This is a genomic window from Nodosilinea sp. P-1105 (genome assembly GCF_012911975.1).
In the GTDB taxonomy this organism is placed as follows: Bacteria; Cyanobacteriota; Cyanobacteriia; order Phormidesmidales; family Phormidesmidaceae; genus Nodosilinea.
Genome location: NZ_SMDQ01000051.1, coordinates 1 through 42,711 on the forward strand (window position 1 = coordinate 1; position 42,711 = coordinate 42,711).

The following is a 42,711-nucleotide window of genomic DNA, read 5'->3' on the forward strand; positions in this document are numbered from 1 at the left end:
CGATCGCGCTTTAGCCAGTCGTCAAGGACGTCGAACCATCCTCGCTGGGCTTGCGCGCGTCCCATTGCTATGGTCATGTCAAATCCTCTTTATATGACATCTAGTCCATATAAGGTCATGGCACTGTTGGATCCAGAACGAGTCTGGCAGAGCATTGCCTCAGAGCAGGGCTGTATTACTATTAAGTATTCCAGATATTCAGAGCCAGAACAAAAAAATCTTGCTCCAACGCCTGTGGCCTGTCTGAGGTAACCCGATTAACCTTTGCAGTGATAACTGCATCAGGACAGGTTTCTACTTATGATAAGGAGTGTTCCAAGTTTTTACAATCTGATACGTAGATTCTCATAAAGATATAGGTCTACATGCCGTATGGCCCGAGGGTGGTAATTGTACTGATGGCGAGTGCTTGCGCCCCTAGAGCCTTACTTCTCTCCCTTGTCCAGATTAAGCTTTGGCCTTCTAGCATGCTTAGGTGACCTGTGGGTCGAACGTCTGGTGTAGGCTGTTGCGGTTTAGACTAGGAGTTATAAACAATAGCTCTGTTGCTTCACAGCCTGTAAGGTTGCTCTAGGGGCATCAGAGACGACGTTTCAAACGTTTGTATTTCTTTACACAACTATGGCAGCCTCAACTCAATCCGCTGAATCCCAATCGCTACAGCGCGCCGTCCTTGGTGCCCGTCGCCTCAGTAATATGTTTTGGGCGGTGGTCTTGAGCTTAGGGGGGGCGGGCTTTTTCTTGGCGGGGCTATCGAGCTATCTAGGCCGAAATCTCTTGCCTTTTTCGGATCCCACTCAGTTGGTATTTATTCCCCAGGGGATTGCCATGGGGTTCTATGGAGTGGCTGCTCTGGGACTGGCTACGTATCTCTGGTTAGTGATTGCCCTGGATGTCGGGGGTGGTTACAACCAGTTTGACAAGGCGAATAATCAGGTACGCATTGTTCGCCATGGTTTCTTTGGCGATAATCGACACATTGAAATTGAGCATCCGCTGGATCAGATCACCGCGATTCGAGTCGCCATCAAGGAAGGGCTAAACCCTAAGCGAGCCTTATATTTGAAAATTAAGGGGCGTCCTGACATTCCCCTAACTCGGGTGGGGCAGCCTATTCCCCTGGCGGAGTTGGAAAATCAAGGGGCTGAACTCGCTCGGTTCTTGCAGGTACCCCTAGAGGGGTTGTGATGCTCAGGCGGACAAGGCTGTCCGGGTGGTGAGAATGACAGAGTAGGGCGACAGGTCCAGAGCCTGACAGGTTGATCGGACTGCCATAATTTCTGAACGACCGATTTCTGGACTACCATGAAGAGCTAACTTGAATTGATTCGGAGCAAAACAAGCAATGGGACTGCATAGTCGCACATTTTCGATTGCCCTGGCCGCTCTTTTAGTACTGTGGTTAGGGGCTTGTACCAACTCTGATCCCCTAGATTCTCCCTCTGCTGAAGCCCCACCCACTGACCCAGAGGCATCGGTCGAGTTGACGGAGGTGCCAGCGGCCCTCGGTGATCTGCCTACCCTGAATGGCATGGCCACGGTAGAAATGGTGGTTAACGGCTCCTCCATCTTGATCGAAGTCGATGGGGAGAATGCCCCGATTACGGCCGGTAATTTTGTGGACTTAGTTGATCGCGGGGTATACGACAACCTGGTGTTTCATCGAGTCGTTCGCGAACCAGAGCCATTTGTAGTGCAGGGAGGGGATCCACAGAGCAATGATCCCGATGTACCTGCCCAGCAGTGGGGTACGGGTGGGTTTATCGACCCTGACAGCGGTGCCCGCCGGTTTATTCCCTTAGAGATTACGCCCCAAGGGGCCGATGAACCGATCTACAGCCAGACCTTAGACGAAGCTCAAGTGGCGGCAGCACCGGAACTACCTCACAGCCGCGGGGCGGTGGCCATGGCGCGCTCTCAGGCGGTGGATTCAGCCTCATCGCAGTTTTATGTCACCCTGGCTGATTTGCCCTTTTTAGATGGCAGTTACGCCGTGTTCGGTTACGTTACGGAAGGCATGGATGTGGTGGACGCCATCCAGCAGGGGGACCGGATTGAGTCAGCTCGGGTGGTGGAGGGCTTAGACAATCTCCAAAGATAGTGCCATGCCCGCTGTTTTGGTGACCGGGCTGGGGATGGTGACCGCTTTAGGGCCAACGGCTGCCATCAACTGGTCTAGGCTAATCGCCCAGCAAACTGGAGTTTGCCTACGGCAGCCCTACGCCGCGTTCCCCCCCCTACCCCTGGGGATGGTGGGTAAGGCGCCAGCCCAGTTGGATGATTTGCTAGCCCAGGCACTGACTGAAGCCCTCGCCGATGCTGGATTGCCCCCGTCACTGCCGGATTGTGGTGTGGTGATTGGATCGAGTCGCAGTTACCAGGGCCGGTGGGAGCAAATGGCCATGTCCTGGCTAACTGATCAGCAATCTCCGAAACCAGAGCAGTGGTTAGGGGCTTTACCGTCCATGGGGGCGATCGCGGTGGCCCAGTCTATAGAAGCCACTGGTCCCGTTCTGGCCCCCATGGTGGCGTGCGCCACTGGCCTTACGGCGATCTTTCAAGGGGCAGAACTGATTCGTCAAGGCCAGTGCGATCGCGTTATCGCTGGGGCTGTAGAGGCTCCTGTTACCCCCTTGACCCTGGCTGGCTTTCAGCAAATGGGAGCCTTGGCCAACACGGGCTGCTACCCCTTTTCCCCTGAGCGGGAGGGGTTAGCGCTAGGGGAAGGGGTGGCCATTTTGGTCTTAGAGTCAGCAACGGCCCTGGCCCAGCGATCGGGCAAGCCCCCCTATGGTCAAATCTTAGGGGCTGGGTTCCGGGTTGATGCCCACCACCGCACTGCCCCTGACCCTAACCAAATTGGCAGCCGACTGGCCCTCAGCGCCTGCTTACATCACAGTGGCTTAAGGCCTGAAGCTGTGGACTATGTGCATACCCACGGAACCGGTACTGTCCTGAATGATGCCCATGAAGCTAGATTATTGTCAGAGGGGTTTGCCCGGCCTCCTGCTGCCAGTTCTACCAAAGGGGCCACAGGGCATACCCTTGGCGCTTCTGGGGCGATTGGGGCTGCCTTTAGTCTGATGGCCTTGCGCCATCAACAGTTGCCACCGAACGTTTGTGGCCAAAACGATTCTATTTACCCTGCCCTGGTAACCAGGCCGACCGCAGCCCCAATCAGCGTGGCCCTGTGCCTTAGCTTTGGCTTTGGCGGCCAGAATGCGGTGCTGGCCGTTGCCCGCCCCTAGAAATCCGGTACAGAAATCCGGTACAGAAATCCGGTTGCTTGGCCAGACAGCAGATTATTTCGTAGAGCCGTGACGAAGAAACCGGGTTCTTAACCCTACAGGGCGGGAGCCTCGCCTTAGCGCTATGCCCCTACAGCGATCAACACTCCCAGTACTTTAATTAGAGGCACGTCCCTTTAGGGACCTGGCTGACTCTTGCTCCCGTTATCCGCTATGACTCGTTTGACTAGAGACTAGTAGTCAGTCAAAAAAACATAACGAGAGATGTGACTTGGGGGGCACGGTGTACGGCTCGCCTTAAACGGCATACCGTACTCCGTGCACCGTATACCGTAGACCCTTCTGACCCGTCACCTCTGGCTTGACAGACCACTAGTAGGTAATGTCATCTTCTGTATATTCTCTGGGTTCAATGTGGATGGTAATGCGAGCTGGGCCGTAGAGGTCTTCCAGGTGATCTTCTACTGCTTCCGTAATTCTATGGGCCGCTTCTACGGTCGTGGGTTTAACCACTAGGTGCATGTCGATAAACACTTGTCGCCCGAGCAAGCCCCGGGAGGCAATACTGTGGCAATTGATTACCCCTGGAACCTGCATGACTTGCTGGTGGATGGCTTCAGGGGCGATCGCCATTTCATCCACCAGCCAGGGCAAGTTTTCCCGTAGTACCTCCCAACCACTCTTAAACACCAGTAACGCCACTGGAAAGGCGAGGACAATATCTAGCCATTGCAGCCCCTGCCAGATGCCAATTAACCCTCCCAGCACCACAATGGTGGTCCAAATATCGCTCATGGTGTGGCGGGCATCGGCCAGCAGAAATTTGTTGCCTAGGGCTAGGCCCATTCGCCGTTCGTAGAATGCGACAAAAACATTAATGCCCAGCACAATCAGCATGATCCACAGGGCTGTGGGACCAATCGTGACGTCGCTGGTACCCGTCAAAATGCGTTCTACGGCACTCTGTAGAATTTCAAAGCAGGCGATACCTAAGAAGGCCGCCACTCCCAGAGCGCCAATCGCTTCATATTTTTGGTGACCATAGGGATGATCCCGGTCGGGGTGAGGATTGGCCAGACGATTGGTGGCCAGCCCCAGGACATTATTCGCCCCATCGGTCACACTGTGGAGCGCATCGGCCATCAGACTCAGGGAACCGGTCAGCCAGCCCACGGTTACCTTCAGCCCCACAGTCACGATATTCAATCCTAAAGTAATGAGCAGCACCCGTTGCACAATGCCACGATGATCAGTAATTACCGGATGGGAATGGGTCATAGGGATAAGTGCAACTGCCTAAATACTATCAACTATCAAAGGCTTGTATTCGCAGCAGATGGTCTGGTTGGATAGTCGGGGTCGGTCCCTGGGACTGATTCAGCCTGTATCACCCGCAAAACCGCTGATTCTCCAGGAACATTTCTTTACTTTCACCGTCTAAGCACCTAGACACGAGTGCGTCATTGATCAAAGTGCGTTTAAGGATTATGTAAATCCCCGGATCTCCTCCCCCTCAATTACTTGCAGCTTCGTTACGGTATTAGGGGAGGATATCAGTGATCGCTACTCCTCCCATCGGTGAACAGTCCCCCTACCAAGACACACCATGCAGCGTTGCTTAAAAACAAGCATAACGGCCCTAGGGGCAGCAGTAGCCATGGGGGGTTTGCCGATCGCAGTTGCCGCTAGTCATCCCCCTGGGTCGGCGTCTTCTTTGCCAGACTTGATTGAACTGCAAAGCGGTAATTCCACCTACCGGGCCGATATCCTGCGATTTAGTGAACACCAGGGTTGGTGGGTAGACGAGGTTGACAACCTCTTTACCGATCTTTACTTTCTTAACTTTGGTAACGACTTAGCCCAGCGAGACCTACGACTGGAAGATTTTGAGTTCCTGTCCTTTAGCCAACCATCAGCCGATCGCTTTACCGCAGATTTCTTTGTGCTGGGGGCTAATCTTAATTTTTCATTGACCTCTTCGCTGCAGGGGTTTGAGTCGGGTAGTTTTAGGTCGGTACGCGAAGAAACGGTCACCTTGCTGAACAGCAGCCGTGACCCCATAGATATCAGCCTGTTTAAATACCTGGACCTAGACCTGGGGGGGGTATTTGACAATGACAGCGTTATCTTTGCCGACAATGTTTTGACTCAATTCGATCCGTCAGGGGCGATCGCGACGTTAAGCGTTGATCAAACCCCTGCAGCAGTAGCCATGGATGAGTATCCAATACTGCTGCAAAAGTTTTACAACCAGAACCGGACTAATTTGAGCCCCGGCAACGACAGTTTGAGTAACACTGACGTGGCTGCCGCACTACAGTTTGACCATCACCTGGCCCCAGGCGAGTCGATTAGTTTCAATTTCGTTAAACAAATTAGCCGCCGATCGGACTCAAAGGCAGTGCCAGAACCCACAGCGTTCTTAGCCTTTGGGGTCGTAGCCGCTGGACTGGTTTTGATGCGGCGTTCTTAGGGCCAGCCACTTAAGGGGGCACCTGCAATTAGGGATCGCTAAACCGAGAGGCTAGCACTGACACAAAGCAGCAGCGTCATCTTCAACTGACTATTCTCAATGGATCAGATAAAATATAGCGCTGCCACCTTGAGGTCAGGCTATGAGGGCTTAAAGCCTGGGACTTATTAGCACTTGTTGAGATTGATGCCAGCTTCCTTGGCCATGGCTTCAAGCCCCTTAGATTGAAGGGTTTTAAGAGCTTTGGTGGAAATGCGCAGCTTCACCCAGCGGTTGCCCTGGGGCCACCAAACCCGCTTATCCTGCAAATTGGCCTCTTGCAAACGCTTGGTGCGACGGTGAGAGTGGGAAATCGCAAAGGCATTGTTAGCCTTTTTTCCAGTCAGCTGACACTTACGACCCATGGGTATTCTCCGACAATAATCAAACGGCATAACGGCACAGTCTTAAACTATAGCAGATAAATAACCGGCCTGTAGCCCCTATCCTGGTGGTGGGTTAGGGTTTTGCGGGTGGGATGCTCGGTGCCGCCATCCCAGTCTCAGCCAACCCTCAGCCAACCCTTAGGCGTCAATCAGACAAGATCCCAGTAATCAGGGCATAACGATAAAGAGATACGTTCTAGTCGCGATCGCTCACCCTCCTACAGCCCAAAGGACTTTATCATGAAGCCACATTATCGCTATTTACCCCAACGGTTGAAACCCATGATCTGGTTGAGTTTAGGTAGTCTGTCTTGGGCGATCGCTGCCGCCCCGGCCCTGGCCCAAGGTGCCGACATGGCCACCGGTGGCTTTAATCCCCAAGCTTGGCTCCTCAGTGCCCTAGGGTGGATTGACGGCCTGGGCATCGTGGGTGGGCTGGCCTTTATGGCTGTCTATATCGTTGCCACTGTGGCGTTTTTGCCAGGGGCAATTTTGACCCTGGGGGCTGGGATCGTGTTTGGGGTAGCCTTGGGCTCGGTCTATGTCTTTGTGGGGGCTACTACGGGGGCGATCGCAGCGTTTTTAGTTGGGCGCTATTTGGCCCGGGGGTGGGTCAGCCAAAAAATTGAGGGGAACCCAAACTTTAGCGCCATCGACCATGCGGTGGCCCATGAAGGGTTCAAAATTGTACTGCTGACCCGGCTCTCCCCGGTATTTCCGTTTAATCTGCTGAACTACGCCTTTGGGATTACCGGCGTGTCCCTTAGGGATTATGCCCTGGGCTCTGTGGGCATGATTCCTGGCACGATCATGTATGTGTACATCGGTTCCTTAGCCGGAGATTTAGCCCGTCTTGGTGCCGCCGGACCGCAGACGGCTAACCCCCTGGTACAGTGGACGATTCGGATTGTCGGGTTGGTGGCCACGGTAGCGGTGACCGTATATGTGACCCGATTGGCTCGGCAGGCGTTGGCGAAGCAGGTGGGAGAAGGGGAGATGGGGGAGGTGAAGAGGTGAAGAGTGGGGGAGATGGGGAGAGTGGGGGAGATGGGGAGAGTGGGGGAGAAGGGGAGAGTGGGGGAGATGGGGAGAGTGGGGGAGATGGGGAAGGTGGGGGAGATGGGGAAGGTGGGGGAGATGGGGAAGGTGGGGAGAGTTTGCCTGAGGGGGATCAGGGTTGTGTGAAAGCACCGATAACACCCGCAAGCCGCAACCTGAAACCTGCAACCTGAAACCCGCACCTCCTACCCCTTAGCTTTAAATGGGTTTTTCCAATGGCGATACCAGCGGGCCAGACGTTGGGGAGATATGCCCACGTAGTAGCCGAGAATCATCAGCTGGTTCAGGAGGGTGGTATAGATGACGCCATGGGTTTGCCAGCGACGGTTAGAGGTGATGACATATCCAGGCGCGATCGCGATTCTGCCTTGCTGCCGGAGGCGTCGAATCAACACAAAGTCTTCCATGATCGGCAGGTCTGGGAATCCGCCTAACCCATGAAACCTGGCTGCCGTCAGAAAAATACCTTGATCCCCATAGGGCATCTGCAACCAGCGGCTTCTGAGTTTGACCCCCCATTCCACCCACCGCAACCCCCAGCCTGAACCGGCGATCGCCAAGTCAAAGGCACCAGCCACGACACCGGGCTGGGCCAAGGTTCGACGGACGAGTTGGTCAACCTGGGGGGGCAGTTGGGTATCCCCATGGAGAAACAGCAACATCTGGCCTGTGGCCACCTGGGCCCCGCTATTCATCTGCTGGGCTCGCCCTGGGGCGGTCGTGATCACCTGGGCCTGGTGCGATCGGGCGATAGCTACAGTACTATCTGTGCTGCCCCCATCGACCACAATCACCTCTAAAGGGTAAGAGGAACTGAGGGTATCTAGAGTCCGACCTAGGTGGCTAGCCTCGTTTAGGGTGGGAATGATCACAGACAGGGTAGCATTCTCTGCCATGGCAACGGCTAAACCAGAGCTTGGCGGTGGGATTGCCAAAATGCTAAGTCTTCTGGGGTGTCGATGTCCGTGAGAGTGGGCAGATAGGCCATGGTTAACCCCAGGGCTTGGGCGATGGCGACGGTGCGAGCCAGGACCTCAGCCGTACTCCAGGGAATGTTCTGAAAGAGTTGGGGATAGTACTGGCGCAGGCCAATCAGGTAGTAGCCGCCATCATTCGCTGGCCCCAGTACCAGGTCATGGCTGGCCAGGGCTTGAGCCGCCTGGGCCAGAATGGCCCGATCTAGCCAGGGGCAGTCAGTGCCGATCGCGATCGCCTGCTGATACCCCTGGTCAAACGCTGCTTGGAAGGCAGTTCCCATGCGATCGCCTAAATCGCCAGATGGTTGCTGGCGATAGGTCAAGTCATCCCCAAGCCAGCGCACCATCGGGGCAACCGCCTGACCGGCAAACCACACAGTGACGTCTACTGACTGGTCTTGGCCCCAAGCTTTGACTTGAGCCAGGGTCAACTCCGTTAGCTGTCGATACAGATCAATGGCCCCTTGGGGTCCCAGGGCTGGGATTAGGCGAGTCTTGGCCCGTCCTGGTTCTGGATAGCGGGCAAACACCAGGATGGCTGTGGTATCGGTGGAGGGGGCTGTCATCAGCTGCCGTTTATATCGACCAAACGTATCGACCAAACGTCAGGCATCTGCATCGTCCTCATCGGATTGATCTAGGTCAGGGGGGGCAGATTCCACCTCAGGCTCAGCTACGGCGGCTGGTTCGACCTTCACGGCAGCTGGGGCTGGCTCAGGGGGAGCGCTATCGACCGTAGGCTGACTCGGGGCCGCCGCTGTGGGGAGTGGCTCGGGGTCTTTTAGGCCCAACTGCTTGCGGGCCTGGCTCAACAGGTAGGTCGCTCCCGATTGGACGGTATCGAGCACCGCTTGGCCTGTGCTTGCCGCCGATTGGGCCTCCGACTTTTCTGCCTTTTCCCCCAGGCCGTTGTACCAGATGCGGGCATTACGCCCTAATCCCACAGAGGTACGATAAAACCATTCAGCACCCACAAAGGTCAGGCAAATGACCAACCACACCAGGATCCCAGTTTCCTTCAAAATTTCCCAGGTGCGGATGAACGTTTTTTTGTATAGCTCGCCAGTGTCAGACGCAAAAACGAGCTGGCCGACCTGATTTGCTTGTTCCTTAATCTTATCCATAGGTATTAACCCTCCAATGCCGAGATGGTCGTGGTCTATGGTAGCCCCTGATGACGGGGGGCGTAGTCTGCTCATGGTGGGAAACCTTAGGCAGCTTCGCTCCAAATGGTCTGTAGCACCGTTGTCGGGTCAAGATCGGCCAACTGCCCGGTTTTAGAGGCAATGGTGACCAGCCGCTGATCATCCCCATTACCGGTCACTAAGGCTGCATCAACCTCCTCAGCCCCCAGTAACCCTAGGGCATAGACATCCAAGGCTTTAGCCAGGTAGAGCGGGTAGCTGTCTACAGAGATCAGCAGATTGGCCCCAGCAATTAAAGCCGCCAATTGGCCACTGGTTTCCGGTTCCATGGTCTTGACGCTGGGCAATTGTGCTTGAATAGCGGCGACGGGGTCAGCGGTGGCGGAGGTTTGAATCAGAACCACCGGCAGGTCAGGCTGACGCTGCTGAAAATCCTTCAGGACCGACACCCATGCCTGAATTGGGTAGCTGTCTCCAGCATGGGTCGGGCCAGGGTAAGCCAACACATAGCCGCCTTCTAGATTGGCGGCCTTACCCATGGCTTCTACGGCGGCAATGTCCCCCTGGGGGACATTGATGGTCAAGGGAGGCGGCGGGCTGCCCACATTCAACTGGTGAAGTAATGTGCTGTACTGGGCACTTAAGGGCTGATCGGCTTTGAGGGGGACTGTCTTGGTGAGTAACCAATTGTTAGCTCCCCCGGCAAACCCCAGCCGAGTGGGAATACCGCTGAGCCATAGCAGTATCGCCACCGACCAAGACTGGGTCCCTGTCAGAACCACGTCAAAGTCGCGATCGCGCACAATACCCAGAAGGTTAGCCTTATCGGCTGGGCTATTGCTGACTCCAAAGGTGTAAGGAACCACCTCGGTAACGGCCTTCGACAGGCTATAGATATCCTTGGCCTCTGGGGACACCACTACTGTGATTTCAGAGGTCTTAAACTCACTGCTTAGCTGATTGACTATGGGAAAGAACCGCAGTTGGTCATCAATCCCCCCCGGAACCAGAGCCAGTACCCGCATATTTAAAGTCCATGCCTATTCGCAAGTTATTGTAGTGGAACCCGAGGAAGATTTAGGGGCTATCTGGCTAACAAAATCGAATATTTTCAATAAAGCGCTGGAAAAAACTGCCAAAGAAATTGCCAAAGTATCTATGATATCTGTTCATCTTCTCATTCCTGCCGCTGGTCTGGGCCGGCGTATGGGGGCCGATCGCAATAAGGTACTGCTCAGCCTGATGGGGCAGCCCATCATCGCCTGGACCTTGCTAGCCGCCGAAGCCGCTGAAGCGATTCGCTGGGTGGGGCTGATTGGCCAGCCTGCCGATCAATCGGCCCTGATGGCGATCGCGGCGGATCTGGGCCTGACTACCCCGGTGCAGTTTATTGTCGGCGGCGACACCCGTCAGGAATCGGTTTATAACGGTCTGCAAGGGCTACCCGCTGACGCCACCCGAGTGCTGATTCACGACGGGGCCCGCTGTCTGGCCACCCCAGCCCTCTTTGACCGCTGTGCTGCGGCCCTGGACGACTGTCAGGGATTGATTGCCGCCATCCCGGTCAAAGACACGATCAAAGTGGTGGACGACCAGGGCACCATTACCGCCACCCCTGCTCGCCAGGGGCTCTGGGCAGCCCAAACCCCCCAGGGATTTGATGTGGCCCTGCTTAAACAATGTCATGAAAAGGGAGTACAAATGGGTTGGAGTGTCACCGATGACGCCGCCCTGTTCGAGCAGTGCCACCTCCCTGTCCAGGTGGTGCCTGGGGAGGAAACCAACCTCAAAGTTACTACTCCAGTTGATTTAACGATCGCTGAGTTTATCCTCAAACAGCGGTTAGCGACTTAGGTGACTTCTGGAAAACTTTCTTCCCAGTGGTGAGCCATGTCCACCCTACGGTAGCTACGATCGCTGACTTAACGTGGGGATGATATCTTTGCTCGGATATCCCCTTAGCCGGGGGGAGATAAGTCGGTGGACAAAAATAAAGGGCGCAACGTCGCTGGTTGAGCGGAGTCGAAACCAGCGACGAGGCCTGAGCGGAGTCGAAACCAGCGACGAGGCCTGAGCGGAGTCGAAGGCCGGATCAAGGATCAGTCAGTATCAGTAATTGTGTCCATATACTTAACTGGCGGGAACCTCTAAAGCCGTTAACCGTAGCCAAAAAAAAAGGATGCTAGTCACTAGCATCCCAATGAGAAGACAACCTACCGTTTTACCAGTCCTTGACAGATCGGCTACAGATCGCCGCCCCGCAGGAACAGCAAAAAGACGATGGCCGGTCCAGCAATCACGATCATGGCCAGCATCAGCAACTGAGCGATAAGCTCAAAGTTGATACTGCTGAAAACACTACTGATAAAGCTCATGGAACCTCCCAACACAGGCCTGTAAACTAGAACCATTAGATTCGTTCGAGGCTTATTCTACCTGGTTACGACCGGCATTTTTTAGATAACTTAACAAAATTCTAAGGCAGCTCAAGTCTGTAGCCTGCCTGATTCATGTCTGAGGAGATTGAATGGCCACCTGGCAATGTGTAACGTCCTGCGGGGCTTGCTGCTATTTAGCCCCTAACGAACGCCCTGATTTAGATCAGTACCTTTCCCCCGACCAACTGGCGCTGTACCTCAGTCTGGTGGGTGCTAACGGCTGGTGTATTCATTACGATCCCCACGATCGCCGCTGCACTATCTATGATCAACGCCCGGACTTTTGCCGGGTTACAGCCACCACCTTTGAGGTCATGTTTAACATCGATCCATCTGAGCTGAATGAGTTCGCTATCGACTGTTGCCAGGAGCACATTGATGACATCTATGGCGAAGACAGCCCCGAGATGCAGCGGTTTAATCAGGCGGTAGGGTGGACGACGTAGGGACAGACGGGTGTGTCTGCCCTGGCGAGAAACCGTGGCCCAGTGGATGGGGATAACAAGGAGCCGCTTCCCGCAGGGTGGGGGAATGAGAAGGCTGAATTTTGAATTAAATCCATAACCGGGGTTGGAGGTTGCGATCGCGGCTGACTTTGCAGATAATGAAAAAAAAATGAAAAGTGGCGATCGCCATGCCCTCTAGCCATGTCCTCTAAGCGTCTTGCCTGTGTCTTTGACTAGCTCTCGCCCATTGCCTGCATCCCCATCGTCAACCCCTGATTCTCCGACTGCCTCGCCACCAAAGGCTAGGGCTAGCTTCCAGCGGGTATTCGCCTCGACGTTCATCACGATTTTTTTAGCTGAGTTGGGGGACAAAACCCAGGTCACCACATTGTTGATGAGTGCCCAATCCGAAGCCCCCTGGATTGTGTTCTTGGGGGCTGGGAGCGCCCTGATCGCCACCAGCTTGATTGGCGTCTTGCTGGGGCAGTGGCTGGCTCGGCGGCTATCGCCTCAAACCCTAGACACAGCTGCTGGGGCAATCCTCCTCGGTATTACCATTTGGCTACTGTGGGATATCGCCCACCTGCCCGCTTAGTACCTTCCCCTGAGCACCGCATACCTGACACCTGACACCTGACACCCTCAGCAACGGTGATTCCACTTCTGGCCAGGCCCTACTAAATATCTATCTACCCCTCTGACCCCTAACTTCCCCCTTACCCCCATGGACTGGAACCTCCTTGCCCTTAGCTTTGCCGCCGTCTTCGTCTCAGAACTGGGCGATAAAAGTCAGCTAGCCGCGATCGCCCTGGGAGGCAGCTCAAAATCCCCCAAAGCTGTTTTCTTGGGCACGGCGGGGGCGCTGCTATTGGCCAGTTTCCTAGGAGTATTGATCGGGGAAGGAACCGCCCAGATCTTGCCCGAGCGGTTGGTCAAAGCCGTGGCAGCGGTGGGGTTTGCCCTCTTGGCCGTTAGATTACTTTGGCCAGGAGAATCGTCAGGGGATTAGCCTTCTAAGGGCTACCCAGCCATAAGTAAGTCCAACCAGAATAGGCCCCCTAGACCACCCGCCTGATTACCTCGCTGGGCTGTCTACCCTCAAGTCCTTGAAGGTTAGCTTTAGCAAGGCGGCGCAGCCTAACAGCTTCAGCGCTTCTAGGCCAAAATATAGCCCGTGCAGCTGGTCCATCGCTGCTGGAACGTGGGTAGGTTCAAACAAATTCAAGGAAATACCCAACCCCCCCATGGCCGGAGATAACCCATAGGTGAGCACCAGAGTAATGGCCAGTAGGACCACGGCAATTTCCACGGCCCAGCGACTGCGCATGCCGCTGACCATCACGGCCTGCTCTTGACGAGCTTGGCGGGTGACCAGCAGGCCTGTCAAAATTAGCGCTGCACACACTAGTTCAAGGCGGTTAAACACCCAAAACAAACCATATCCAGCGGTACCGAAGTCAGGCTGGGTCATCATGCCGCTGACGAACATGCCGGGCATTACCACAAAGTCAATCAGCAGACTGCTGCTAAACCAGAAGGTCAACGCCAATAAGACGACCCCAACCCAGTTAATGGGCTTAGCAGTAGGGGTAAGCAAGGTATTCATAGTTATTAGGCCCTGAAACAAGAAAGAAACGTTAGGACGGCCTGATCGAATGGCCAGGACAGAGTCTAAGCTCAAAGAGCGGTGGGAGGGCTATCCTCACCACTGGAACTCCCATACAACCTAGAGAGGTATCGATAATTTCAGCCTAACCAACTTTGCTGCGGGCGGACGTGAACTATTCTTTCAGGCCCAGGAAATTAATCCAAATGTTACAGTGAGATACAATCATCCCTGAGCCTTACCCAATAAAGGATTTACCCCAGGTAATGGTTTGCTCAGGCCCATATTGGTTGATAAAAGTTTAAGGTTTTTAACAGTATGATTAAGCACATTCTTCTAGATATGGGCGGGGTGCTGATTGACCTGCAGTGGCAAGATCGGGTAGGAAAGTTGTTGGGGCGTTCCCTGCCGATCGATGAGCTCCATCATCTCTGGGTCAGTGCCCCCAGTACCGTTGATTTTGAGTCAGGGCGTACTGATTTTGACCAATTCACGGCAGCGTTTATTCAAGATTTTGACTTGGCATTGCCTCCGGATATTGTTCAGCACGAATTCCTAGAGATTGTGCAAGCGCCTCTACCGGGTTGTGAAGCCATGCTCAGTGCCCTCAAACCCCAGTACCATCTGTCGTTGTTATCCAATACTAATCCAGCCCATTTCGGCAAATTGCGCGATCGCTATGACTTTTTTGAGACACTAGATCGGCTGTTTTTATCTTACGAAATTGGTGTCATGAAGCCCAGTTCTGCCATTTTTGACCATGTATTAAAGGAACTGAGTGCAGCCCCAGATAAGGTGGCCTTTTTCGACGATGGTGCTCGTAATGTGGAATCTGCTAAAGCGCTAGGTATTCAGGCTTATCGAGTCGATTCTCCAGCGGAGATTATGGCCATTGTCGAGACATTCTCTGGGGCATCAACGACCTAATTTCACCCAGGGCATGACCCGGTAGCGGTGTTCAAATTCTGAGCAATTCAGGCAATCGCTGTTTTCCAAGGGTGGAATTTGATTAGGACGAATTCGCGACTTGGAAAAGGCAGTGTCAACCATGGCCAAGCAAAGTCCCATTTATGGTTGTATTTTACCGCTTAGATCTGCGATCGCTATAGATTAAGGAAACCGGCAAACCACTTGCCCTAGCAGGCAATGGCCTGGTACTAGGCCAAAATCCCGGCTGTCGGTACTGGCAGCGGTATTGATTCCCCCCAGAAAATAGTCTCCCCCCTCCCCATAGACCACCCACTTAATCAGCCGCAGATGTGGGCAGGTGGGGTGTATAGCCACCACCAGATCCCCTAGCTGGGGATCGCTACGGCGGTAAGCTCGGGGGTTCAACAGCACCTCTTCTCCAGGTTTCAGCAGAGGTACCATGGAACGGCCCGTCACCCGGAACCGTTGCCGCCGCCTTAGCAGCCAGAGGGCAATGTCCCTCAGCCGACTCGATCGTAAGGCTGAGGGAGGACCAGGATCAGGGTGATTAGTCTGGGAGGTGCCTGGAACCATAGCCATGGAGCCTAGACAACATCAAGGCCCAACTTCTGCAGTTGCTAATCCATGGGGCCTAGAACTACGCAGAAGTCAGGTCTCTTACAGAATTGAGCTCAAGCGCTTTAGCTGGCGGTATACCAAGAGATATCGCGACTCTTAGTGGCCCAAAACATGTTGTGGATCTTTTGAATGGCGTCCATCAACTCGGTGGCGTGTTGCACACTCACCTCAACCTTACAGGCCGAGCATAGTTTTGCTGCCTGCCAAAAGGTGTCATGCAAATCGGGAAACTGCTCTAGGTGCACTGGCTTAAAGTAGTCAGTCCAGAGGATGAGCAGCTCATCTTTGGCAATTTGGGCCTGCTCTTCTTTGATGGCCGTATAGCGAGAGAATGTGTTGTTGTAGGTAATGGTGGCTGCTTTATCACCAGCTGCTGGCAATTCCAGGTCCACTAGCTTTTTGGTCATCGACAGAACCGCTTCACCAGCGATCCGGGCCGAAGAAGGGTCATAAACGCCGCAGGGGCCGTCGCAATGGGCGCTAACCTCTGGGGCCGGAAACCAGGTCTGGAGCTTAGAAATGGTTTGTTTTAGCATGGTAAATCCGATGTTTGAACGCGTCTCAGTCACTTAGTAACCAGTAAACTCAAGGAGGCTCTACTCCTCTGCCGCTGCCCCCAGAGCGTTGGGCCAGGTGGCCTCATCCCTATGGGGGGCAGGGGGATATAAAGTCTATAATGCCATTCTACAGACTGATTTCGCCTCCTGCGCAACAGGCTAATATCTGTCAGATGGTTGAAATTGTGTTGGGGTAGAGTCTGCGACTCGCTCACAGCAGCCCAATGATGGTAGGCTAAGGCTCAAGCATAGCGGCACCTAGGAAACCATTGCCCCCACGGTTGGTCCCCGCTACCGTTATAATGGGAAGATATTCATTAGTAGTATTTATGAAAATTTCAATTATGGAGATTAATATTCAGTAGTCCTTAAAATTTGCTTGTATTCTGTACGGGTTCTATTATCACCACTGCTGGTTGAACGGCCTGATATCGAGCCATGAACATTTTGGTTCGTAGTTAGATTGCTTGTCGTAGCCAGTTAGAGAGAGCGGCTTCAGGGGAGTGGCCAGGTGATGATGGGGCTAGATATTTTTAGGGGAAACCGCTAAGCTATATCTTTCTTGCCAAAATGTCCCCGCCAAAATGTGGAACGGTTCATGACCTGGCAACTTTCTTGATGGGGTTAGCCCTGGCTAGCTCTTAGGAGATTACCCCTGATGAGGTAGTCCATTGGGTTGCTGCGATTACATTTTAGATACGTCAGGGTCAGTTCATGCTACTTAAAATTTAATTTTAATGATTGATTAAACCGATTAACTATAAAACTATATCTAAATTGATTTTTTATGTCTTGTAAGCACGGTCTGAAACGCCTTTCGATTTTTGTTGATGGCAACAATATGTTTTATGCCCAGCAGAAAAATGGCTGGTTTTTTGATCCTAAACGGGTACTGGAGTATTTTTTGACCAAGGACGGCGGTGCCACTCTGGTGAATGCCTTTTGGTACACAGGGTTGAAGGATCCTCAAGATCAGAGAGGTTTCCGAGATGCGCTGATTAGTCTAGGCTATACTGTTCGCACTAAGATCCTGAAAGAATACTACGACGACAACTCTGGACGGTATTCCCAAAAAGCTAATTTAGACATCGAAATTGCCATCGACATGTTCAATACTGTCGATCAATATGACGAGGTGGTTTTATTTAGTGGTGATGGCGATTTTGAGCGGGCCATAGAGTTGTTGCGCTCTAAGAGCACTCACATTACGGTGGTCTCTACGGAAGGGATGATTGCCCGAGAACTGCGTAACGCCACCGACTGTTATATCGATCTCAACAAAGTACGCAAGTACATTGAGAAAGATTGAACTTAAGGCTAATGTCACTGATTTAAGGCTGGTGGGCAGAGCCCACCCTACGACAGATCAAGGCTTCTGGCCATTTGCAATGGTTACATTGCAGCTTATTTCAGTGACATTCAACTTAAGGCAGTTCAGGAGATTCCTCCCCTTGGTCGGAATGACATGATTTACCTACGATTCTCTCTTGATCACTCAATGCCATGGCTTTTGCCCACCACCCAGTGCCGCCTGAAGTAGCGGGCTAAACTGCTTTCTTTGAGCGTCAGGCAAATGGGGCGACCATGGGGACAGGTGCGTGGCTGACGAGTGCGTTGCCAGTCGTCCAATAGGTGCTGCATGGCCTCTAGGGTGAGGGGGGTGCCGTTGCGTAGGGCGGTGCGGCAGGCGATCGCCACTTGGGCCGCCTGCAAGTCTCCCCCCTGGCTGAGTTCTAACAGAGCCTCCGCTAGAGCGGGGTGCTGGACCAGGGGGGCGGGGGCACTGCGTACGGCCCAACCCTGCGGTCCAAAGGGTTCGATCGCTAGTCCTAGACCTTGCAACTGGTTGACCTGTTGGTCTGACAGATGATCAAGCACGACCGGAGGCGTTAGCGGCACAATGTGCCAGCGATCTTGGAGTCGCTCGTACAGGACACGCTCATGGGCAATATGTTGCTCAATCAGGCAGAGGCCGTCAGGCTGTTCGGCCAAAATGTAGCGATCGTGGACCTGGGCGATCGCCCGCAGGGCCATCATCTTTCCTTGAGGTAATGGATCAGACAGGTCAATACTGGTTGCCACTGAACCGCTGTAAGCACCGGGCTGCTCCGCCGCTTTGATCAGCTGAGTCACGCGCTGTTGGTGGCTGTGCTCGGGAAGGGCGTCGGTCTGACCAGCCAGCAAGGTATTGACCAACCTCTGCACCTGGGTTACCCAGTGGTCCATTTGATGTAGGTATAGGGTTGATTTATCCGGGCTACGGTTCCAGTCAATGTGGCTGGGGTTGACGGTCAAGTGCACAAAACACAGGGGATAGCGATGTCGGGGCAATGTATGGCGAAAGGCTTGGATGATGCCTTGCTCTAAATCGGCGATCGACACCAGGCGACCATTGACCGCAACTTTGATCCAGTCGGGGCGGGGGCGGTGGCAGCGATCTGGCAGACCTATCACCCCATAGAGGTGGTGGTTAGCGGAGGAGTCGGGGGTGGCCTGAACCGCATTGTCGCCGGAGTCATCCCCTTGCCGTAGATCAGCGACAGCGACGGTCTTGAGCATCTGCGGAATTAGCGACATGGCGGTGTCCCCTGGGGTCAGGCGGAGCCAGGGGCGATCGCCCAGGTGCACTGTCCAGGTGACCGCTGGATGGGCCAGGGCACTGTGATAAACCACCCACTGCACGTCTTTTAGTTGCCGAGCCTGGGTTGGCAATCGCTGCCGTCGGGCTGGCCATGGGCCAAATAAATCTGTCACCGTCACAATGGTGCCAGGGGCCATCGCCACAGGCATCTCCCCTTCAGCCTTGCCCTGGGGGGTATAGGTCACTTGCCAGCCCGCCGTATTGCCGGGAGGCCGACTGCAAATCTGCAATTGGGCGGCCTGGGCCAGACTATGGAGGGCTTCTCCCCGAAATCCTAAGCTTTCAACTTGCCAAAGATCCTGTTGGGTACGAATTTTGCTGGTGCTATGGGGCACTGCGGCCACGAGTAAATCGGCCTTGGCCATGCCAGTCCCGTTATCCGCCACCTTGACTTGGCCCCGCTCGGGCCACAACCCAATGTCAATGTGGGTTGCTTGAGCATCTAAAGCATTATCCACCAGCTCTCGTACCACAGCCCCAAAGGAATCAATCACCTCGCCAGCGGCAATGTGGTGAACCACTTCGGTGGGCAGCGCTTGAATGATGACTGCGGTGGAACTGCTGTCAGTGGGGGGGGGATTAATGGCCATTGCCGACAGAGAGGACTGGGTAGAGCTACTGCCATCCTAAAGGAATTGCCCGCTATCGCAATTGATTGATAGTTCTCAATGCAAGTGACGTGACTGGGTGGCAACTTTGTCCACGTTTCTAAACAAAAGTTTGCGATAAATTTTAAGGTTTGTTACATTGCAGATATTCGTTCTCTCTTCTCTCTCAAGGATCCTCCTCACTATGAATCGTATTTTCGGTTTGTTTCCGAAGCCATCACCGATGCAGCCCGAATCCCGCGTGTACGACCTAAAAGAGCGGCTAGATTGGGGCGAACCAGCCCTAACTATCATTGACGTCCGCGATCGTAGCGAATTTAAAAGCAGCCACGTCACTGGGGCTATTTCCATTCCTGCCGATGGGTTGTTGACTGCAGCGCCCAAGTGTTTTGAGTGGGACCGCGATTTGTACATCTACAGCAACACCGATGATGAATCGATGGTGATCGCCGACCAACTGCGGCAGGCTGGATTTTCTCGGGTGTCTATTTTGCGGGGTGGCGTAGCAGCTTGGAAAGCCGCTGGCTTTCCTGTAGAAGCGGTAACGATGGCTGTCGTTTGACCTAGTTTGTCTGGTCTAATCTTACTGGGCATGCAGCTGCATGCCCAGACTGGATTGCTGCTTTGCTATGCCTTCTGACCTCTGTCGTACCGTTACCTACAGTCCGGCCTATACCCTGGTGCCGACCTATGAATGTTTCAACCGCTGTACCTACTGCAACTTTCGTACTAATCCTGGCCAATCCCCCTGGTTAAGCCTAACCGAGGCGGCAGAGCAATTGGTAAGCTTACGCCGCCAGGGGGTGATTGAAGTCCTGATCCTCAGTGGCGAGGTTGCCCCGGGTAGTCGACGTCGTGCCGGTTGGTTTCGTCATATTTATCGCCTCTGCGAATTGGCTTTAGAGGCCGGGCTCTTACCCCACGCCAATGTCGGCCCCTTATCTTGGGCAGAACTGACCCAGCTGAAGCAGGTGAACGTTTCCATGGGCTTGATGGTGGAGCAGGTGTCCCCTAAGTTGTTGGAAACCGTACATCGCCATGCCCCCAGCAAGCGGCCGGAGTTACGCTTGCAGCAACTCACCTGGGCCGGGGAAATGGCCATTCCGTTTACCACTGGTCTGCTGCTGGGTTTGGGAGAAACCGAAGCTGATTGGGTGGACTCATTAATGGCGATCGCGGCGATTCACCAGCGCTACGGCCACATTCAAGAAGTGATCCTTCAGCCCCATAGCCCTGGTCAGCGTCAGATCGTGTCTGGTAATCCCCTAGCGGAGGTGGACCTGCTGCGGGCTGTCACTCTGGCAAAAGTTCACCTGCCAGCCTCCATTGCCCTACAAATTCCCCCTAATTTGGTCAGCCGTTCGACCCTGTTGGCTTGCCTTGATGCTGGTGCTAGGGATATTGGCGGTATTAGTCCGGTGGATGAAGTTAATCCAGACTATGCTCACCCCTGTCCGGTCAGTCTTGGGGATGCGATCGCCCCGGCGGGTTGGCACCTGCGCCGACGTCTCCCTGTCTATTCTCAATATGACAGTTGGCTACCTCCAGCGTTAGCTGCATTGGTCAAAACATGGCGCGATCGCCTCTTGGCCGCTGTCTGAAAAATGGTCTCCCCAATAGTGGGCGATGCCCGCCCTATAGCAACTGCACTCGATGAATACAGCGGGGATCGGCTTGCCGCGTAATTTCCCTGAGGCGTTATCCCAGCTTAGGACTTGCTGTGTTACAGCAGGTTGCAACTCATCGAGGTAGCGCCTCCCCTCCGATAAGATGCTGTCAGCACCCTGTCACCTCCCTTGCAGAACCAGGGACAGGTTGATTTTGTTTTCTTATCTGAGCGGTTACCATGGCTGGCCCTAGTACTCAAACCTGTTCTGTCTGTGGCGTCAAGATTCTCGTTGGTATTGTGGGCGGCGACCGGGTTATATTTTCCGCTGGCCCCCCTGGCACCCGAGCCAAGCTATATGCCCGAGTCTGTCGCTATGTCAATAAATCAGGCTGTATTAACCAAACCGGGGGGAGCAGCCGCCCGGCCTCATATTAGCTGGTGTAGGTCAGGGGTTAGGTGTCAGGGGTTAGGTGTTAGGACGGGGGCCAGGGGATATGCGAAATCACCCGACATGTGATTGTCGAGGGGGGCATAACGCTAAAGCAATACTCCGCTCACGTGCAGCAGTGCACCGATAGAGAACTATGTGGTTTAATAGGCCAACTATTCCTGATACCCTCAACCAGGGTAGTGATAATTTTCCTCAGCCAGTTAATTGACGTTTTCCTATCCGTCCTTGAACCCTATGCCAGGTACCCTATCCTTACGTCGTAGCCTACTACTACCCCTAGCGCTGTGCACCTTTGGGCTAACCGCCGTAGCGGCCAATGCGCAAGGTCGAATTTACTCGCCGATACCTCTACCCGATTCCCGAGAAGTTACCGATACTCTCAGCGAAGAGGATATTCCCACAGGCTTTGGTGGTTTTGCCAGAGACTACACCGTCTACTTAGAAGCTGGTGACCAAGTCGCCATTGACGTCAAGTCTGATGATTTTGATACCTATGTCATCCTCCTGAACCAGGACGGCGCCGTCATTGGCGAAAATGACGATGGCCCCGACGGCACTACCAACTCGTTGCTGTTTGCCCGCATTGAGGCATCCGGTACCTATACCGTGCGGGTAAGAGCCTATGCTGGCCGTGGCACAGGGGAATTCTACCTAAAGGTGGCCCGGCTGCGGGAAATTTAGTCAGTTGCTATGGCATTCTGGGGGCCTGCCTATTGGCTCACAGTCCCTACTGCCATACATAGATCAAAATAAACAAAATAATCCAAATCACATCGACAAAGTGCCAGAACAGGGAGGTGGCAATCACCCCCACTTCACCGTCCTCATAGTTGCCCGGAATAAATGAGCGACCCAGCATTACCGCCATCATCAGGACCCCTGTCAGCACATGCAGTCCGTGAAAGCCGGTCAACAAGTAAAAGGTGCCGCCATAGAGACCATCGGTAAAGCCAAAGGATAGACTGGCCCACTCCACCGCCTGACCGTAGAGGAAGAAACTACCCATGGCCATGGTCAACAGCCACAGGGCCCGAAAACCCCAAAGATTTTCTTTTTTGAGATAACGCTCGGCAAAATAAATCACAAAGCTGCTGGACACCAGCACGATGGTATTAATCAGGGGTTCTCGTACCTCTAGTCCCTCCACCCCGGCGGGGAGCCAGTCGGCAGTGGTGGTTTTGTAGACGATGTAGCCGACAAAAAAGCTGAAGAAGATCACGCTTTCTGACAACAGAAAGATAATGAAACCCACCAGGCGGTGTTCGCCTTCTTCGTGGTGGTCGGCGGCATGGACAGTAGCCGCCGTATTCAGGTTTTGATCCAGGTTAACTGAGCTCACTCGCTAACTCCGTAGACGCCATTTGCTGTGCAATCAAAGGTTCACTTTTGCCGTAGCCGTAGGGTTCTGAGACCACGGTGGGAATCTCGGCAAAGTTTTCGTGGGGCGGGGGCGAAGCTACCAGCCACTCCAGACCGATCGCCCGCCAAGGGTTAGCCGGTGCCTCATCCCCCAAAATCCAGGAGCTGATCATGTTCAGCAAAAAGGGCAACACCGATACCCCCAGCAAAAACGCCCCAATGCTGGCGATCACATTCCAATAGGCAAACTCGGGATCATAGGAGGCCACCCGCCGAGGCATCCCCTGCAAGCCCAAGGGGTGCATCGGCAAGAAGTTGAGGTTTACCCCAATGAAGGTCAAAACGAAATGGAGCTTGCCCAGGCCTTCGTAGTACATGTGACCCGTCATCTTGGGAAACCAGTGGTAGATAGCTGCGTAGATCCCCATCACGGCTGCCCCATAAATCACATAGTGGAAGTGGCCCACCACAAAGTAGGTATTGTTGACGTGAATGTCAAAGGGCACTGCCGCCAGCATAATACCGGTAATGCCGGCGAACAAAAAGTTAACCAGGCCACCCAGGGCAAACAGCATCGGCGTGGTTAGGCGAATTTTGCCCCCCCATACAGTGGCTACCCAGGCAAAAATTTTCACCCCCGTAGGCACCGAGATGGTCATAGTAGTAGCCATAAACAGCATCCGCATCCAGCTGGGGGTGCCGCTGGCAAACATGTGGTGTACCCAAACGATCGCACTCAAACCCGTAATCACAAAAGATGACACCGCCACAAATTTGTAGCCAAACAGTGGCTTGCGGGCATACACCGGAAACAACTCTGAAAACACCCCAAACACGGGCAAAATAATCACATACACCGCTGGGTGAGAGTAAAACCAAAAAAAGTGTTGGTAAAGCACCGGGTCACCGCCAGTGGCCGGGTCAAAGAAGCTAGTTCCCACCGTCAGGTCAAACAGCAGCATTACCGCCCCCGCCGTTAAGGCTGGTAGGCCAAACAGCTGGATGGTTTGTGCTGCTGCTACCGTCCAGCAGAACACCGGCATTTTGAAAAAGGTCATGCCTGGAGCTCGCATCCGAATGATGGTGGTCACGATGTTCACCGCCCCCATGATGCTGGAAATGCCGGACAAGGCTACCGCCAAAATCCATAGGAACTGACCATTGATGAGATTGCCAGTGGGGTTTTGCAGGCTCACCGGCGGGTAGGCCCACCAGCCCGACTGGGAAGGCCCGCCGGGCACCAAAAAACTGGCCATCAGAATCGTGCCAAACACCGGCACCATCCAGAAGGCAACGGCATTCAGCCGGGGAAAGGCCATGTCCCGTGCCCCAATTTGTAGCGGCACCAGATAGTTGGCCAGGCCATTCAGCACCGGGAACGTCCACATGAACAGCATGATGGTGCCATGCATGGTGAACAGGGCGTTGTACACCGTGCGATCGACCAGGTCCGCTTCCGGGGTAATTAATTCCCCGCGCATCACCATGGCCAGAAAGCCACCCACCAGGAAAAACACAAAGGCGGTAACGATGTACTGAATGCCAATCACCTTGTGGTCAGTGCTGAAGGTGAAAAAGCGCCACCACTTTTCTGGTTCGCCTGGCTGCGGCTCGTTCTGGCGATAGTAGGGGGCGGTAATGGAGGTTTCAGTCATAGGGAGCGTGAGGGGTAGGGGTGGGTGGGTGGATGGGTAAGGGGGTGGATGGGATGGGGGAGATGGGGAAGATGGGGAGGTGAAGAAGTGAAGGGGTGGGGGAGGTGGGGGTGGATGGGTGGGGAGGGATGGGGAGGGTGGAGAAGGTGGGGGGAGACGTAGGGGCGGACCTGGGTGTCCGCCCTAGCAGGGAATGGGGAACGGGGGGGTGAGTTTTGAGTTTTGAATTTTTTAATTGAGCCTTGAGCCGTAGGGTGGGTTAGGCGGTCGGAGTTGGGGGCTGCGGCCAGTCAATTAGAAGCCGCCGTAACCCACCTTTGGGGGGATGGCGCTATTAGTTAGTTCCTTTCGCAAGCTTTGATGTGTCTAGGTTTTCCTTTTCTGCCTTCATCCTTCTGCCTGCTTCGCACGGGCTGCGCCCTACATCCTTCTGCCTTCATCCTTCTGCCTTCATCCTTCTGCCTTCCGTTACTAGGGTCTGGGAACGGGGAGGTCTGGGGAGCCGGGAAAGTTGACCATTGGGGTGGGGGCGGGGGTGACGGTTTTCCAGCCAGGGCGGCTGTCACGATTTTCGACTCTGACCTGGTACTCGGCGTAGGAGGGGTTGAGACCAGGCTGGGGAGCTTGGGCCGCCGCCTGGTTTAGCCACTGGCGGTAAGCGTCGGTGGACTCAACCACCACGTTGGCCTGCATGGCGGCAAAATAGGTGCCACTATATTCTGAGTCGCGCAGGCGATAGATGCCCTCGCGGATGGGGGTGAACTCAAAGTCCACCTGGCGACCGGGAATCACATCCTGCTTCACCCGAAAAGCGGGGACATAAAAACCGTGGAGCACATCTTCGGAGGTCATGGTCAACTTGGCGCGGGTGTGGTTGGGCAGGTGCAGCTCGGTGCTGGTGACCCCGGCTTCGGGGTAGTAAAATTCCCACACCCACTGGCGGGCACGCACCTCAATCGGCTCCGGCTCGGTGGGCCGCTCAGCGTCTAGGGGGGCGGCGATGGCCTCTCCCATCATGTGTACATGCTCCATGGGGCCAAGGATGCCCATCTGGTCATAGATCTTATAGCTATAGCCTGCGATCCACACCACCAGCACCAAGGGAATGGCGGTCCAGACAATCTCCAGGGTGAGATTACCCTCAATCGGTGGACCGTCTCCTTCGTCATACTTAGCCGCCCGCTGGAACAGGACCGAGTATAACAACGTGCCAGCCACCCCCAAGAAAATGAAGGTGCCCAGGGTGGTCAGAAAGCTGAAGAGATTGTCCACCAGTAGCGCCTCTTCAGAGGCTGGCTCGGGCATCCAGTGGTAAGCCTGCTGTCCTACCCAAATACTGATCGGGGTCATAATGGCGGCTAAGAGCAGCAATCTGAGAATGACACGGACCTTCATGGGCTAGATTCCCCCCGGCAACAGCATATTCAACATCGTCAGGTCTTCACCGGCCCGCAGCAGCTGGTTGGCACTGATGTGGACCCCAAATTCGGCCGCCAACTGTGCCCCCAGGGTGCCATGGGCAAACATTAAGGTAAACACGCCTAGACCAGCTAACAAGTAAGACCATTGCACCTGCCGGGCTCGGTCTTTGCGCCACACGTAGCGCTGGAAACCTCGCCAAATGGCCATGCCAGTAATCAAGGCCAGTAGCACCACCCCACCCACGCCGTGCCACAGCATCGTTTCCAGGCTCTCCAACCCCCAGGCGCTGACCCCGTCGCTCAGCGGTTGGGCTAACAGCATTTCATAGAAGCCCGCCGCCACCGTCGGAAACGTGACCACTGCCGCCGCCACCATATTGAACCAACCCACATCAAAAAAGTTGGATCGGGTTGCTGGGATAGCTAAGAACTTAAACACCCGCTTTTCCAAGGGAAACAGCGCCCCAACAATATCAAAGCTAATGGCGACAATAAACAACCCTAGGGTCAAATGCACCAGGTTGGGATGGATGGGCAGATAATAGGGCAACCCATTGGGGCCCAGTTGCTCTCCCAATTGGTCAAGTAAATCAGGATTCATCACAGCACTCCGTCACGAATTGCTTCCACCACCTCTACGGTGTGCAGGCCATAGATCCAAACCAACTTATCGCCCAGGTAAGTCTGGAAGAAGACAAGGCCGGTCAGAAATACACTCGCCCCTAGGTAGGCCATGGGAATGCTCTTGGGATCCTTTAGGCGCAGCACGTAGCGCCAGCCGGTAATGGCGGCAATAATCCCTGACAATGACCAACCTAGGATTGTGTGTAGGTTCAGGGTAGACTCGGCGGCAGGGACGTAGGGCATCGCCAAGCCCGCTTCAATCTGGCCAAAAATGACCGCAATGAAAATGGAAACAGTGGCAAAGCATAGATTCCACCAACTGACCTCATAGTAGCGAGGGTTCTTGGTGAAATAGCCAATTACATCGCACACGAAGGCGAACAGGGCCATGGCAATGACGAAGTGCACCACGATGGGATGAATGGTATCGGGATAAGGAAGATTGTGTTCATTGAGGGGGGGCAGGTACTCAAACACGGGTGTCCTAAGGGGTTAGCGGAGTGAACAATAAAGTGGTTCAGGGTTACTACTCGGCACTGATGAGCTTAATGGAGATGGTAACCTGGGCTACCAGCAGCCTGAGCATAACAAACCCTTCTTTATAGGGTAAGTATCCCAGCTATCAATCGCCAGGGGAATTGAGATATTGGCCAAATTCTGCCATTGCTGAATTGCAGACTCTGTACAATTTCATTCATTCATATTCTTGTACGTCGCCACCGCCGAGGGTGAGATCCGGTTCAGGTAGCGGAAGATCCAGTATTTGAATACCGTATCCAAAATTACGGGGAAGGTGGCGATAAACAGAAAGATAAAGTCGCGGTTGGCGGGAAAGCCCAGGTGCCGCGATAGCCCCTCTAGCAAAATCTCCCAGCCGTGGGGCGAGTGGAACCCGACAAAAATATCAGTGAATAAGATAATGATGAAGGCTTTGGCGCTATCGCTGAGACCGTAGACAATTTCGTCCATAAAGGATTTGAGATTGGCTACGTCTTGCTTGCGGGTGACCAGCACTAGGGCAAAGGCCCCAGCGGCCAGGATGTCAGCAAAGACATTTTTGACGGCATTGGTGCTGCGATCGCGATATTCGTCTTCAATGTCCGTCGCTTTGGCCCGCACCTGTTGTTCAATGCTCAATTCCGATAGGGGTGGGGCTTTGCCAATCAGTACCTCAAACCGCAGCCGCTCTTCAAATTGCTGTAATTCATGCAGGGCCTCTTCTTCCATCTCCAGATTCAGAAACACATCGGCCTGGTCGTCCACCCGTACCCGTTCCACAATCGGCCCGACTAAGAAAGCCTTGGTAAACTGCTGGGTGAGCAGAGGCACAATAATCAGCAGCAGTAGAAACCGAATGGCGGCGGTGGTTTTCGACTTTGATTTGCGAAAACTCTTAACCACCTCCTCCTCTGCATTGGGATCTAAGTCCTTGCGGATGCGGTCTACGGTACGCAAAATCGAGCGAGGTAAGACATTGGCGCGATCGGAGAGGGCATCGGGTCGGTTATCGTCATTACCATTGACCGCCCCCCCATTTTGTCCGCGCCGAGCTTGGTCCGCCTTAGCCCGCAGGACTCGGGTCGGTGAGGTGGGCTCGATGGCCACCTTTGCCCCATCGGTCAGGGTGATTACCCGCTGACTAGGCGCCTCCTGAGTGGCGTAACGGGCCAGTACCTCATCCACGAGCCGCAGCTTGCGTAGCACTAACGCCTGGCGGTCAACCACGTTAACGGTTAAATCGTCACGGGTGCCTGGCAGTTGCACCTCTGTCATGCGCGGCTCAGATCCCCGTATCACCGAGCGACTGGCCCGAAACTCAGCCATTCGTACTCGCATCAGGTTAAGGTATTTTTTCAACTCCCCCTCGAAATAGGTCATGGCACTGTTGCCATAGTTGCCATAGCGAGAGGAAATTGGATTGCCGCCAAAGTAATCTCGCTCGATTGCCTCAATGGTCTGAGCTGCTTCGTAGGCCTGGTTCAGCGCGCGTTCGGGGGTACGCAAAAACCATTGCTGTATATTGCGAAAAAAGCCTGGAGTCTGCATCCAACCATTAGCCAATAAGGGAGTATGGGGATTAGATTAACACCCCTCGACTCTAGCCCAGCACCCAGTGCTGGATGGTTCTCAGGGGCGCAGCCTGATACAGTAAAGGCTCTGATTTTGGAACCTTAGATCAGTGCCGCAGACAGTGCCACAGATTAACGATTTCGGTCTAAATTTAGAGACTAAATCTGCTTGTCGGTTGGGTACTCTCGATGAATCATTGCCCTGTGCGCACCCTAGGTTAGGTTGACGGGCAGGCACGGCTTGAGAGCAGCGTTTTTTGACCATTGCAGGAGGACAGCACACACCATGGCGCTAATCGTACAGAAATATGGCGGCACCTCTGTGGGTACCGTAGAGCGCATCCAGGCGGTGGCTCGTCGGGTTAAAACCACTGTTGACGCGGGGCACTCGGTGGTGGTGGTGGTGTCGGCCATGGGCAAAACCACGGACGGCTTAGTGAAGCTAGCCAACGAAATCACCGGCCAACCCAGCCGCCGGGAAATGGATATGCTGTTATCCACGGGGGAGCAGGTGTCGATCGCATTACTGACCATGGCCCTGCATACCCTGGATCAAGAGGCTATCTCCTTGACTGGGGCCCAAGTGGGCATTGTCACCGAGACTGAACATACCCGAGCCCGCATTCTCACCATCAAAACTGAACGGCTCCAGCGGCACCTGGACGAAGGTAAAGTCATTGTGGTGGCCGGTTTCCAGGGGATTGGTCAAACCTCAGACCTAGAAATTACCACCCTGGGGCGGGGTGGCTCTGATACCTCGGCGGTGGCGTTGGCAGCGGCGCTCACCGCCGAAAAATGCGAGATTTACACCGATGTACCGGGGATTCTCACTACCGATCCCCGACTGGTGCCCGAAGCGCAGTTGATGCCGGAAATCACCAGCGATGAAATGTTGGAGCTAGCTAGCCTGGGGGCTAAAGTCCTGCATCCCCGAGCCGTAGAAATTGCCCGCAACTATGGAGTAACCCTGGTGGTGCGCTCTAGCTGGACCGATGAACCGGGAACCCGGGTGGTATCTCCCCGGCCCCAGCCGCGTCCCCTAGAGGGGCTAGAACTGGCCCACCCGGTGGATGCGGTCGAGTTTGACACCGACCAGGCCAAGGTGGCACTGCTGCGCATTCCCGATCGCCCTGGCATTGCGGCTCGGCTATTTGGGGAACTGGCCAATCAGGCGTTAGATGTGGATTTGATTATCCAGTCGATCCACGAAGGCAACACTAACGACATTGCCTTTACCACGGTCAAAGCCAACCTGAACCGGGCCGAGGCCGTAGCCGCCGCGATCGGCCCGGCCCTGCGCAGCAACCCCGCCGACACCACCCAGGCCGAGGTGATGGTGGACACGCACATGGCCAAAATCAGCATTGCCGGGGCGGGGATGATTGGCCGTCCAGGGGTGGCGGCTAAGATGTTTTCGACCCTAGCGGAGGCAGGGGTCAACATTCAGCTGATTTCCACCTCGGAGGTGAAGGTCAGTTGTACGATCGCCGAAGCTGACTGCGATCGCGCCATTGCGGTTCTTTGCAATGCCTTCGAGGTTACCTCCTCCCCGGTTCCCCATGGAGAAACCACGGGGGCTCAGACAGCCCCTGTGGTTCGAGGGTGTGCCCTCGACGTAAAGCAAGCCCAGGTGGCCATTCGCCACGTACCTGACCAGCCAGGTATGGCCGCTCATATCTTTCAACTGCTGGCCAACCAGGGGGTTAGCGTCGACATGATTATTCAATCCCAGCGGTGCCGATTGGTCCATGGGCAACCCACCCGGGATATTGCCTTTACGGTAGCCCAGGCCGATGCCCCCGCCGCCCAAGCCCTGGTTAAGGCCGCCGCCCAGGACCTGGGTTTTGGGGATGTGGTGGTCAATGATGCGATCGCTAAGGTTAGCGTGGTCGGTACCGGCATGGTGGATGCCCCTGGAGTGGCGGCCCGCATGTTCAAGGCCCTCTCTAACCAGGGCATTAACCTGCAAATGATTGCCACCTCAGAAATTAAAATTAGCTGCGTGGTGGATGAAGTGGATGGGGTCAAAGCCCTCCAGGCGGTTCACAGCGCCTTTGGCCTGGCGGGTAAAGAAGCCGTGGTCGTGTCGGCGTAACAGAATTTGTGCCATTGTTACAGAAGGTCGAGGGACGGCAAGGGAATTTTTTATAATCAAGGTATAGCCCATGCCCATGGCTAGGCTCTTGCCCTGATTTTGCCGCTTCATGTTGATGGCTTGATGAGCCTGTCGAAGAGCCTGATGTGGGTCCCAGTTACAGGAGACTCCCAATGTTTAAGAAGATTCTCGTTGCTCTAGATAACTCTGATCTGCGCCCAGTGGTTTTGGACCAGGCGATTGATCTGGCGAAGGCCACAGAGGCCAAACTGATGATGGTACATGTATTGTCAGCCTATGAAGAAGGCAGCCCGGGGGTGCCAATTCGGTCTTATCAGGCTTACTACCCGGTTTTAGACGATGCCACCTGGAAGGTATACCAACAGCGGTGGGAGGAGTTTGCCGATCGGGGTATGCAGCAACTTAACCGAGATGCGGAGCTAGCCAGACAGGCTGGGGTTACCGCAGAATTTTCACAGCTAACCGGGGAACCAGGCCCGGTGCTCTGCGACTTGGCTAAAACGTGGGAAACAGATTTGATTATGGTTGGCAGCCATGGGCGCAGGGGACTAAGTGAACTGCTCCTTGGCAGTGTCAGCAACTATGTCATGCACCGAGCCGAGTGCTCTGTGTTGGTCGTTCACAACCACCTGTCATCTGAAGAAAAGGCTGACTCAGACTTAGCTGCTACTGAAGCCTGATTGCTCTAACTAAGCACCAGCTTAAAGACTATGTCTCAGATAGCACCTGGCACCTCGACTTCCCAATAAGGGGCAGTACTAGGGCTCAGGGAACCTAGATGAGCCCAGTCCCTGGTTAACGGTTTGAAGTGGCAGAGTCAGTGCTCAGACGTTACCCAGAAGGGTTGGCAGATTTATGCCAGCCCTTAAACATGGGTTGACAAAGGACGATAGGTATCCGTGGGCTGGACTCGGAACTTGACTAAATTAGCTAGTTCTTGCAGCTGGTGGATAGCTTCAGCCCCTTCCAGCTTCATTAATTCGCGATCGTCACGCATTTCAGTCCAGGTGATGCCGTAGTCAGACACTAAAAACCGAATCAGGTGGTCGTCGCCTAAGCTCACCATGAAGGAGGCGCTATTCATCTGCCCCCCACAGGTGTAACAAGAGGCGAGATAGCCCATGCCTTCTAGCACCGTCGCCAGCGCTTGGAGATTCATGACCAAGTCTCTTACAAACTGTCGATGTTGTTCAGCAAGCCTGACGAACATACCGTTACTCCTCGTGATCAATCTCGATTTTAGCCTAAAGAATTAATTGATTGTTAAGAACTTGCGTGGTGGACAGTCTATCTGCTCCCTAAGTAAGATTTATCTTAGCGAGTATGCCCTGCTCCGGACAGTTTCTCGCAAAGTAACCTTCTGCAGAAACATTTGATATCAGTCAAAACCTTGACAAGCATACTTTTGGTGAATTGTGAATACTTTGAAATTTGAGCAACAGAACGTTAACTTGTTCCTCTTTCGGGGGATATGACGCATCAATCCTGCCGCTAAGGACCTGCCGTTAAGGGTATGAGGGGTGGTGGTGGAGATCCGTAGCAATCACCACGAAACTAAAGATTATGGCAAAAAATTTATGGTTACTAATGACCCAACGCCAGTAATGGTTCTGTTGGGTTGCGCTATCGCGATGCTGTCGGCGAAATATTGTGTCGCAACCTTCACTCTCCCCCTAGACCCCTCTCCCAGGCTGGGTCGAGGGACTTTGAAAGCAATGTTTGGCTGACCCTTTAGCAGCACCTCTGAGCCAGGCAGAGGCTAATAGATTTCGGGCTCTGCTTGAGGCACAGTAAAGTTTGAGGGATCGTGTAAGTAGCGCAGACTGTCTTCTTCCAAACGATGGATTAAGTAAGGCTCTAGGGCGTCAGCGTGACGTAGGGCCGCCAGATAGCCTTCTAAAAAGAGACGGAGTTCACTGGTGCGGTAGCCTCGGTCCCAATGTAGTACCAGAGCATCAGTGATGCGCTGGTAGTACCGAATTGCTCTTGCATCCTGCAGCATAGTTCTACGGGGTTTTGTCCAGTGCAGCTACGGGTAACTAGGTGCACCCTACAAATAACATGCCCATTTAGGTGCAACCTTCACCCGTACCTTTAGTGTAATTCCTCTGGTGGCATTAGGGAATTGGCGGCAAGCAACTGATGGTAAACGGTTAGGGTGCGCTGGGCGATCGCAGTCCAGTTATAGTGGCAAACAGCATATGCTTGGGCATTTTGCCCCCGTATGTGGCGTAGAGTTGGATTTTTCAGGGCTTGGCGTAAAGTATCTACTAGGTCAAGCTGAGTTAAGCCACAAGTCCAGCCCGCCTCGGCGGCGGCCACCGCTGGCCAGAGGTCAACTCTCTGAGAAATCACCACCGGTAGAGCAGCAATCATGGCTTCGGCCACGGCAATGCCAAAGTTTTCGTAGTAAGAGGGTAAGACAAACAGGGCGGCAGATTGCAGCAGGGCAGCTTTGGTCGGGCCGGTGACAAAGCCGGTGCAGGTGGTGCGATCGCCCAATGAAGAGGCTGCCAGGCGATGGACGATATCGTCTGCATAGACCGGATCCTGGGAATTGCTCCCGGCTAGAACAAAGTGAAACGGCAACCCTTCAGCTGCTAATTGGTCTAGGGCGGGCAGCAGCAAGTCTAGCCCTTTTTGGGGATCTAGACGCGACAGGTATAACACTATGGGGTGATCCTGGGGAATCCCCAAAGCGGCCAAAATGCTGTTTCGCTCAGCCATAGCTAGGGCAGGCAGGGGAGTGACGCCCACGGGGATCACCACGTCAGAGCACCGGGTCCCAAACCGCTGGGCTCGCTCAGCTTCTAGGGGGCTGGTGAAGTGGAGTGCCGCCGCCCCAGCGATGTTAGGCCGCTCTAGCCAATCACCATAGAGGCGCTTTAGCTGTGACTTTTTGGCCAGGTCCGCTGGGTCAAGGGTGCCTAGGGGGCGCAATACATAGGGTAAGCCCTGCCGTCGGGCCACGGTGGCAGCAGCGGTGCTTACCGGTGAAAACAAAGCGTGGATATGGGCGATGTCATAGGTGGGGCCATGCCGCCACAGCCAAGTCAGTAACCCTGGAGAAAATTTGTAGCGCCCCCTGGGGATACAGCGAAAGTAGTGAACTGTGTAGTTGTCCACTGCCACAGGTTGGTTGAGGGGTACCGTTAGCGGCGGTTGACCGCTATCGCCATTGGCGGTGGTGGTGAGGATGGTTACCTCTGCCCCCGCCGTGGCTAGAGCTTGGGACAGGCCACGTACCATTTGGCTAGGGCCGCCGTAGACGGGGGAGATGGCGGGGATGATTTGGAGGACGCGCATGGGGGGAGTGGGGAGGTGGGGAGGTGGGTGGATGGGTGGATGGGTGGATGGGTGGATGGGTGGATGGGTGGATGGGTGAAGGGGTGGATGGGTGAAGGGATGGATGGGTGGATGGGTGAAGGGGTGGATGGGTGGATGGGTGGATGGGGGAGATTTTGGATTTTGGATTTTGGATTTTGGATTCTTCTCTTTTCGTTTTTCAGATATGTACATCAGGTGACGCCCAGGTGGTGGTAGAATGCCAATTGCTTTTGGGCCAGGACTGTGTTGGTGTAATGGGCTAGAACCCGATCGCGCCCCTGTTGGCGCAAGCTAAGACGGTCTGCGGGGTTGGTCATCAGTCGTTGCAGGCGATCGCTGAGGGCTGCTGTGTTTCCTTCCGGAAAGATCAGTCCAGCAGTGCCGATCACCTGGGGAATTTCACCACAGTCAGAGCCAATCACCGGAACGCCAGCGGCCATGGCTTCAATCAGGACATGGCCAAATTGCTCTTTCCAGCCGGGGGCGGTCAGGGTAGCGGCGGTATGGCTCGTTTCTGATGGTAGGACCAGGGTGTGCATCAGGTTCAGGTAGCGGGGGACGGCGTCATGGGGCACACGGTCTACCCAGCGGACTCGGTCGGTGAGGCCAGCGGCAGCTATCTTAGCCTTCAGGGTTGTTTTGAGGGGACCATGGCCGACCAATAGCCAGATCCAAGGGTGCGATCGCAGACGGGTGAGCGCATCTCCCAGGGTCAGCAAACCCTTCTCGACCACAAACCGACCCACATAGCCCACCACAAAGGCATCGTCAGGAATCTTGATCTGTCGGACCAGGGCAGGTTGGGGGTGAGGACAAAATTGCGCCTCATTCACCCCTAATTGAGGCATGACCGCCGTGGGGCCACTGTAGCCCCGCTGGCGCAGGATGTCTGCCCCAGCCTGGTTACCGGCAATTAGCCCATGGGTATGTCGGAGGTTATAGGCCTCTAACTGGGCGACGGGAAAGGTGAGTTGGTAGGGTAAATTCCACCAGGTGAACAGCAGGTTTTTGGCCCCCAAGCCCAGCCAGCGATTCAGGGTAATGGTTTGGGCATAGGCCAGGGACTTGGCCCCTTGCTCTACCTGAATAATTTGGGGACGAAACTGACGCAGCAGCCGCACCAGATCTGGACCAAAGCAGAGCAGACCTTGATGATTTTGGCTCAGGTGCCCCAGCGGTAGGCGACGAAAATTGCCGTCATTGATAGTAGTAGGACGAAGAACATGGTGTTGTACGCCGCGGGATTGCCAGCGCTTCGGCACTCCAACAGTGACCTGGATACTAGGGTCAAGTTGGGTGAGCGATCGCAGTTTCTCGCAGTTCAGATCAATCACATAGGTATGGCTGATGACCAATAGGCGCATGGCCGTAAGCTACCTTTGCTGCCGACATTAGGGCCAGTCTAGCCTGGCTCCGAAAGCTTAGGGCGCAGGCCGTAACGAATAGCAGATGCCAGCTCAAAGCGGCACAAACCGCCTAGTACTCTGAGGCATAAGTCGGCCAACCATTCCTAATACCTGACACCTAGCACCTGACACCCTCAGCAACGGTGGTCATATTTCTGCCAGGCAGTACTAGGCAGCAGTCAGAAGACAAGAGGGCAAAGGCTATAATAGTAGTGGCTTCTGGCTCCTGAATGCCTTCTGCCCAATATGGTTCTGGCTGCCGCCGACATCCCAGAATTCATCCGGATTTTCCCTGGCCTAACCCGTAAATCTAAGTGAAAGCGTGGATCTCTCTTCAATGCGGTATCGAGATTTCTACGGGTTAGGGGCATGATCGTTACGATTTATTTGGCCAACCTGATCCGGAAATAGCCTCTCACGAGCTGCCCAGGGACTTAGCCATGGAGATTCACGCTTGAATTTTCCTGAAAGTCGTGTGTCGTATACTCTCATGCTGGATGATCTGACCCTACTGCAGTGGTTTGTTTCTGGGGATGCTACCCTAGAAGCCAATGGCAATCTGCGCATACAACCGACCAATAAGCTGCGTCAGTTGTTTAGCCGCCGCGGGGCATTGGTTGGCACCGCCTATGATGCGGCTCTGCCACCGCAAATCGTGGTTCAGCGAGACACCGACTACACCGCTGTATTGCATCAGGTCTTGCTCGACCATCACTATGTGCCGGTAGGGCAGGCCGTCAACAGTCTGGGCATCACCTACAAGTATCATCCTGTCCCTGACGGCTACCAGATTCACTACACCCCAGCCCGTGATCTGTGGAAAACCTGGTGGCGACTGCCGTACCAACATGCCCACAAACACTTGCAACTGGAACTGTTTGCCCTCACCCAAGACAAGTGGTACCCAATTCGCGACATAACCCTTAACCGGGGCACGTTATACGTAGAAACGCTGCGGGGAGAAACCATCCATGGCGGGGATGATTTGATGGTTTGGCTACAGAAAGACTCCGATGATGAGGCCGAGAAAACCCAATTTTGGGCAGCTTCCCCGCCCCTAGGTTCAGTGCCGGACCAGCCCAATGCTGCAGATACCACTGCTCCGGTGATGAAGCCCCAACCGACGCCAACACCTGCCCGATCTCAACCCCGAGTTCTCAAGCCAGTCCCGTCACCCACGGCTCAATCGGCTCAACCTCTCGTCAAATCTGCTGCCACCGTAGACGCCAGTCTGAATGCAGTGGTGCGGGCCGCCCACAACCGGCTGTATATTCGTACTTCCCTGGGAACCGTGGTTGTGGAAGGGGATAACTTAAAAGCCTACGGCAAGGTCCCCAGTTACAGCAAATCCTAGTTGTCCTCCGAATCAAACCTTCCCTACATCTTCAAAGCCCCTCGCCCAGCTTTGGGAGAGGGGCTTGGGGAGAGGGCTAAGGGTAGCCGCCGTCAATCAAAGAATTGGTATCAGATCGCCAGTGAAGCAGATCAAACAGCCACTATCGTCTGCTGTTGCTCTGGCGATAGGCGTACTAGCCCTCGGTTGACGGCCCCCAACACGGCCAACAGAGAAGCCGTGACGATACTGCTGTGGATGCCCACCCCGTGGACGGTACCGTCGAGCCAGTCGGCTGCCATTTCCACCATGGCGATCGCATCTGCGTCACTACCGTGGCCAATGGCTCGCTCTTCATAGTGGTGGACGCGAACCCCCAAATTCAGGGCATTGACAAAGGCATCAATGGGGCCGTTGCCACAGCCCTGTCGGCTCACGGGGGTGCCGTGGTATTCCAGGCGGGTCATGACGACCGCTGGGGATTGATCATCCTGCCAGTGGTGGGAGACATACTTAAAGGGAGCCGTGGTCCGTAGATACTCCTGCTCGAACAGGTCCCACAGCATGGGAGCGGTCATCTCCTTACCGGTGGCATCCATCGCCCGCTGCACCACCTGGCTAAACTCAACTTGTAACCGCCGAGGCAGGCTGAGGTTGTAGTCTCGTTCGAGCAAAAAGGCAATGCCCCCCTTGCCCGACTGGCTGTTGACCCGCACCACCGACTCGTAGGAACGGCCTAGGTCAGCAGGGTCGATGGGCAGATAGGGCATATCCCAGAGATCATTGGGATTACGGTGGGCAAAGCCCTTACGAATCGCGTCCTGGTGAGAGCCAGAAAAGGCCGTAAAGACCAGATCTCCCACATAGGGATGGCGGGGATGAATCGGCAGTTGGGTACAGTCTTCGACGGTGCGGGCCACGTCGTTAATCCGAGAAAAGTCGAGTCCGGGGTGGATGCCCTGGGTATAGAGGTTGAGGGCCAGGGTAACCAGGTCCACATTGCCGGTCCGTTCCCCATTGCCAAACAGGCAGCCCTCCACCCGGTCGGCACCTGCCATTTGGCCCAGTTCAGCCGCCGCGATCGCGCAGCCGCGATCGTTGTGGTTATGGACGCTCAGCGCTACGCTGTCCCGGTAGGTCAAGTGGCGATGCATCCACTCCACTTGGTCGGCGAACACGTTGGGGGTGGCGCTTTCAACGGTGGCGGGCAGGTTGATAATGGCGTTGCGATCGGGCGTAGGTTGCCATATATCCAGTACGGCATTGCAGATATCCCGGGCAACGTCCAACTCTGTCTGAGAAAACACCTCCGGGGAATATTGAAAGCGCCACTGGGTTTCGGGCCGCTCTGCCGCCAGGTCGCGCATTAGGGTGGCGGCGTCAACGGCCAGTTGGATGGTGGCCGCTGGATCCTTACGAAACACGACCCGCCGAAACACCGGAGCCGTAGCATTATAGACATGGACAATGGCCCGTTTCGCCCCTTGCAGAGACTCAAAGGTGCGGCGAATTAGGTCGGCTCGGGCCTGGGTCAGCACTTGAATTTCCACATCGTCGGGCACCCGATCCTCTTCGATTAGGCGACGAACAAACCGAAAGTCGGTCTCCGAAGCCGAGGGAAAGGCCACCTCGATTTCTTTAAAGCCAATAGCCACCAGCATCTCGAACATCTGCAACTTTTGCTCGACCGACATGGGGTCAATCAGGGCCTGGTTGCCATCCCGCAGGTCGGTGCTGAGCCAGATGGGGGGCTTTGTCAGCGTCTGGCTGGGCCAGGTGCGATCGGGCAGATGAATCGGGGCAAAGGAACGGTATTTTTCAGCAGGATTCGTCAACATGGATAGGTCTCTCAGGGGTCAGCGGTTAATCAGGTGGGGAAGGGTGACAGGTGTTAGGTGACAGGTCTTGATAGCACTGCACCGATCCCCAAGCTATGGGTAGCCCAAGTCAGGACTACAACAGCAGGGGGGGGTAAACCTATTCAGGGCCTATGGCCTTTATGTCAAAAAATTAGTTGCGCCCAAGGCGCAGCAGTAGCCCCAGCCCTAGCAGCAGGCTGTGTAGTGATAGGGGGCGTAGCTGCAAATAAGTCATCAAGCTGAAGCGAAAACCCGAAGGGTTGACGTGATTACGTAATTGAATCCTAACTGGCCCTGAAACCAGCGTCAATAGCATTGCGGGTCAAGCAGCCACTAGAGCATCGGTACAGTATGTCAAGATCCCAGGGTTCTTGGGCTGATTAGCCACGTTTTTTGGGGCATCCAGGGACAGAACCCTGGGATCTGAACCGGCGTTCTAGTACACCAAGGCAGAAATCAACCTACTGGTCTGTCAAGACTAAAAATTAGGTTAAGTGCTTTGCAAAAGCCTTTTAATCTTCAGGGAGGTGGCTTCAACACATCGGGACCTTTCATCCCCTCCCCCGGAGGGGTGCCCGGAGGGCGGGGTGGGTTCTTCGAGCTTGCTTGACCCACCCCTACCCCTCCAAAGGAGGGGATTTCGGATCTTGATGCCACTAATAAATCTCTACGTCTGGAAACCCTAAATTCAAGTCTTGACGCTGCACTACTGTTCCTGACGCTTAAAATCCTGGCGCAGCAACAATTTTTCACCTTGAACTTTGCATTTTGAATTCCGCGTAGCGTTACTAGGCCATAGCCTTGCTCCCTGCCCCCCAATGCTGGGGGAATCTAAAGCCCCCAAGTTTGGGGGGGTAGGGGCTGTCGCCCGACGTAACCCTTGGGCTACGACATACAGGCAATATTCCCGTTAAACCTCGGGGCCAAAGTACTGGGAGACAAAGCTGCCGTGTAGACCGTAGGGGACATGGTGGGGCAGCTTTAGCCGGGCGATTGGGCCAGCGGTAATATCCTGGGCGGCTAAAATCACCAGCTCAGAACAGCGACGTTCAGCGTTGTACATCAATACCAACAGCCAACCATCGTCTTCTTGGGTGGCCTGGGGTCGGGGTACAAACAGCGGTTCTCCCATAAACCCACGGGGGGCTGCGCTCCAGAGTTGGCTCTCCCCAGTGTGCTGATCGAGCTTCAGCAGGGCTTGCAGGGGGGCATTGCCGCTGGGGGCATGGGCCGCCCCAATGTACAAATAGCGGTGGGGTCGCCCCACCTGGTCTGGGTGCAGGGTAGGAAACTCCACACAGCGGGTGATCAGCGGGGTCACCTGGGCGGTATTGGTGTCTAGATCCAGGGCAAAGCGCCACAGTTGCCCAGCCGGTACGGCCTCAAAGTCCACCTCTTTATAGCTGGCGCTGCCTTCTAGGGAAGGGAAGCGATCGTAGCAGACCGACTCCACTATCACCTGGCCCTCTTGTTCGTAGGCATTGGCATGGTGGAATACAAAGCAGGGGTCAGCGTCAATCACCTGCACCTCTCCCCCACGGCGAGGAATCAGCCAAATTTTGGTGGGCTGTTTAGGATCAAATCGAATACATTCAGCCGCCCCTTTCAACCCCAGCAAAAATGGCAGTGGCCCAAAGCTGACTGGGTTTTGGAAGAAGATGGCGTAGTTGGGGGTGATGGCAAAGTCATGGATAAAGGCAAAGCCCGGCATGGTTTGGCTGCGCTGGTTTAGCAGGGTACCCTCCCCATCCAGTTCGTACAGGGTGAGGGTACTGGACAGGCCGGTTTTCACCGAAAACCCCACCAAACGAGGATCGCCATGGTGACCAGGGTCCACCTTGGGATGGGCCGTAAAGGCACCACCAGGGGCAATCAGCCCATTCAGGTAGTCGAGTCCCAGGGTATCCAGGCTGGTGGGCTCGAGGCGATGGGGTTCCGCCCCTTCCCACAGGGCCAGTAGTTTGCCCCCCCAGTGGATCACATGGGTGTTGGCAATATTCTTAAATGTCAGGTCAAAGGCGTTGGCCAGGGGACCACCGGGCCGCTGGGTGCCAAACACCCCGCGATATAGAGGTTTTTTCGCCTGCTGCTCGGCCACATAGCCAGCGGTACGCACATAGCGATTGCGAAAATAGGCCCGTCCATGCTGGATGGCAACGCTGCTGATCATGCCATCCCCATCAAAGGGATGCTTGACCTCATGGCCATGGATATCCAGCAGGCCAGGGCCGTTGCGGAACAAGGTGCCTTCCAGGTCAGGGGGAATAACACCCTCGATGTCGGTGATCCAGTAGCTGTACTCTTTTGGCTGGGAGCGATAACCGCTACGCCAGTCTTCCATGGAAAATGATGGGGCGGCAGCAGGGCGAGGTTGGGTCGTGGTCATAGCAGTAAGGTTTGAAGGTTGGTCAATCAATAGGCCTGGAAACAGAAGGCGATGCCTAGCGATCGCCTTCGCCTACCGGTAGCGGTACTTCGGCAAACTCGGTCGCGGGAATCGCGGGTTTTGGGGGTGGCCCCATGGCTTCTGTGCCCACCCCCTGGGACGTAGACTGGGGCAGCAAAAACAGCAGCGGCAAGGGCAGCAGGGTGCTGAGGTTGGTCAGCAACACCAACTGCCACAGGTGGTCAAAGTTGGTTTCGGTCACCCCCAGCCAATGGGTCAGCAAGGCCCCCAACTCGTGGGAGGTGAGGCTGGCTAGATTGACAATCGACATGAGCAGGGCAAACAGGGTGGCCTCTACCCCCGGTGGGCAGAGCCGGGCCGACAATACCAGCACCGGCATGAAGGCAATTTGACCCATCACTGTCAGTACCAAGCTGTCTCCCAGGCTAAACCAGCGATCGTCAATACCCAGGCTACGGTTGGCATGGGTCACCAGCAGCAGCATCGACAAGCCCAGCAGGCTAGACAACACTGTGGACCAGGCAAAAATGTTGCGAAAAGGCACCGTGCGCAGAAATCGCTGAAACACCCAAATACCCAGCAGGGCCGCCACACTGGTGACTAACCGCACCCGACCCAAGAACTCAGGCTGAAAGCCCAGGTCATTGGTGGTAAAGAAGAAAAAGGCGGCATCGGCGGTGGGGGTGGCCTGCCACAGAAACAGAAATAGGGCGGGCATCCAAATCGCCCGTTGGCTGATGGCCCCCCACAACTGGCGGACCTGTCCCTCCATCACAGCCAGGGAAGGGGCCGCCTGGGTGCGAGACTCACTGATCATCAAGGCCACCACTGACACGATCAGCGGGAAAGTGGCCGTAATTGCAAACACGGTGCGGGTGCTCACTTGCTCTAGCAGTAGGCCACCCAGGTAAGCGGTAATCACACCTCCCACCGCTGACGCCCCCCAGGCCAGGGATTGCAGGGTGCCCGCCTGCCCCAGGGACTCGCCCCGGGCCCGCTCCACCACCAGGGAATCGACGATTACATCCCCCACGGCTACGGACAGGGAACTAAGGGTAATGGCCGCGATCGCCCCTTCCCTCGACTGCACCACTGTGGCCAACGCCAGCCAGGCCCCGGTCCCCAGCAGCCCTGATAACATCAGGTAAGGTCGCCGCCGATAGCCCAAGATCGGAAACCCATCGGACACAAAGCCAAATAGGGGTTTGATGGTCCAGGGGAGGGTGGCAATACCGGTCAGGGCCGCCACCTCCGCCGGGGATAGGCCCAAGTCGTCCTTGAGAAAAAAGCTCACCGCCAGCCGCGCCAGGCCTAAAATGCCCTGGACGAAGTACACCAGCAAGATGGCCGCTAGCTCTGAGGTTAAAGGTTGCCCCTGGAGCACTCGCGCTTCAATGAAGCCCTTGAGGCTGCTAGCCATAGAAGAAGAAACCGTCATGCAAAAGTGTAGTCGAGATCTATGAAGAAATATGAACGGGTCTCCCTATCATAACCTCCTTCCCCCAGAAGGGTCAGAGCCTCCTTAGGGATGCGCCTCGACCCGGAGGACTCGCTTAAGCCATTACCGGATCATGGATATAGTTAACTTTAAGGCCGCCATTCCCCATCCGTGGGTTACGGCGGAGCCTGAATGATCTGACCGTCCCCCCACCTCCAACCCCCTAACCCACGCTTCGGTTTCCACTCAAAATACCTTTCGGGAAGGGCAAAGCCCTACAAAATTCAAAACTCGCCCCACCTCCCTCACCTCTACCCTACGGGAAGCCGCTCCACGTCTACCACCCCTTCACCCTTCACCCTACCCTGCGGGAAGCCGCTCCGCGTCTACCACCCATCCACCCATCCACCCATCCACCCATCCACCCATCCACCCATCCACCCATCCACCCATCCACCCATCCACC

The 42,711-nt window shown here is 54.9% G+C and carries 42 protein-coding genes; 18 read left to right on the forward strand and 24 right to left on the reverse strand.

The window, feature by feature from the left end:
* Positions 1–621 precede the first annotated feature (621 nt).
* The 3 genes from E1H13_RS18710 (at position 622) to E1H13_RS18720 (ending at position 3,248) form a co-directional block, all read left to right on the forward strand.
* Positions 622–1,188 carry a photosystem I assembly protein Ycf4 gene (locus E1H13_RS18710; RefSeq protein ID WP_169615471.1) on the forward strand — a complete coding sequence of 189 codons (567 nt, stop codon included), beginning with the start codon at positions 622–624 and terminating at the stop codon, positions 1,186–1,188.
* A gap of 157 nt (positions 1,189–1,345) precedes the next feature.
* The gene (locus E1H13_RS18715) at positions 1,346–2,101 is read left to right on the forward strand and encodes a peptidylprolyl isomerase (RefSeq protein ID WP_169615473.1); all 756 of its coding nucleotides are present in this window, start codon (positions 1,346–1,348) and stop codon (positions 2,099–2,101) included.
* A 4-nt stretch (positions 2,102–2,105) separates the two neighbouring features.
* On the forward strand, positions 2,106–3,248 hold the full coding sequence (locus E1H13_RS18720) for a beta-ketoacyl-ACP synthase (protein WP_169615474.1): 1,143 nt from the start codon (positions 2,106–2,108) through the stop codon (positions 3,246–3,248).
* Positions 3,249–3,620: 372 nt separating this feature from the next.
* On the opposite strand, the gene E1H13_RS18725 is transcribed toward E1H13_RS18720, so the two are convergent.
* Positions 3,621–4,526 carry a cation diffusion facilitator family transporter gene (locus E1H13_RS18725; protein WP_169615475.1) on the reverse strand — a complete coding sequence of 302 codons (906 nt, stop codon included), beginning with the start codon at positions 4,524–4,526 and terminating at the stop codon, positions 3,621–3,623.
* 328 nt (positions 4,527–4,854) lie between these two features.
* Between E1H13_RS18725 and E1H13_RS18730 the strand changes: the two genes are divergently transcribed.
* Entirely contained in the window at positions 4,855–5,721 is an 867-nt protein-coding gene (locus E1H13_RS18730) for a PEP-CTERM sorting domain-containing protein (RefSeq protein WP_169615476.1), read from the forward strand.
* 167 nt (positions 5,722–5,888) lie between these two features.
* Here E1H13_RS18730 and rpmB read toward each other — a convergent pair whose 3' ends face one another.
* Complete coding sequence (gene rpmB, locus E1H13_RS18735) at positions 5,889–6,125, reverse strand: 50S ribosomal protein L28 (protein ID WP_169615477.1); 237 nt, start codon at positions 6,123–6,125, stop codon at positions 5,889–5,891.
* Positions 6,126–6,500: 375 nt separating this feature from the next.
* Between rpmB and E1H13_RS18740 the strand changes: the two genes are divergently transcribed.
* Complete coding sequence (locus E1H13_RS18740) at positions 6,501–7,163, forward strand: TVP38/TMEM64 family protein (RefSeq protein ID WP_206070695.1); 663 nt, start codon at positions 6,501–6,503, stop codon at positions 7,161–7,163.
* Positions 7,164–7,390: 227 nt separating this feature from the next.
* Here the strand turns inward: E1H13_RS18740 and E1H13_RS27380 are convergent, their stop codons facing one another.
* From E1H13_RS27380 to E1H13_RS18765, 4 genes are all read right to left on the reverse strand, one after another.
* Positions 7,391–8,101, reverse strand: coding sequence for a TIGR04283 family arsenosugar biosynthesis glycosyltransferase (locus tag E1H13_RS27380; RefSeq protein WP_169615481.1), 711 nt, complete (start codon positions 8,099–8,101; stop codon positions 7,391–7,393).
* An 8-nt stretch (positions 8,102–8,109) separates the two neighbouring features.
* A complete protein-coding gene (locus E1H13_RS27385; RefSeq protein WP_240966721.1) occupies positions 8,110–8,784 on the reverse strand; it encodes a TIGR04282 family arsenosugar biosynthesis glycosyltransferase in 675 nt (224 codons plus the stop codon).
* A gap of 3 nt (positions 8,785–8,787) precedes the next feature.
* Positions 8,788–9,306 (reverse strand): hypothetical protein, encoded by a 519-nt coding sequence (locus tag E1H13_RS18760; protein WP_169615483.1) that lies wholly within the window; start codon positions 9,304–9,306, stop codon positions 8,788–8,790.
* Between the two features lie 86 nt (positions 9,307–9,392).
* Positions 9,393–10,352 (reverse strand): glycosyltransferase family 9 protein, encoded by a 960-nt coding sequence (locus E1H13_RS18765; protein ID WP_169615485.1) that lies wholly within the window; start codon positions 10,350–10,352, stop codon positions 9,393–9,395.
* Between the two features lie 133 nt (positions 10,353–10,485).
* On the opposite strand from E1H13_RS18765, the gene ispD reads away from it, so the two are divergent.
* Positions 10,486–11,181, forward strand: coding sequence for a 2-C-methyl-D-erythritol 4-phosphate cytidylyltransferase (ispD, locus tag E1H13_RS18770; protein ID WP_169615487.1), 696 nt, complete (start codon positions 10,486–10,488; stop codon positions 11,179–11,181).
* A 389-nt stretch (positions 11,182–11,570) separates the two neighbouring features.
* Here the strand turns inward: ispD and E1H13_RS18775 are convergent, their stop codons facing one another.
* Positions 11,571–11,702, reverse strand: coding sequence for a photosystem II reaction center protein Ycf12 (locus E1H13_RS18775; RefSeq protein WP_169615489.1), 132 nt, complete (start codon positions 11,700–11,702; stop codon positions 11,571–11,573).
* Positions 11,703–11,854: 152 nt separating this feature from the next.
* Between E1H13_RS18775 and E1H13_RS18780 the strand changes: the two genes are divergently transcribed.
* The 3 genes from E1H13_RS18780 (at position 11,855) to E1H13_RS18790 (ending at position 13,220) form a co-directional block, all read left to right on the forward strand.
* A complete protein-coding gene (locus E1H13_RS18780; RefSeq protein WP_169615491.1) occupies positions 11,855–12,211 on the forward strand; it encodes a YkgJ family cysteine cluster protein in 357 nt (118 codons plus the stop codon).
* A gap of 217 nt (positions 12,212–12,428) precedes the next feature.
* Positions 12,429–12,806 (forward strand): TMEM165/GDT1 family protein, encoded by a 378-nt coding sequence (locus E1H13_RS28070; RefSeq protein WP_278002529.1) that lies wholly within the window; start codon positions 12,429–12,431, stop codon positions 12,804–12,806.
* 129 nt (positions 12,807–12,935) lie between these two features.
* Positions 12,936–13,220 carry a TMEM165/GDT1 family protein gene (locus E1H13_RS18790; RefSeq protein ID WP_169615494.1) on the forward strand — a complete coding sequence of 95 codons (285 nt, stop codon included), beginning with the start codon at positions 12,936–12,938 and terminating at the stop codon, positions 13,218–13,220.
* 66 nt (positions 13,221–13,286) lie between these two features.
* Here the strand turns inward: E1H13_RS18790 and E1H13_RS18795 are convergent, their stop codons facing one another.
* Complete coding sequence (locus E1H13_RS18795; RefSeq protein WP_169615496.1) at positions 13,287–13,817, reverse strand: DUF4149 domain-containing protein; 531 nt, start codon at positions 13,815–13,817, stop codon at positions 13,287–13,289.
* Positions 13,818–14,135: 318 nt separating this feature from the next.
* Between E1H13_RS18795 and E1H13_RS18800 the strand changes: the two genes are divergently transcribed.
* The gene (locus E1H13_RS18800) at positions 14,136–14,744 is read left to right on the forward strand and encodes an HAD family phosphatase (protein WP_169615498.1); all 609 of its coding nucleotides are present in this window, start codon (positions 14,136–14,138) and stop codon (positions 14,742–14,744) included.
* A gap of 183 nt (positions 14,745–14,927) precedes the next feature.
* Here E1H13_RS18800 and sodX read toward each other — a convergent pair whose 3' ends face one another.
* Positions 14,928–15,326, reverse strand: coding sequence for a nickel-type superoxide dismutase maturation protease (gene sodX, locus E1H13_RS18805; RefSeq protein WP_240966722.1), 399 nt, complete (start codon positions 15,324–15,326; stop codon positions 14,928–14,930).
* A gap of 101 nt (positions 15,327–15,427) precedes the next feature.
* The gene (sodN, locus tag E1H13_RS18810) at positions 15,428–15,901 is read right to left on the reverse strand and encodes a superoxide dismutase, Ni (RefSeq protein ID WP_169615500.1); all 474 of its coding nucleotides are present in this window, start codon (positions 15,899–15,901) and stop codon (positions 15,428–15,430) included.
* An 808-nt stretch (positions 15,902–16,709) separates the two neighbouring features.
* On the opposite strand from sodN, the gene E1H13_RS18815 reads away from it, so the two are divergent.
* Complete coding sequence (locus E1H13_RS18815; protein WP_169615502.1) at positions 16,710–17,231, forward strand: NYN domain-containing protein; 522 nt, start codon at positions 16,710–16,712, stop codon at positions 17,229–17,231.
* A 182-nt stretch (positions 17,232–17,413) separates the two neighbouring features.
* On the opposite strand, the gene mutL is transcribed toward E1H13_RS18815, so the two are convergent.
* A complete protein-coding gene (gene mutL, locus E1H13_RS18820; RefSeq protein WP_169615504.1) occupies positions 17,414–19,153 on the reverse strand; it encodes a DNA mismatch repair endonuclease MutL in 1,740 nt (579 codons plus the stop codon).
* 241 nt (positions 19,154–19,394) lie between these two features.
* Between mutL and E1H13_RS18825 the strand changes: the two genes are divergently transcribed.
* The 4 genes from E1H13_RS18825 to E1H13_RS18840 all read left to right on the forward strand — a co-directional run bounded on the left by E1H13_RS18825 (position 19,395) and on the right by E1H13_RS18840 (position 21,912).
* Entirely contained in the window at positions 19,395–19,733 is a 339-nt protein-coding gene (locus tag E1H13_RS18825; protein ID WP_240966723.1) for a rhodanese-like domain-containing protein, read from the forward strand.
* Positions 19,734–19,800: 67 nt separating this feature from the next.
* Positions 19,801–20,772, forward strand: coding sequence for a 7,8-didemethyl-8-hydroxy-5-deazariboflavin synthase subunit CofG (cofG, locus tag E1H13_RS18830; protein WP_169615508.1), 972 nt, complete (start codon positions 19,801–19,803; stop codon positions 20,770–20,772).
* Positions 20,773–21,017: 245 nt separating this feature from the next.
* Positions 21,018–21,215: a hypothetical protein gene (locus E1H13_RS18835; RefSeq protein WP_169615510.1), complete on the forward strand. Its 198-nt coding sequence runs from the start codon at positions 21,018–21,020 to the stop codon at positions 21,213–21,215.
* Positions 21,216–21,465: 250 nt separating this feature from the next.
* Complete coding sequence (locus E1H13_RS18840; RefSeq protein ID WP_169615512.1) at positions 21,466–21,912, forward strand: PPC domain-containing protein; 447 nt, start codon at positions 21,466–21,468, stop codon at positions 21,910–21,912.
* Between the two features lie 46 nt (positions 21,913–21,958).
* Here the strand turns inward: E1H13_RS18840 and E1H13_RS18845 are convergent, their stop codons facing one another.
* From E1H13_RS18845 to E1H13_RS18870, 6 genes are all read right to left on the reverse strand, one after another.
* Positions 21,959–22,570: a heme-copper oxidase subunit III gene (locus tag E1H13_RS18845; protein WP_169615514.1), complete on the reverse strand. Its 612-nt coding sequence runs from the start codon at positions 22,568–22,570 to the stop codon at positions 21,959–21,961.
* Complete coding sequence (ctaD, locus tag E1H13_RS18850; protein WP_169615516.1) at positions 22,557–24,245, reverse strand: cytochrome c oxidase subunit I; 1,689 nt, start codon at positions 24,243–24,245, stop codon at positions 22,557–22,559. Before ctaD ends, E1H13_RS18845 begins: the two co-directional genes overlap by 14 nt.
* Before the next feature lie 471 nt (positions 24,246–24,716).
* The gene (locus E1H13_RS18855) at positions 24,717–25,640 is read right to left on the reverse strand and encodes a cytochrome c oxidase subunit II (RefSeq protein WP_169615518.1); all 924 of its coding nucleotides are present in this window, start codon (positions 25,638–25,640) and stop codon (positions 24,717–24,719) included.
* A 3-nt stretch (positions 25,641–25,643) separates the two neighbouring features.
* Positions 25,644–26,267 carry a DUF2231 domain-containing protein gene (locus E1H13_RS18860; RefSeq protein WP_169615520.1) on the reverse strand — a complete coding sequence of 208 codons (624 nt, stop codon included), beginning with the start codon at positions 26,265–26,267 and terminating at the stop codon, positions 25,644–25,646.
* Entirely contained in the window at positions 26,267–26,767 is a 501-nt protein-coding gene (locus tag E1H13_RS18865) for a DUF2231 domain-containing protein (protein ID WP_169615522.1), read from the reverse strand. The genes E1H13_RS18860 and E1H13_RS18865 overlap by 1 nt, the downstream gene beginning before the upstream one ends.
* 213 nt (positions 26,768–26,980) lie before the next feature.
* Positions 26,981–28,336, reverse strand: coding sequence for a proton extrusion protein PcxA (locus E1H13_RS18870; RefSeq protein WP_169615524.1), 1,356 nt, complete (start codon positions 28,334–28,336; stop codon positions 26,981–26,983).
* 309 nt (positions 28,337–28,645) lie between these two features.
* Here E1H13_RS18870 and E1H13_RS18875 point away from each other — a divergent pair, with 309 nt between their 5' ends.
* Together E1H13_RS18875 and E1H13_RS18880 are read left to right on the forward strand one after the other, a co-directional pair.
* Complete coding sequence (locus E1H13_RS18875) at positions 28,646–30,454, forward strand: aspartate kinase (RefSeq protein ID WP_169615526.1); 1,809 nt, start codon at positions 28,646–28,648, stop codon at positions 30,452–30,454.
* A 173-nt stretch (positions 30,455–30,627) separates the two neighbouring features.
* On the forward strand, positions 30,628–31,155 hold the full coding sequence (locus E1H13_RS18880; RefSeq protein ID WP_169615528.1) for a universal stress protein: 528 nt from the start codon (positions 30,628–30,630) through the stop codon (positions 31,153–31,155).
* A gap of 185 nt (positions 31,156–31,340) precedes the next feature.
* On the opposite strand, the gene E1H13_RS18885 is transcribed toward E1H13_RS18880, so the two are convergent.
* From E1H13_RS18885 to hpsO, 4 genes are all read right to left on the reverse strand, one after another.
* Positions 31,341–31,685 (reverse strand): DUF1815 family protein, encoded by a 345-nt coding sequence (locus E1H13_RS18885; protein ID WP_169615530.1) that lies wholly within the window; start codon positions 31,683–31,685, stop codon positions 31,341–31,343.
* Positions 31,686–32,234: 549 nt separating this feature from the next.
* The gene (locus tag E1H13_RS18890; RefSeq protein ID WP_169615531.1) at positions 32,235–32,477 is read right to left on the reverse strand and encodes a DUF6761 family protein; all 243 of its coding nucleotides are present in this window, start codon (positions 32,475–32,477) and stop codon (positions 32,235–32,237) included.
* A gap of 92 nt (positions 32,478–32,569) precedes the next feature.
* Positions 32,570–33,781 carry a hormogonium polysaccharide biosynthesis glycosyltransferase HpsP gene (gene hpsP, locus E1H13_RS18895; RefSeq protein ID WP_169615533.1) on the reverse strand — a complete coding sequence of 404 codons (1,212 nt, stop codon included), beginning with the start codon at positions 33,779–33,781 and terminating at the stop codon, positions 32,570–32,572.
* A 212-nt stretch (positions 33,782–33,993) separates the two neighbouring features.
* Positions 33,994–35,166 carry a hormogonium polysaccharide biosynthesis glycosyltransferase HpsO gene (gene hpsO, locus E1H13_RS18900; protein ID WP_169615535.1) on the reverse strand — a complete coding sequence of 391 codons (1,173 nt, stop codon included), beginning with the start codon at positions 35,164–35,166 and terminating at the stop codon, positions 33,994–33,996.
* Between the two features lie 532 nt (positions 35,167–35,698).
* On the opposite strand from hpsO, the gene E1H13_RS18905 reads away from it, so the two are divergent.
* On the forward strand, positions 35,699–36,562 hold the full coding sequence (locus tag E1H13_RS18905; RefSeq protein ID WP_169615547.1) for a hypothetical protein: 864 nt from the start codon (positions 35,699–35,701) through the stop codon (positions 36,560–36,562).
* Between the two features lie 131 nt (positions 36,563–36,693).
* Here the strand turns inward: E1H13_RS18905 and leuA are convergent, their stop codons facing one another.
* The 3 genes from leuA to E1H13_RS18920 all read right to left on the reverse strand — a co-directional run bounded on the left by leuA (position 36,694) and on the right by E1H13_RS18920 (position 42,245).
* A complete protein-coding gene (leuA, locus tag E1H13_RS18910) occupies positions 36,694–38,379 on the reverse strand; it encodes a 2-isopropylmalate synthase (protein ID WP_169615537.1) in 1,686 nt (561 codons plus the stop codon).
* Positions 38,380–39,310: 931 nt separating this feature from the next.
* Entirely contained in the window at positions 39,311–40,786 is a 1,476-nt protein-coding gene (locus E1H13_RS18915; RefSeq protein ID WP_169615539.1) for a carotenoid oxygenase family protein, read from the reverse strand.
* A 55-nt stretch (positions 40,787–40,841) separates the two neighbouring features.
* On the reverse strand, positions 40,842–42,245 hold the full coding sequence (locus E1H13_RS18920) for a folate/biopterin family MFS transporter (RefSeq protein WP_169615541.1): 1,404 nt from the start codon (positions 42,243–42,245) through the stop codon (positions 40,842–40,844).
* Between the last annotated feature and the right edge of the window lie 466 nt (positions 42,246–42,711).

What these genes read in the sequence shown, in the direction of transcription:
- E1H13_RS18710 (WP_169615471.1), top strand. Translation starts at nt 622, where the DNA reads ATGGCAGCCTCAACTCAATCCGCTGAATCCCAATCGCTACAGCGCGCC.
- E1H13_RS18715 (WP_169615473.1), top strand. Translation starts at nt 1,346, where the DNA reads ATGGGACTGCATAGTCGCACATTTTCGATTGCCCTGGCCGCTCTTTTA.
- E1H13_RS18720 (WP_169615474.1), top strand. Translation starts at nt 2,106, where the DNA reads ATGCCCGCTGTTTTGGTGACCGGGCTGGGGATGGTGACCGCTTTAGGG.
- E1H13_RS18725 (WP_169615475.1), bottom strand. Translation starts at nt 4,526, where the DNA reads ATGACCCATTCCCATCCGGTAATTACTGATCATCGTGGCATTGTGCAA.
- E1H13_RS18730 (WP_169615476.1), top strand. Translation starts at nt 4,855, where the DNA reads ATGCAGCGTTGCTTAAAAACAAGCATAACGGCCCTAGGGGCAGCAGTA.
- rpmB (WP_169615477.1), bottom strand. Translation starts at nt 6,125, where the DNA reads ATGGGTCGTAAGTGTCAGCTGACTGGAAAAAAGGCTAACAATGCCTTT.
- E1H13_RS18740 (WP_206070695.1), top strand. Translation starts at nt 6,501, where the DNA reads ATGGCCACCGGTGGCTTTAATCCCCAAGCTTGGCTCCTCAGTGCCCTA.
- E1H13_RS27380 (WP_169615481.1), bottom strand. Translation starts at nt 8,101, where the DNA reads ATGGCAGAGAATGCTACCCTGTCTGTGATCATTCCCACCCTAAACGAG.
- E1H13_RS18760 (WP_169615483.1), bottom strand. Translation starts at nt 9,306, where the DNA reads ATGGATAAGATTAAGGAACAAGCAAATCAGGTCGGCCAGCTCGTTTTT.
- E1H13_RS18765 (WP_169615485.1), bottom strand. Translation starts at nt 10,352, where the DNA reads ATGCGGGTACTGGCTCTGGTTCCGGGGGGGATTGATGACCAACTGCGG.
- ispD (WP_169615487.1), top strand. Translation starts at nt 10,486, where the DNA reads ATGATATCTGTTCATCTTCTCATTCCTGCCGCTGGTCTGGGCCGGCGT.
- E1H13_RS18775 (WP_169615489.1), bottom strand. Translation starts at nt 11,702, where the DNA reads ATGAGCTTTATCAGTAGTGTTTTCAGCAGTATCAACTTTGAGCTTATC.
- E1H13_RS18780 (WP_169615491.1), top strand. Translation starts at nt 11,855, where the DNA reads ATGGCCACCTGGCAATGTGTAACGTCCTGCGGGGCTTGCTGCTATTTA.
- E1H13_RS18790 (WP_169615494.1), top strand. Translation starts at nt 12,936, where the DNA reads ATGGACTGGAACCTCCTTGCCCTTAGCTTTGCCGCCGTCTTCGTCTCA.
- E1H13_RS18795 (WP_169615496.1), bottom strand. Translation starts at nt 13,817, where the DNA reads ATGAATACCTTGCTTACCCCTACTGCTAAGCCCATTAACTGGGTTGGG.
- E1H13_RS18800 (WP_169615498.1), top strand. Translation starts at nt 14,136, where the DNA reads ATGATTAAGCACATTCTTCTAGATATGGGCGGGGTGCTGATTGACCTG.
- sodX (WP_240966722.1), bottom strand. Translation starts at nt 15,326, where the DNA reads ATGGCTATGGTTCCAGGCACCTCCCAGACTAATCACCCTGATCCTGGT.
- sodN (WP_169615500.1), bottom strand. Translation starts at nt 15,901, where the DNA reads ATGCTAAAACAAACCATTTCTAAGCTCCAGACCTGGTTTCCGGCCCCA.
- E1H13_RS18815 (WP_169615502.1), top strand. Translation starts at nt 16,710, where the DNA reads ATGTCTTGTAAGCACGGTCTGAAACGCCTTTCGATTTTTGTTGATGGC.
- mutL (WP_169615504.1), bottom strand. Translation starts at nt 19,153, where the DNA reads ATGGCCATTAATCCCCCCCCCACTGACAGCAGTTCCACCGCAGTCATC.
- E1H13_RS18825 (WP_240966723.1), top strand. Translation starts at nt 19,395, where the DNA reads ATGCAGCCCGAATCCCGCGTGTACGACCTAAAAGAGCGGCTAGATTGG.
- cofG (WP_169615508.1), top strand. Translation starts at nt 19,801, where the DNA reads ATGCCTTCTGACCTCTGTCGTACCGTTACCTACAGTCCGGCCTATACC.
- E1H13_RS18835 (WP_169615510.1), top strand. Translation starts at nt 21,018, where the DNA reads ATGGCTGGCCCTAGTACTCAAACCTGTTCTGTCTGTGGCGTCAAGATT.
- E1H13_RS18840 (WP_169615512.1), top strand. Translation starts at nt 21,466, where the DNA reads ATGCCAGGTACCCTATCCTTACGTCGTAGCCTACTACTACCCCTAGCG.
- ctaD (WP_169615516.1), bottom strand. Translation starts at nt 24,245, where the DNA reads ATGACTGAAACCTCCATTACCGCCCCCTACTATCGCCAGAACGAGCCG.
- E1H13_RS18855 (WP_169615518.1), bottom strand. Translation starts at nt 25,640, where the DNA reads ATGAAGGTCCGTGTCATTCTCAGATTGCTGCTCTTAGCCGCCATTATG.
- E1H13_RS18860 (WP_169615520.1), bottom strand. Translation starts at nt 26,267, where the DNA reads ATGAATCCTGATTTACTTGACCAATTGGGAGAGCAACTGGGCCCCAAT.
- E1H13_RS18870 (WP_169615524.1), bottom strand. Translation starts at nt 28,336, where the DNA reads ATGCAGACTCCAGGCTTTTTTCGCAATATACAGCAATGGTTTTTGCGT.
- E1H13_RS18875 (WP_169615526.1), top strand. Translation starts at nt 28,646, where the DNA reads ATGGCGCTAATCGTACAGAAATATGGCGGCACCTCTGTGGGTACCGTA.
- E1H13_RS18880 (WP_169615528.1), top strand. Translation starts at nt 30,628, where the DNA reads ATGTTTAAGAAGATTCTCGTTGCTCTAGATAACTCTGATCTGCGCCCA.
- E1H13_RS18885 (WP_169615530.1), bottom strand. Translation starts at nt 31,685, where the DNA reads ATGTTCGTCAGGCTTGCTGAACAACATCGACAGTTTGTAAGAGACTTG.
- E1H13_RS18890 (WP_169615531.1), bottom strand. Translation starts at nt 32,477, where the DNA reads ATGCTGCAGGATGCAAGAGCAATTCGGTACTACCAGCGCATCACTGAT.
- hpsP (WP_169615533.1), bottom strand. Translation starts at nt 33,781, where the DNA reads ATGCGCGTCCTCCAAATCATCCCCGCCATCTCCCCCGTCTACGGCGGC.
- hpsO (WP_169615535.1), bottom strand. Translation starts at nt 35,166, where the DNA reads ATGCGCCTATTGGTCATCAGCCATACCTATGTGATTGATCTGAACTGC.
- E1H13_RS18905 (WP_169615547.1), top strand. Translation starts at nt 35,699, where the DNA reads ATGCTGGATGATCTGACCCTACTGCAGTGGTTTGTTTCTGGGGATGCT.
- leuA (WP_169615537.1), bottom strand. Translation starts at nt 38,379, where the DNA reads ATGTTGACGAATCCTGCTGAAAAATACCGTTCCTTTGCCCCGATTCAT.
- E1H13_RS18915 (WP_169615539.1), bottom strand. Translation starts at nt 40,786, where the DNA reads ATGACCACGACCCAACCTCGCCCTGCTGCCGCCCCATCATTTTCCATG.
- E1H13_RS18920 (WP_169615541.1), bottom strand. Translation starts at nt 42,245, where the DNA reads ATGACGGTTTCTTCTTCTATGGCTAGCAGCCTCAAGGGCTTCATTGAA.